Below are 56,313 nucleotides of genomic sequence, written 5' to 3'. Positions count from 1 at the left end.
CGGGTCACGCAAGATCGGAAGCAGCCGGCTCAGTGAGGCCGCATGATACCGTGCTCTCGCTGGCGCCGCATGCAGGCAAAACGTAATGCGCGGGTGGCGTCAGACCGCGTCCGATGCGGCGCTTTCGTTCCTCGACGAATGCTCCGCCTGCTCACGACGCGAGGGCGGCGTCGGCGTCGACGTGTACGCGTGAGTGGGCGTCGTGGCCGCCGCCGGCGCAGGCCGCGTCTTCAAACGAAGGATCGGCTCTTCGATCAACCGCCACGACAGCATCGCCATACCGAGCGAAATGACAAACGACCCGGCGATGCCAACGACGTGCGCCCACACAGGCACCGTGCCGCCGAAGAGCGCCGCGGCGTGATGGTTGCGAGTCAGGTCGGGGATCAGGTTGTGATAGAGGTAAAAGCCATAGCTGATTCGCCCGAAGCTCACCAGCCAGCCCGTTTCCAGCAGGCCGATCACGACGGCGTTGCGGCAGCAGGCAATCGAACACACCAGCGCCGCGATGCACACGCCGTACGAAGCATTGACCAGGGTGAACAGCAGCGCACTGTCCACCTCGCTCCACATCGGTTCGGTCGCGCAGAAGCCCACCAGCGCGAGACTCAGCGCGAAGAGCGTCGCGCCGTGCCCGAGCCAGCCTCGCAAGCGGCTCGCTTGTCCCGCGATCATCAAGCCGCCAATGCCACCCAACGCCAGCAACCAGAAGTTCGTCAGCGGGTGCGTGTAAATGGTGATTTCCTGCCAATGCGCCGCGCGCATGGCGAGCAGCGAAACAAGCCCGGCCGCGATGATCGCGAGACACACCGCGCGATGCCGGCGTGCGGCAAGCAACAACAGGAGCGGCGCGAACAGGAGATAGAACTGCTCTTCGATCGCGAGGCTCCACAAATGCGAGTAGCGCCCTGGCCAATAGTGCAGCACGGAGCCGATCCATATATTCGACAGATAGGCGAAATGAAACGGCATGCCGCTCGCCAGTTCGGGACTCGCCATGCCGAATGCCATCAGCACACACATCACCACCAGCATCAGGTAGTAAATCGGAAAAATGCGCAGGGTACGGCGAAACAGAAAGCGCTTTAATTCAGCGCCGAATCGACTGGCGCCGCTTTCAATGCGCGCGCGTTGCGCGGCAAGAATGCCGATGATCAGAAAACCGCTCAGCGCGAAAAAGATCCATACGCCGAGATGACCGATCTCGCCGATGTCGCCGAACAATCGGTGCTGAAAAAATACCATCAGGACTGCGATCGCGCGCAATCCGTCGAAGCCGGCAATTCTGTGGTTCATGTGGTCGTCTTCCAGTGCGAAGGCGGCGCGCGCAGCGCAGCCGTTCTGGGCGGTAGTGGAAGGACCGGCGCGCATCGGTGACGCTCGGGTCGGCCGTGGCGAATAGAAGGCGTCGCAATGACGCTCGGCGTGTCGGCCGATCGCGGATCGGCCGGCCGCGTGTCCGGTCCACATGAGTGGCCGCCGTCGAAAGGTGGCATCGCGCGAAACGCGCGAGCTCCGACGGGCGTGCATGAAACCATCCTACGATGAAAAAAAGCAAAAAAAATCGCGCATAGCATCCAGCGATTTATTTTCCGCGCTGATTACCGAGCGCATGCGCGTCCGGCGAGTTAATGCCGCAAATCTTGCCGCGAACCGAAGACGTGATGACTCAGTATTACCGCACGCCAACAACGTAATTTCAAATCGCCGCCACGCGATTTGAAATTAGAGGCAGGTTGTCAGCGCGCGCGGGCGGACCGCACAGGCTCGCTGGGAACGTTTTAATGTTGTGATGTTCCTACGAAAAACGACGCGCGGCATGCGTGCGTCTCTCCTGCGAGAACCTGAATGGAAACCCTTCGCGGCCGCCCCGGTGGAAGTCCTCCTGGAGGGCGTTCGATCGAAGTCGACTTCTTCCGCGGCGTCGTGCTGATCGTCATCGTGCTGGATCACATTCCAGGCAGCGCGCTGTCGCATCTGATGCTGCATGCCTACGCGTTGTGCGATTCTGCGGAAGTGTTCGTGTTTCTCGGCGGCTATGCGTCGGCGGCGGCGTACACGGCGGTGCTCGCGGGCCGCGGCGAGACCGCGGCGAAGATGCGCTTTGTGCGGCGCTGCTGGGAAATCTACCGTGCCTATCTGTTGACGGCGATATTGACGCTGCTGTCCGGCGCCATTCTCGCCACGCTGAATCTGAACCGTCCCATGGTCGACCTGACCGGCTGGCCGCCTTTCGCGGTTCAACCGCTGCGCGAAGCGTTCGATATCATGCTATTGCGGCGCCAGCCTTATCTGTCGAGCGTGTTGCCCATGTACGTGATCTTCGCGCTCAGCGTGCCGTTCGCGGTGCCGCTGGCGCGCCGTTCGTCGCTCACGGCGGTAAGCCTGAGCTTGCTGATCTGGGCGCTGGCCCGGCCGTTGGCCGCATTATTCAGCATTGACGACGTGGCCGACTGGGCTTTTAATCCGTTTGCATGGCAACTGATGTTCGTACTCGGGATTGTTTGCCGGGTGCAGCCCATCAGCGAGCGCTTTCACGCAACCCGTACGGCGCGCTGGTTCACGCGAGTCGCCGTGGTCGCGGTGCTGGCGTTCGCTGTCGTCAAACTTTTCGTGCTGACGCAACCTTTGCCCGGCGCGTTTAAACAGAATCTGTCTCCTGACCGCGTGATCAACTTCATCGTCATTGCCTGGCTCGCCGCGCAGTTCGTGCGCATGGGCAGTATCGCGTGGCTCGCGCGGCGGCTGCCTGCCGTGGTCACCGTCGGCCGCACGGGGCTCGTGTGTTTCGTTGCGGGCACACTGGTTTCGTTGATCGTCGATACGGCGACGCCGCATATGTTTCATGGCTTTCGCGGCGTGCTGATCGGACTCGGCGGCGATCTCGTCGCGATCGGCGCCGTGCTGATGATCGCGCGCGGCTGGAACGGCTGGAAAGGGCAGAAGTCGGCTGCGGTTGCCAATGGCGCGGGTTACGGATGAGGTCGCGCCGGCGCCGTGCGCGTCTCGCGCGAGATTCGCGCGCGGTCATCCAGGTTGTCGGCGCGATGGTGTGGCTTGCCGCTCACCCGGCGCACGCCGCGCTCAAGGAAGCGCCGCTCGCCATGCGCTGCGCGGAATTGGCGGGCGCCGTTCTGCAGCCGGAACTCATTGCGTTGCCGACCGCCGGCGTGCAGATCGAGAGCGCGGCGATGGTGAGCGCGACCGCGCCCGGCAATCAGCAAGGCGGCGAGTATTGCCGCATCACCGGCCGCATCAAAGGGTTCAACGCCACCACGCCCGATATCCGTTTCGATCTGAATCTGCCGCGCCGCTGGAACGGTCGCGCGCTGCAGATCGGCGGCGGCGGATATAACGGCGTGGTGGTGAGCGGCACCGGCGTGATGCCGTTTTCGCCGAACCGCGCGCCGCTCGCGCAAGGCTACGCGACGTTCGGCGACGATTCGGGGCATGTCGGCGATTCATCGGTCGCGGTGTTTGGCCTCGTCGACGAGGCGGTCACGAACTTCGGCTTTGCGCATCTGAAGAAAACGCACGATGCAGCGCTTGCGCTGATTGCCCGCGCCTACGGACGGCCGCCGCAGCGCATGTATTTCGCCGGCGGCTCGACCGGCGGCCGCGAAGGCTACACGGTGATGCAGCGCTATCCCGACGACTACGACGGGGTGATCGCCAATTCGCCCGCGCTCAATTTTACGGGCGTGCGCCTGCTGGGCGTGAAACTCGGGCAAGCGGAATACGGCACGCCCGGCGGCTTCATTTCACCGATGCTGCTCGAACACGTCTATCAACGCACGCTCGCCACGTGCGACCGGCTCGACGGCGCGGCGGACGGCATTGTCAGCGATGTCGCCGCGTGCCGTGAGCACGAGGCGGAGATCATCGAGTCGCTGCGCTGCGGCGGACGCACGCCATCTCACGATGAATGCCTGACGGACACGCAGCTCTCCACCTTGCTCGTGATGCGCGACGGGCTCTCGTTGCCGTACCGTCTGGCATGGGATGTCGATGGCTACCGCGGCTACAACATTTTTCAGGGCACGCATCTGACCGGGCTGCTCGGCCTTGCGCATCAGCCGGAGCGCTTGCAGGTGCCGACTTTCTTCGCCAACGGCTACCTGTTCGCGCAAGGCGACGGCTATATCCGCTATTTCGTCGCGCGGGACGCCGGTTTCGACTCGCTCAGGCTCGACCCGCAACACCCCGGCAAATATCGCGCGCAACTCGTCGCGCTGTCGCAGACGATCGGCGCGATGAACCCCGATCTCACGCGCTATATCGCGCGCGGCGGCAAGCTCATCACGCTGCAAGGCCTCGCCGACGAAGTCATCAGCCCGAACCAGACCATCGCCTATTACGACAAACTGGTCGACCGGTTCGGTATCGACCAGGTCAATAGTTTCATGCGTTTGTACATGGTGCCGGGATTCCAGCACGGCAGCGGCGTGTTCATTCCGTCGGTCGATCTGCTGGGCGCGCTCGATAACTGGGTGACGCGCGGGGCATCGCCCGAGACCTTGACGGCAACCGATATCGCGGCGGCGACCAACGGGCGCTCACGTCCGCTGTGCCGCTATCCGCTGTTTCCGCGCTACATCGGCAAGGGCAATGTGAATCTGGCCGGTAGTTTTGTTTGCGCGGAGCCGTGAGCGGTAGTTTTTGAAAAAATGCCTCGCGAGGGGAAAGACCCGCGTGCGTGATCTGCGCTTCAAAAAAAGAGGGCGGCGATGCCTTGCATCAGCGCCGCCGCCCCGTTCGAAACTGAACCAGTCAATCCAATCAAGCCTGTTTTACTGGCCGTTCTGCATCGTGCCGCCGGCACCGTTGTTCATGCCATTGCCGGTCCCGTTGCTCATGCCTTTGTTGGTGCCTTTATTCAGGCCATTGCTCATGCCGCTGTTCGAGCGGTTCATCGACGGGCTATTGGGTGTCGCCCCGGTGCCGGTGCCCATACCGCCGCCGGTGCCGGTCACACCCGGCGAGCCGTAGCCCGACTCGCCCGGGCTTTTCATCGAACCGCCGCCCACGCCCGGTGTGGCAGTCCCACCCGCGCCGCCGGTCGTGCCGCCGCCCGCACCCACGCCCGTGCCGCCACCGCCCGTGCCACCACCCGCACCGCCGGCGCCACCGCCGCCGCCTGCTTGCGCATACGCGCCGCCGGACAAAGCCATCACGAGCGCCGAAGCGAAAATAGTCCTGGTAATGCGTTTCATGGTTCAACCTCCATAGAGTCGGTTTGATGTCACGCAAGCGCTTGTCGCTCACATGTATTGGACCGCGCAAGCGGTGTGCCTCGCGTAAGCCTTTCGCTTGACCGGGACGGACGCGCCAGCATGCTGGGAATCGAGCATGAGGCGTTCCCGGCGTCGCGTGACCAAACCGATTTGGAAGCCGAACTATTTTGCACTGCAGCGAAACCGGATGGCTTGCGCGTTTTGCCACACCGCCTCGGCGCACCTCGTTCCGAGACCCGACCCTACGCTTTTCCGGCGCACTGCCGCGATACGCTGCACGCTTTCCCACTTTCCTTTACATTGCGGGTGCGATTGCGCTTTAACATCGCTCCCTCTAATCAAACAACGGTGTCTGCCATCGTCGATTCCATGCAGCCAATCGTCTCGGTCACGAACTTGTCGAAAACCTATGCCACTGGTTTTCATGCCCTTAAAAACATCAATCTGGCGATCAACCGCGGGGAAATCTTCGCTTTGCTCGGGCCGAATGGCGCGGGCAAAACGACCCTGATCAGTATCATCTGCGGCATTGTCAACGCCAGCACCGGCAGCGTGACGGTGGACGGCCGCGACATCGCGACCGACTATCGCGGCGCGCGCTCGCTGATCGGCCTCGTGCCGCAGGAGTTGACCACCGACTCCTTCGAAACCGTCTGGGCCACCGTCTCGTTCAGCCGCGGGCTGTTCGGCAAGCCGAAAAATCCGGCGTACGTCGAAAAGGTGTTGCGTGACCTGTCGCTGTGGGAAAAGCGCGATAGCAAGATCATCACGCTCTCGGGCGGCATGAAACGGCGCGTGCTGATCGCCAAGGCGCTCTCGCACGAACCGCGTGTGCTGTTCCTCGACGAACCGACCGCCGGCGTGGACGTGGAACTGCGCCGCGATATGTGGAAGCTGGTGCGCTCGCTCGCCGCGAGCGGTGTGACGATCATCCTCACCACGCACTATATCGACGAGGCGGAGGAAATGGCCGACCGCATCGGCGTGATCAGCGCGGGCGAAATCATGCTGGTCGAAGAGAAAACGGAGTTGATGCGCAAGCTCGGCAAGAAGCAGTTGACGCTGCAACTGGAGAGCCCGCTCGCGCAAGTGCCGGCCTCGCTCGCGGGCTACGGGCTCGACGTCGCGAAGGGCGGCAACGAGCTGATCTACACCTACGAAGGCGAGGGCGGACGCACCGACATCATCGCGCTGCTCAAGGCGCTCGACGACGCCGGCATCCGCTTCAAGGACCTGCACACCACGCAAAGTTCGCTCGAAGACATTTTCGTCAGCCTGCTCCGAGGTAACCAATGAACATCTACGCGATTCGCGCGATCTACAAGTTCGAGATGGCGCGCACCTGGCGCACGCTGATGCAAAGCATCATCGCGCCGGTGATTTCGACTTCGCTTTACTTCGTCGTGTTCGGCGCGGCGATCGGTTCGCGCATCAAGGAAGTGGACGGCATCAGTTACGGCGCGTTCATCGTGCCGGGTTTGATCATGCTGTCGCTGTTGTCGCAAAGCATTTCGAATGCGTCGTTCGGGATTTACTTTCCGCGCTTTACCGGCACGATCTACGAGTTGTTGTCGGCGCCGGTGTCATATCTGGAAATCGTCGTGAGTTATGTGGGCGCGGCGGCCACCAAATCGATTCTGCTCGGGCTGATCATTCTCGCGACCGCGGGCCTGTTCGTGCCGCTGCAAGTGCAGCATCCGTTCTGGATGATCCTGTTTCTCGTGCTCACGGCGGTCACATTCAGTCTGCTCGGTTTCATTATCGGCATCTGGGCGGATAGCTTCGAGAAGTTGCAACTCGTGCCGCTCCTGATCATCACGCCGCTGACTTTTCTGGGCGGCAGTTTCTATGCGGTCAATATGCTGCCGCCGTTCTGGAAGGTCGTGACGCTGTTCAATCCGATCGTCTATCTGGTTAGCGGCTTTCGCTGGAGCTTCTATGGTCTCGCCGACGTGAATGTCGAGGTGAGCCTCGGCATGACCGCGCTTTTTCTGGCGGTGTTTCTGTTGATCGTTGCGTGGATCTTCAAGACGGGTTATCGGCTCAAGTCCTGACAGGGCGCGTGTCGTGCGACACTGCCGGACGTCCCCAACACGGAGCCGATAGCCATTATGTCCGTCGATTTCAGTCTGATTGAGCGTAGCGCGTGCGAAGTCGTCGATCTGTTGCGTGAAGAAGCGGTGAGTCCGCACGATTTGCTCGACACGCTCGCCGCGCAGGCGGCGCGCGTCGAGCCGCAGGTCAACGCGCTGCCCACGCTGTGTTTCGAGCGCGCTCATGCTCATGCCAATGCTCTGCTGAAGAAGCCCGTGGCCGAACGCGGCTTGCTGTGCGGCCTACCGGTGCCGATCAAGGATCTGACCGATGTGGCCGGCGTGCGCACCACGCGCGGTTCGCTGGTTTACCGCGACCGTGTGCCGGAAACGTCGGATGCCGGCGTGACCTTGCTCGAAGCACGCGGCGGCGTGGTCTACGCAAAATCCAACACGCCGGAGTTCGGCTCCGGCGGACATACGTATAACAGCGTGTTCGGCGTGACGCGCAATCCGTGGGACCTGTCGCGTTCAGCGGGCGGTTCGTCCGGCGGCGCGGCGGCAGCGCTCGCGTCGGGCACCGCGTGGGTCGCGCAGGGCTCCGATCTGGCGGGTTCGCTGCGCACGCCATCCGCGTTCTGCGGCGTGGTCGGTATGCGTCCGTCACCGGGCCGCGTGTCGTACGGTCCGCTCGCCAATCCCTTCGATACGCTCGGCATTCACGGCCCGATGGCGCGCAACGTCACCGACGCGGCGCTGCTGCTCGACGCGATGTGCGGCGAAGTCGACGGCGCGCCGTTGTCGCTGCGTGAGCCGGCGACCTCGTTCCTCGACCATGCGCGCCGGCCACAGCGCCCAGCGCGCGTTGCATTCAGCGAAGGACTCGGCATCGCCACCGTCGAGCCGGAAATTCTGGCGATCTGCCGCAAGACAATGGAACGGCTGTCGACGGATGGCGTCAGCGTCGAGGAAAGCGATCTCGACCTGAGCGCGGCGACGCAGGCATTCCACACGCTACGCGGCATTGCCTACGCGACGAACTACGAAGACGTGCTGGCGCGGCATCGCGACGTGCTGAATCCCAACGTGATCTGGAATATCGAGTTTGGTCTGCAGTTGGATAATCGCGCGATGCGCGCGGCGCAGCGCACGCGCGCGGAACTCTTCTACAAGCTGAATGCGCTGTTGCAGCGCTACGACGTGCTGATCTGTCCGGCCTCGATCGTGCTGCCATTCCCGGTCGAAGCCCGGGATATTCGTGATGCGGTCGGCCAGCACTTCGAGACCTACATCGACTGGCTCGCTATCACGTATGCGCTGACGCTCACCGGCATGCCGGTCATCGCGATTCCGTGCGGGATGAGCGCGAGCGGGCTGCCTGTCGGTATTCAGATCGTCGGCAAGCCGCGTGGCGAGGCGGCGTTGCTTTGCGCGGCGCGCGCAATCGAAGAGATCATCGGCACCTGGGCCACGGGTAAGCCTTCAGTTTTTTGAACGTCAACCCGCGTGCGATGTGGAGCGTGATTAGCCGTATGCGGAGAGCGGCGTAGGCCCTCACGAAGGCGCTCGTGAAGCTCACATCGTGGCCGGCGCCGCAACGGGCGTGCCGGCCACGACACCAGCCTCTACGTCACATAGGCCTGAGCGACATTGATCAACTGCACGCGGTTGCGCACGTTGAACAACTGCCGCAAACGCCGCAAGTGGTAATCGACGTTATGCGGCGACAGCCCGAGAAAGTAGGCAATCTCCTTATCCCGCTGACCCTGCACGACCGCCTTCAACACCGCATGCTGCAACTCGCTCAACGTGACGCGCTGTTGCTGCGCGGGCGCGATGCCGATCACGCTCTTCGCGTGCGTCCAGATGAATTCGTGGATCGTATGCGCGAACATGAGCGTTTCCGCTACGATCGACTCGGTCATCCAGCGCGGATTGCCGATCTCCGAGTTGAAGCACAAGCTCGCGCTCAGCTCCGGTTCCGGCAGCGGCATTTGCGTGAGAATGCCGCTTTTGCGCCCGGTCACTTCCAGCATGTCGATCAGCCCGCCGAGCCTTTCGCTGCGCATTTGCGCACGCGGCAGGTCGGCGCGCATGTCGGCCGTATTCCAGAGAAACGGCAGGCCGGTGGGCGACGCGAGCGCCACGCGCGGGTCGAGCTCGAAATAACGCTCGCGGAAATAACGCGTGAGCCAGCTATGCGACTCGTAGCTGGTCAGCACGAACATCGTCTTGTGATGCGCCGACGTGCGCGTGGCCGAATAGCTGAACGAGTCGAAGCCCAGTTGCTTGATGCGCTGCCGCACGAATTCGATGCGGTCCTGCGCGCTGCCAAAGCGCACCAGCGGACTGATGACGGGTGCGGCGCGCCGCGCGGCGGGCGAGGGCGTGCCGATCTCCTCCTCGGTGAAGAGCGTGAGAAAGCCTGCGGGCGCCACGCCTGTTGCGGTGCGGTTGGGTGCCCTGGATGCTTCAGCCGCGTGGGCTGATTTCTCGAGTTGCCGCGTGCCGGCCGGGTAAGCCGGTTGGGCGGCAACCGCCGAGTTGTATGCTGCCGACGCGTGCCCGGCTTCACCTTGCGGCGAACCGGTCAACCAGTGCGGCAGCGTATCGCATTCGTGTTCCATGAAACGGTAGCTCCGGCGTTCGAAACGCGTGAAAGACGACAACCTGAATGATTAGCTATTTCCAGAAATTGCGGTAGCCGGTTCCTTGCTATCATTTTTGAGTTCTTGCTCCGACAGAGGATCGGCAACGCGGGCATGGCAGGGTTCACTCTTCATATGGCACCTCCCTGGGAATGGACGTGATGGTACGAATTCCAAAACTCACAACGACGCTCGCCTACGACCGCTACATGGCGGGCCAGAAACTGGTGTCGAGCGTGAATCGCCCGTGGCGGCACCTGGTGCTGCGCTCGTATCTCGAACCGAACGAGCAGGAACTGCTGGAAGCGCCCGGCTTGCAGGACCTCACGCTGATGACCCTCGCGAGCGGCGCCGAGCATCTCGAGCGCAACCTGAACGGGCGCTGGGAAAGCGCCGATCTGCGCGTGGGCGACCTCTGGTTCGTGCCGCCCGCGCCGATCTCGTGGCGTTGGCGCTCGATCAGCGATGAGCCGCTGTCGACCGTCCATTTGCACCTCGAGCGCAGCCTGATCGAGAGCGTCGCCGATCAGATGGAGCTTGGCGGCTCCCGCGAGCTGTCGCTCGGCGACGCGATGCAGTTTCGTGATCCGCTGATCGCCGCCATGCTTGCCGCTTTGCATCGCGCCGCCGCCGATCCGTCCGACTCGCGTCTGTATGTCGATGCGCTGGTTCACGCGCTCGCCGCGCATCTGTTGCAGCACTATGCGCGCGGCCGCCCTGCGTCGGCCGGAACGCCGGCGCGCCCGCAACGCCTCGTGCCGCGCCGGATCCACCGTGTAACCGATTACATCCGCGCCAATCTCGACGGCGATCTCGCGATCAGCGAACTGGCCGCACAGGCGGGGCTAAGCAGTTTCCATTTTGCGCGGGTGTTTCGCCGCGAGACCGGCGAGACGCCGCATCAGTACGTATCGCGATTGCGGCTTGAGGAAGCAGCGCGGCTATTGCGTGCCACCGATCAGACCGTGCTGCAGATTGCGATCGCGGTTGGTTTCGAGAATGCCAGTCATTTCTCCGTGCAGTTCAAGCGTGGCTACGGCGTGACGCCGCTCGCTTACCGGCTGCGCGGCTGAAGTACGGATTGCGCGGCTGGAAGTGGCCGGCTGGTCAGCAGGCAGCGGCGGGACGACGGTTAACGGTTCGACGCAGCCGCATGAGGGCACCGGAGCCTCGCCGTTTGCGCCGCCGGGCAGTCCTGCCGCCTTGCCTCCGACCGCATGCAGGGCTGGCTCGCGGCAATGTACAGTCCGATGAGCCGCTTTGGGGGAATCACGCACATCGCGCAGTGTGCTGCGCATTGCGCGGCTTGCAAACTACGAAGTTTCGTGGCGGCCAGGCGGTTGGACCTGGCATGGACGTGCCGATGTGGCTTGCCGGGCGTTGTTCGCTCAAACCGTCGGCACTGGTCCAACTGGCCTGACCAGCCGAACCGGAACTGTATCTGTCGAAGCCTTGCATCGGACGACAGAATCATGTGCCTGCGGCCTAGCTTCCGCCCTTCGTCAAAACCTCCGACCGACCATTCCATTCACCCTCACACTGGAAACCTGGCGATGACCCGACTCCGAATCACCTCCTGCGGCCATGTCTTTACCGCCGAAACCCATCCGGACGCGCCGCAAACCGTGGCCGCTTTCCTCAAGCTCCTGCCGTACCGGCAAAAGCTCATTCATGTGCGCTGGAGCGGCGAAGGCTGCTGGGTGCCGCTCGGCGACTTTAAGCTCGAGAACGACGGCGCGGCGGTCGGCTTCGAGAATCACACGAGCCATCCGTCGGTCGGCGACATTCTGTTTTATCCCGGCGGCTACAGCGAAACCGAGATCATTCTCGCGTACGGTTCGTGCTGCTTCGCGAGCAAGATGGGGCAACTCGCGGGCAACCACTTCCTGACGATCGTCGAAGGCAAGGAGAAGCTGCGTGAGCTCGGCACCAAGGTGTTGTGGGAAGGCGCGCAGGACGTGCTGTTCGAGAAGGTCTGAAGCGGCGGCGCAGTGTCGCGCAAGGGGATGCTCGCGGGCGATGTTCACGCGGAGTTGTTTCTGCGGGACGCGCCGGTTCGGACAGGTCCTAACCCTGGTTAATTTTTGTTCCGTAAATCGCGCATACTGGAGGCGCCCGGGCGGCTTGCGCAGCGCTCACCCTTTGCCTCCTGAGCGCGGTTTGCCGTCCATGCGGTCGCGTTGAGTGCGTCCCGAAGGAAGTCTCCTTGGGGCGGCGCGGAACACCTATTTTCGCCGCCACGCGGCGCCAGGTCTCCCACATGACAGATTCGCACGTACTGCCGCTCTCCGCTTTCGCCAAACAGTTGCGCCTGCAACAGGTCGAACTGACCGAGCGCTGGATGAAGGCCGTTTTTCACGACGCAGAATTGACCGAGTCCGACCGGCTCACTTACGAGCAACTGGCCGATCATGTCCCGAATATCCTCGACGAAATCTGCAGCGTGCTGGAGAGCCAGGATATGGACCAGGTCGAGAGCGCGATCGAACACGACGCGCGTCTGCACGGCAAATTGCGCTGGAAGCAAGGCTACCGGATCGACGAACTGGTGCGCGAGCTCGATCTGTTCCGGCAGATGCTGACCGGCGCGATCGTCGAATTCAGCGAGGCGCGGCCGTTTTTCACGCGGCGTCATGAGGAGCGGGCGCGGCATTTCATCGACGAAGCCGTGAGCTTTGTCACGCTGACCTCGATCCGCGAGGTCGTCAACGAGCGCGACCGCAAGATCGACGACTACACCGGGCGCCTCGAGCGCGCCAACCACGAACTGACGCTCAAGCAACAGTTGGTCGGCGATCTGTACGAGTCGCGCATGCAGATCACGCGCAGCGTCGTGCACGATTTGCGCAACTTTCTCAATGTGTTTTCAATGGCGCTGCAGCTGATCAGCCGCGCGCCGGCCAAAGTCGAGACGGCGCTCGCGCTGGCGAACCGTCAGGCGGCCGATATGAAAACGCTGGTCGACGAACTGGTCGAATACTCGGTGGTGCTCGGCGACGACAGTCCGCTCGTGCTGGAAAGCTTCGCGCTGCGCGAGCTGTTCGACGAACTGGTGATTTCGTGCGAAAGCGCGATCGAAGCGAAAGGGCTGCGGCTGCTGACCGCCTTCGACGGCGCGCTGGATGTGGTTGTCTCCAACCGTCTCAAACTCAAACAGGTCGCGCTCAACCTGTTGACCAACGCGGCCAAATACACCAAGGCGGGCCAGGTCGAATTGAGCATGACGGCGACGGAAAACGATCGCTGGCGCCTGCGTGTGTCGGACACGGGCGTGGGCATCGGCGCGTCGGACCGGGAGCGCGTATTCAAGGAGTTCGAGCGCGCCACGGATGAGGACATTCCAGGCGCGGGCTTGGGCCTCGCGATCGTCAAGGAATTGTGCCGGGTGCTGCAGGGCGAGATTCGTTTCGACTCGCAGGAGGGCGAGGGGACGATCTTCGAGATCAGTTTTCCGATGCGCCTCGAGGCCGAGGGCGGCTGATCGATCTGCTTGAACGCGGCACGGTCCGCTGTATCAGTTCACGTCTCTTCACGTGTAGTTTTCCTGTATGACTTCCGTTTGACTGCCGAGGGTAGACTCATTTTCGTCGACGTTCGTCCTGTCTGAGAACTTCGACAGGAATTAGCACTGTCGCGTGCGCTGATTTCGGAAAGGTCCAAATCGCTGCTTAGAAATGCCTAAAAATAACGAGCGCGATATAAGACGTTTGGCATTTTAAGTCTTAAACGGGTTATGCCTTTTTTCCAATATAAGCTAAAAAATCGCTTTACACGGTATATTTGTGTGCGGCGACTTTGTGTCGTAACGAGGTAATAACGCTGTCTTAGTTTTCTGTTGGATCGCGTTAAATAGTTAGGATGACATAGTAAAAATCCTGGTGCGTGGATCTTCTATAAAAGATTGGGAGGAATGTTGAGCAAGTCTTATAAGATCGAATGGCGTAGCACGACGCGTACATGCGCGGCGGCGTCCGAGATGGCGAAAAACCGTGGTGGGCGAGGGGTGGCGGGATATGGCGCGCTGGTAGCCGCCGGTACCAGTCTGTTTGGGACGTTGGTGATGGCTTTGCCTGCGAGGGCGGCCGGCGAGTCGCCCAACCCGATCATGAATGCGCCTGTCGAATGGGATGCCGCCGATCTGGCGACTGTCAGTCAAACGCCCGACTCCAACCTGAGCCGTCCAAAAACGCTAACGCTTGCAACTGTTGCGTTGACCGATCCCGTACCCGTCACCCAGTTCATTGCCGTCAGTCAGTTCACCACACCCGCTTTGACGACCTCCGCGTCGGGAGGTGAAAACGCGATGGCGGTCGGCGTCGGTGCGACGGCCATCGACACTAACGCGCTCGCAATCGGCACGAGTTCCGGCGCTGCGCGGGTCAATACGACCGCCGTCGGCGCAGGAGCCGCTGCGTTGGCATCCAATGCGACGGTGGTGGGCGCCGGCGCGACCAGCAACTATTTTGCAGAGAACGGTGTTGCAATCGGCTATAACGCAGCCGTACAGAACGTCAATGCGCTGGCTATCGGGACGAACGTCCAGACGAACGCGGCGAACTCGATCGCGGCGGGTAGCGGCGCCTTTATCGCGGAGGCCGCCACGAAGGCAATCGCGTTTGGTTCCGGCGCGACGGCCACTGCGGCGGGCTCGGTCGCGTTGGGTGCGGACTCCTCCGCGGACCGTGCGAATACCGTCTCGGTCGGTAGCGCCACGCTGCAACGGCAGATCGCCAATGTCGCGGCCGGCACCCAGGGCAGCGATGCCGTCACAGTCTCGCAGTTGAAGGGCATGGCGGGCGTGCTGGGAGGCGGCACCGACGTTGCCGCTGACGGAACGATCGCGAAGCCCGTCTATAAGGTCGGTGGGAGGATATACAACGATGTCGGCTCCGCGCTAGCGGCCGTCGTCACCACCAGTACTCAGGCCAGCGCCGATTCCGTTCAGTACGATTCGACCTCACACGACAGCGTCACGTTAGGCAGCGCTGCCGCGCCGGTTCGGCTCACCAATGTGCGCGCCGCGAACCTCGCTGCCGGCAGTTCGGACGCCGTCAACGGCGCGCAGCTGTTCGCCACCAATCAGGCCGTCGCGCAGAACACCGGCAGCATTACGAACCTGGATCAGCGCGTCACTGACAACACGACGAACATCAGCAATCTCGACCAGCGCGTCACTGACAACACGACGAACATCAGCAATCTCGACCAGCGCGTCACTGACAACACGACGAACATCAGCAATCTCGATCAGCGCGTCACCGACAACACGACGAACATCAGCAACCTCGACCAGCGCGTCACCGACAACACGACAAGCATCAGCAATCTCGATCAGCGCACCACGACGATCGAAGGCGACGTGAGCAACATCACGAACCAGATCACCAACGGCGAGATCGGGCTTGTTCAGCAGGATCAGACCTCGCGCAATCTCACCGTGGCGAAAGACACGGACGGCGCCCGCGTCGATTTCACCGGCACCGGCGGCGCCCGCGAGTTGACGGGCATTGCGGCGGGCACCACGGACGCATCAGCGGTCAATCTCGGCCAGTTCAAACCGATGGTGGCCGCGCTGGGCGGCGGCGCGCAGATCAACGCCGATGGTTCGCTGACCGGCCCAAGCTATCACGTGCAGGGCGGCACGCAAACCACCGTCGGCGACGCGCTCGGCTCGCTCGACAATGGCCTCAGTACCTTGCAGCAGAGCATGGAGACTGGCGGTATCGGCATGGTCACGCAGGACCCCGTGTCGCGCGTCATCAATGTCGGTGCGGTGACGGACGGCAAGCTGGTCAATATGGCCGGCACCGCGGGCCATCGCGTCATCACAGGCGTGGCGGCCGGCGCGGTCAGTCCTGCCAGCAGCGACGCGGTCAACGGCTCGCAACTGTATGCGCAGGCGGCCAGCACGGCGGTGGCACTCGGCGGCGGGGCAACCGTCAACGCGGACGGTTCGGTCTCGGCACCGTCGTATAGCGTGGGCGGCACGGTCGTGAACAATGTCGGCAGCGCGATCACCAACCTGGATGGCCGTGTGACGCAGAACAGCAGCGATATTTCCGGTCTGCAGACCACCGTTGGCAATCTTGGCGGCGCGGTCGCGAATGCGGTCCAGTACGACAGCTCGGCGCATGACAGGATCACGCTCGGCGGCGTGGCGGCCAATGCCCCGAAAGTCCAACTGACCAATCTGCAGGACGGCACACTATCGGCCACCAGTACCGATGCAGTGACGGGAGCGCAACTCTGGAACACCAACCAGACTGTCAGCACGCTCAGTCAGCAGATCAACGTGGTGCGGAACAACCAGACCACCGGCAGTCCCTACGTTGCCGTCAACAGTTCCGGTACAGCGGCGCAGGCAATCGGCAACGGTTCTGTGGCGATCGGCGGCGGCTCGAAAGCATCGGCGCCGAATTCGGTGGCGATCGGCGAAGGCTCGGTGGCCGATGTGACGAACACGGTTTCGGTAGGCTCGTCCGGCAGCGAGCGCCGCATCACCAACGTCGCCGCCGGGCAGGGCCCAACCGACGCCGTCAACATGCAGCAGTTCCAGGGGGGCTTGAGCGACATGGCGCGCAACGCCTATTCCGGAACGGCGTCGGCGCTGGCGCTGACGTCGATCCCCGAAGTCGATGCCACGAAGAACCTCGCCATCGGCGTCGGAACGGCCGGTTACAAGGGGTATCAGGCGGTGGCGGTGGGGCTGTCGGCGCGCGTCACGCAGAGTCTGAAGGTGAAGCTCGGCGCGGGCATCAGTTCCGCCACGACCGCGGTCACGGCCGGTGCGGCGTATCAGTGGTAACGGGGCGGCGGGAAATCGGCGCGCTTGAAATGCGCCGCTAGACAGTCAGCGAGCGACACCCGCTGCAGCGGCACCCCGCACGTCGGAACGCACGGGGTGCCGAACGACATTTACTTGAAGAGCTTCATCGCCTGCGAGAGCGTATTGACCACGCCCCATGCGAGCGGCAGCGTCACATACAGCCAGAAGACGGCGAGTTTGACCTTGCTGGTCTGCACTGCTTGAACGGTCGACATGCGAGTCTCCTTAAGCGCCTTTGGCGAGTTGTGCGTCGGACATGTGGTGCTTGTCGTCCACACGCTTGATCAGCAGGTTGCAGATGAAGCCGACTACCAGCAGCACGGCCATGATGTGAACGGTCATCGTGTAGGCGTCCGCCTTGGCGACGCCCTGCGCGACTTCATAGGCGCGAATGTAGTTCACCAGCACCGGACCGGCGACGCCCGCCGCGGCCCACGCCGTCAGCAGACGCCCGTGAATACCGCCGACGAACGCCGTGCCGAACATGTCGGCGAGATAGGCCGGCACGGTGGAGAAGCCGCCGCCGTACATCGTCAGGATCACGCAGTAAGCAAGCACGAAGAGGGCGATATGACCCGACGCCGCGAAACCCGGCACGAGGTAATACAGCACCGCGCCGAGCGCGAAGAAGATGAAGTAGGTGTTCTTACGGCCGATCCAGTCCGACGCCGACGCCCAAACGAAACGGCCGCCCATGTTGAAGAGCGACAACAGGCCGACGAAGCCGGCCGCAGCGGCTGCCGTCACCGTGTCCTTGAAGCTCTCCTGAATCATCACCGAGGCCTGGCCGAGAATGCCGATGCCGGCGGTCACGTTCAGAAACAGCACGAGCCAGATCAGATAGAACTGCGGCGTCTTCAGCGCCTGATCGATATGCACGTGATTGCGCGAGATCATCTTGTTCTGGCCGGTGGTGCTCGGCGTCCAGCCGGCCGGCTTCCAGTCCGCGGGCGGCACGCGGATCGCGAGCGCGCCGATCGTCATCGAGATGAAGTAGGCGATGCCGAGCACGACGAACGTTTCGGCCACGCCGATGCTGGTCGCGCTGCGGAAGTGGTTCATCAACGCCACGGACAGCGGCGCGGCGATCATCGCGCCACCGCCGAAGCCCATGATCGCCATGCCGGTCGCCATGCCGCGGCGGTCCGGGAACCAGCGGATCAGCGTGGACACCGGCGACACGTAGCCGAGTCCCAGTCCGATTCCGCCGATCACGCCGTAGCCCAGATAGAGCAGCACGATCTGATGCAGATACACGCCGAGCGCGGAAACCAGGAAGCCGCCGCCGAAGCAGCATGCGGCGGTAAACATCGTGCGGCGCGGGCCGACGCGTTCGAGCCACTTGCCGGCGAAGGCCGCCGACAAACCGAGGAACACGATCGCCAGCGAAAAGATCCAGCCGAGCGAGGTCAGCGACCAGTCATCCGCGCTGGATTGCGTAATGCCGATGACCTTGGTCAGCGGACCGTTGAACACGGAAAAGGCGTACGCCTGGCCAATACAGAGGTGGACGGCAAGGGCCGCGGGCGGAACCATCCAGCGCGAAAAACCTGGTTTCGCAACGGTGGCCTGTTTGGAAAAGAAAGGGGCGGAGCCTGAATTCCCGCTCGGCTCGGTGATACTGCTCATGGTCGGTCTCCGGGGTGACGAATTAGTTGTTATCGGCGCGGCACACCAATGCTTGAGGTCTAACGGCGTAAAAACTGCGATTTTTTAATGCCGCCAATATATGTATTTCGATTGCATATGGCGTGTTCGAATTCGCGACGAAATCAACTTCGTCGAACGATAGGGCGCGATCTTGCCCTTGGCAATATGAGATGCAAATACATAAGGTGTTTGCCTAGTGAAACACGACCGTAATCTGTCGAATCGCGGCTTAGCCGTGCTGTTGTCCGGAATAAACTACCGAACGCCCAAAGCAAAGCGGGCCGGCAGTGGCATCTTTCGCCACGCCGGCCCGCTTGGCCACAATCAGGAAAACTCAGGCGACAGTGCGCCCGGTCTTCATTTTCGCCGCCACGAGCACCGAGATCAGGCAGCCAATCGCCAGATAAGCCGCCACCGGATGCCACGAACCGCCGGCAAAGCTGACCAGCGCAACCGCGATAAACGGCGTGAAGCCGCCGCCGACCACGCTCGCCACCTGATAGCCCACGCCCGCACCGCTGTAGCGATACTCGGTGCCGAACAGTTCGGTGAACATGGGCTGCTGCACGCTCACCACCATGTCGTGCGCAACGTTGGCGAGCATGACGGCGAACACCACGATCCACACCGTCGAGCGTGCTTCGAGCGCAAGGAAGAACGGCACCGCGCTCAGCATGCCGACCAGCGCGCCGGCGATATACACGCGGCGGCGGCCGAAACGATCCGCCAGCAAGGCGAAGCACGGAATCGTCACGCAACTCAGCGCGCCCACCAGCAAACCGATGGTGAGGAAGAACTCGCGCGGCATGTGCAGATTCGCCGTCGAGTAGTTCAGTGCGAAGGCGGTCACGATATACATCGTGAACAACTCGGCAAGACGCAGCGCGATGATCAACAGAAACGCCTTCGGATGCCGCAGCAAGGCTTCGACGATCGGCAGGCGAACGCTGCGTTCACCGTGCTTGCCGACTTTCTCGACAAATTCCTTCGACTCTTCCATGCTCGAGCGGATCCACAGCGCGATCAGCACCAGCACCACGCTGAACAGGAAGGGCAGGCGCCAGCCCCAACTCAGGAACGAGGCGTTGTCCATGGAACGGCTGATCAGCGCGATCAGTCCGGTCGAAAGTACGAGGCCCACGCCGTAGCCGACCTGCACGCCGCTGCTGTAGAACGCTTTCTTTTTCTCGGGCGCACTTTCGACGGCCATCAACGCCGCGCCGCCCCATTCGCCGCCCACCGCGAAGCCCTGGATCGCGCGCAGACTCACGAGCAGCGCCGGCGCCCACCAGCCGATGCTGGCGAACGACGGCAGCAGGCCGATGGCGGCGGTCGACAGACCCATCATCATTACCGTGAGCACCAGCATGCGCTTGCGTCCGAGCCGGTCGCCGTAGTGTCCGAACACGAAGCCGCCGAGCGGGCGGAACAGAAAGCCGACGCCGAAGGTGGCGAACGCGGCGAGCGTCCCCATCGCCGGGCTGACTTTGGGGAAAAACTCGGCATTGAATACGAGCGCTGCGACGATGCCGTACAGCAGGAAGTCGTACCAGTCGACCACGGCGCCGACAAAGCTGCCGAGTGCCGCCTGGCGAGCCTGGCTGCGCGCTTTGCGGCTGTCGGCCGTGGCGGCCGTCGGGATGGTGGTGCTCATGAAATTGTCTCCTTGAAACGCTCGGGCTGCCCGGACCGTGCGGCGGGCACAGGACTGTGGCCGCTCGCGATCGATTGCAGGATGTGCGAAGGTTAATGATGCGGAGTCGATCTCACAATCCACATCCGCGCGAAATTGCGCGATCATCGAACATGAATGCGCGCATAGCGCGCGTTTTGCGCGTTTACACCGAGTGTCGCGCGCGAGCGCGTGTCAATGAACCGCCGGAAAGCGGCCCGTGCTACCGTGAGGCGTAATCCTCAAAACAACAGTGACTGATATACTACATACGGAATATTGATTTTTGCGGCGTTGCAGCATATGATTGAGTCATTCCTTCACTCAATCATCCGGAGCTACAAATGGAAGTTGTTCCTCTCTCGCTGCTCGCCATAGCTTTTGTCGGTTTAGGCTCTGCCGCCACTGTGTTGTTGACCCGCTGGATTCCGCAGCCGGTCGCGCAGCTTGCAGCGCAACATGGCCGCTTCGTCGGTCTGGGCGAGCAACGCGCGGCGGTGGCAAGACCGTATCGTGCGCATGTTCAACAAGAGGCGATGAATGTCGTCAGAACTTCAAACTGAAGCAGTGGCCACACCGTTGACGTTGTCATTGCAGCCGATCGGCGCGAGCGCAAGCTTGCGCGATCAGGCGTATGCCATGCTCCGCCAGGCTATCGCCGACGCGGATATCTACCAGAACCGTGAAGAAATCCGTCTCGACGAGCGGGTGCTGAGCGAGTCGCTCGGCGTTAGCCGCACGCCGGTGCGTGAGGCCATGACGCTGCTCGAACAGGAAGGTTTTCTGCGCATGGTGCCGCGCCGCGGCATCTATATCGTGCGTAAGAGCAAGCGTGAAATCGTCGAGATGATCCAGATGTGGGCCGCGCTCGAAAGCATGGCGGCGCGCCTTGCCACGCTGCACGCCACGGACGAGGAAATCGCCCGTCTGCGCCACATGTTCGACAACTTCCGCGACGCGACGCCGGCTGAACACATCGCCGAGTATTCGGACGCCAACATCGCGTTTCACCAGGCGATCGTCGAGTTGTCCAAGTCGCAGATCATTCTCGACACGATCAAGAACATCTTCATCCACGTGCGCGCGATTCGCCGCATGACCATTTCGCAGAGCGACCGCGCGTCGCGCTCGATCGTGGATCATTTGCGCATTATCGAGGCGCTGGAAAAGCGCGATACCGAGCTGGCCGAGCGTCTTACGCGTCAGCATTCGCTCGATCTGGCCGCGTTCGTCGAGGCCAATTGCGATTTTCTGGATTGACGCGGCTGGCAGCCTAAGCGGCGTTTGATGGTCGGGTAGGACAGGAAGGGCCCGCGGTGGAGACACCGGCGGGCCTTTTTTGTTTGCGTCGAACCCAGACGGCGCGTGGCTTGCCGGGCAGTGCGGGATAAACCTCGCTTGACGGTCTTAAAAATATGGTATGTGATATATCAAAAGACGCGAACCGAAAGTTAGCGCCGGTGTGTCACTCGCATCGAGCGACGGCGCTAACGCTTTTGTCACGAGAACGAGCCGCGGAGCCAATGCGGCGGAGCACGCACCGAATTTGCCAGGAAATTACAAGTAGACGCCCTTTCAACAACTACGTTGCTCGTGACCAGAGTACGGCGCTCAAGCGCAAGCCCTGGTCGACACAGGAGACAGGACATGAGCAAAGCACTCGACGGTGTGCGCATTCTCGACTTCACGCATGTGCAATCCGGGCCCACCTGCACGCAACTGCTTGCATGGTTCGGCGCGGATGTCATCAAGGTGGAGCGGGCGGGCGCGGGAGACATCACGCGCGAACAGTTGCGCGATATTCCCGATGTGGACAGCCTCTACTTCACGATGCTCAACCACAACAAGCGCTCCGTCACGATCGATACGAAGAATCCTGAAGGCAAGCAGGTGCTGGAGGCGCTGATCCAGAAATGCGACGTGCTGGTCGAGAACTTCGCACCGGGCGCGCTGGACCGCATGGGCTTCACTTGGGAACGGATTCAGGAACTGAATCCGCGCATGATCGTTGCGTCCGTCAAGGGTTTTGGTCCTGGGCCGTACGAGGACTGCAAGGTCTACGAGAACGTCGCGCAATGCGCGGGCGGCGCGGCCTCGACGACCGGCTTCGACGACGGTCCGCCGGTCGTGACAGGCGCGCAGATCGGCGACAGCGGCACTGGCCTGCATCTGGCGCTCGGCATCGTCACGGCGCTGTATCAGCGCACGCACAGCGGACGCGGTCAGCGCGTACTCGCCGCGATGCAGGACGGTGTGCTCAACCTGTGCCGCGTGAAATTGCGCGACCAGCAGCGGCTCGAACGCACCGGCGTGATGAAAGAGTATCCGCAATATCCTAACGGAGAGTTCGGCAAGGCGGTGCCGCGTGCGGGCAATGCGTCGGGCGGCGGTCAGCCGGGCTGGATCCTGAAGTGCAAGGGCTGGGAAACGGACCCGAACGCTTATATCTACTTCATCACGCAGGCGCCGGTGTGGGCCAGGATCTGCAACGTGATCGGCAAGGAGGAGTGGGCCACGGATCCCGATTACGCGACGCCCGCCGCGCGCCTGCCGCACCTGAAGGACATCTTCGCCGAGATCGAACGCTGGACCATGACGAAGACCAAGTTCGAGGCCATGCAGATCCTGAACAAGTACGACATTCCGTGCGGACCGATTCTGTCGATGAAGGAAATCGCCGAAGAACCGTCGCTGCGCAAAACCGGCACGATTGTCGAAGTGGATCATCCGACTCGCGGCAAGTATCTGACGGTTGGTAATCCTATCAAACTGTCCGACAGTCCGACCGAAGTCACGCGCTCGCCGTTGCTGGGTGAACATACCGACGAAGTCATGGCCGAGCTGGGCTATTCACCCGAGCAGGTCAGTGCATTGCGCACTGCCGGCGCGATCTAGGCCGATCCACGTAAACAGGGAGCGACGTATGGATACATGGATGCGGTTCATGTCTAGCGATGGCGGCGTTGTGTTCGGCCGTGTGGAAGGTGGCTATCTGCACGAGTATGAAGGTCTGGAGCACCCGGTGCCGACCGGCGCCGTGCTGTCGACGCGCGCGCTGACGCCGGTGGCGCCGTGCGCGCCCGGCAAGATCGTCGCGCTGTGGAACAACTTTCACGCGCTGGCGGCGAAGCTCGACAAACCGGTGCCCGCACATCCGCTTTTTCTGTTGAAGCCCGCGGGTTCGGTGATCGGATCGGGTGAGCCGATCAGGCGGCCGCTCAGCTATACGGGCAAGATCGTCTATGAAGGCGAACTCGGCATTGTGATCGGACGGCGCTGCCGTGATGCGAGCGTTGAAGAGGCGGCCGCAGCGATTTTCGGCTACACGCTCGTCAACGATGTCACCGCTGCCGATCTGCTGAACGAGAATCCGCACTTTCCGCAATGGTGCCGCGCAAAGGGCTTCGATACGTTCTGCTGTGTCGGGCCGGCGATCGTCTCCGGTTTCGACTGGCAGCAAGCGCGTCTTGTCACCATGCTCGATGGTGTGGAGCGGCAGAACTATCCGCTCGCCGATATGGTTTTCTCGCCCGCCGAGCAGGTGAGTCTGATCTCGCAGGATCTCACGCTCGAGCCGGGTGATGTGATTGCGTGCGGCACGTCGGTCGGCGTCGGCTCGATCAAGGATGGCGCGACCGTAACGGTCACGGTGGACGGGATCGGCACGCTGAGCAACACCTTGAGCGCCGCGCGCGCGGGCGCCGCCGCGGGCGCGCAGCCGGTTGCTGAAGGCGCTGTCTGAACGGTTGACCGATCGCGATCCGTTGGGGTCGCGCCCCTGCATTCCGGTACGGAGGAGCACGCATGCCGCTAGCGTATGACAGTACCGTCTGGTGTTCGCTGGCCGTGGTGTTTGCTTCCGTGTTGGCCGTTGCGCTTGCCGCAGTCGGGCAACTGCCGCTCGAACGGCGACCGAAGCGCCGACCTGACTGGCACGCCGGGGCATTGGCCGCCATGCTCGCAGGCCTTTTCGCAGCAGGCATGGGTGCAAGCGACGGCGTGGTCGGCGCCGCGGTGTCGGGTGCCGTGCTCGGCGCGTGGCTGGTGCGCCGGCGCAATCTTGCGCGGCGCCCGCGCCTCGTTGCGCTGTTGGGCAGCAGCATGGGGCTCGCTGTTATGGCGGGCGGCTTCGCGCGTTATCTGTCGTCGGCGGCGCAGGCGAATGTCGAGCGCGTCGAACTCTATGTCGCCGTGTTCATCGGCGCGTTGATCTTTGCCACCTCGGCCGTTGCGTTCTGCAAACTGCGCGGTGCGCTGCAAGTCGGCGTGGTCGCGCGCCCGGGGCATGGCGTCGTCAACCTGTTCGCAGTGTTGCTGTGTGGCTGGCTCGGCTATGGATTCGTGACGGAAACGGCGCAGCCATTCGGAATCGCCGCGCTCCTCGCGATGAGTGCGCTGGCTTGTGCGATGGGCGTGCATCTAATGCTCAGCCGCGAGTATTCCGACGGCCACGAGCATGGTCACACTCCAGGCACACTCGCCTTTGCCGCGCGTTGCCATAGCCTGACGATGGGCAAGCAGGGGCTGTTGGCACGAATCGAATGGCGCGGTGGAGAAGAGCAGGGCTGGATGCTGCGCGACGTCACAACAGACTGTGTGCGTACGGCGGCCTACCCGTATCGTCGAAACGGCGGCAATGGTGTGAGTGCTCAAGTGCGGCAACGTGCGTGCGACCGCCACCGGCCGGATCGCGCTACGACACGGCGCACGCTATGAGTGCTCGCACATTCAGGTGGGCTGGTATGACGTGTCGCGGGACCGTGATCCCGCGAACACCCTTACTCACCTGCCGGCGCGAACTCGCTGAAGTACTGCGCCTTCTTGTGCAGAATCATTTGCGCGAGAAAGTCGGCGTCGTATGCGCTATGCAGATGGGCGTGAAAGCGCTCGATGTAGGCAGTAATTCGAGCCGCCTCGCTGTTGAATTCCTTGAGCACGTCGAGCGTGGTGCGATCCCAGCGGAAGCGCAGGCCGAGGTCGCTGAAGGCGGCGTTGTACGCGCTCAGGTGGGCGTCGTCGGGATGGATTGCGGCAACGCGAGCAGTGTGCGCGCTGGGCTGAAACTCAACCAAAGCGTGATTCATGAGCGGCCTCCTGGGCAGACGAGTGATGGAACTCGCTTGCAGCATAGAAGTCCTGACGAATCCGCAATAGTTAAAGTTTCATTGGCTATCCATAGCCTACTGCTTATACACGCTCAATTCCTTGACGCGCGTGATCTTCTCGATCAGATTCGCGCCTTCCTCCATCAGGAAGCGCTTGAATGCGACGGCTACCGGCGGCAGGCGCTTGTTCTTTCGATGCACCACGTACCAGTTGAGCATGACCGGAAAGCTCTCGACATCGAGCACGACCAGATGGCCGAGTTGCAATTCGAGGCTGATGGTATGCGCGGACAGAAAGGCGATACCCATGCCCGCGATCACGGCCTGCTTGATCGTCTCGGTGCTCTTGATCTCCATGGCGATCTTGAGGTTGGCAAGCCGACCGGCAAAGCCTTCTTCCATCGAATTCCACGTGTCCGAGCCGCGTTCCCGCACGATAAACGCTTCGTTCGCCAACTGGCTGAACTTGATGTTGCGCTTGTTAGCGAGCGGATGCGTGGGCGCCGCGACGATCACATACGGGTGCGGTGCAAACGGCTCGTTGGTCGCGTCGGTCTCGTGGGGCGGACGCACCATCACCGCAAGATCGGTCTGGTTGGTGGCGAGTTGATGCAGCAGTTCCTCGCGATTGTGCACGGCGAGATTGAGCACGACGCCCGAGTAGCGACGCGTGAATTCGGCCAGCAGCCGCGGAAAGAAGTAGTCGCCGGCGCTGATCACCGCGACATTCAGCTTGCCGCCGGAGACGCCTTTGAGCTGACTCATCGCTTCGTCGACTTCGTGGAACTGCTGAATGATCGCGCGGCTGTAGTGAAGCATTTCGGTGCCGGCCGGCGTCAGATAGATTTTTTTGCCGAGTTGTTCGAACAGCGGCAGCCCGGCGTGTTCTTCGAGTTGCCGGACCTGAGTGGAAACGGCCGGCTGCGTGAGGTGCAATTCCTCCGCGGCGCGCGAGAAGCTCAGGTGGCGTGCCACCGTTTCGAAAACCTTCAGTTGCCGCAGAGTCGCATTCCGCATCGTCATGACCGATGTATAAGCAAATGTGAATCAACATAATAACAAACTTTAATTATTAGTAATTCAGCAATGACCCTAGCATGGCTCTGTATAAGAAAGCAGAATTGCCGCCGCAGCGGCTGGCGAAAAACTCGGGGTTAACGCTTGGATTCAAGGCCTGATGGACGAGGCAGCCGGGCCTCAAGGTGTAAAAGGCATTAAATGATCGGAATAAAGCACTTCCCAGAAAGCGATGATTTAAGCCGGTCTATTTTTAAAGCAGAGAATTAAAGACGCAAATATCAAATATTACCGAAGAGCGCGGCTTTTCGGGGCATAACCATAAGGTGGAACGCATACAGCGCGGCGCGTCGCCGAGACGACTTCCTTCGGGACGCTGGCCGGCTGCACCGGACAAATAGTGGAGACAAAGCGAATGGACGATATCAGTCAGCAGACTACGAGCCGCGCATTTTGGGGCAACCGTTGGTGGCAACTCGTCATCGGCATGGTGTGCATGGCTCTCGTGGCCAATCTTCAATATGCGTGGACGTTGTTCGTCACGCCGATGAACGCGCGGCATCACTGGGGCGAAGCGTCCATTCAACTTGCGTTCGCAATTTTCATCCTCACTGAAACGTGGCTCGTGCCGCTCGAAGGCTGGCTCGTCGACAAGTTCGGACCTCGGCCCGTGGTCGCGGGCGGCGCGATTTGCGCGGGCATTGCGTGGGTGATGAATTCGTACATCACGACCCTGCCGATGCTGTACGTCTCCGCGGTTATCGCCGGCATCGGCGCGGGCGGCGTGTACGGCACCTGCGTGGGCAATGCGTTGAAATGGTTTCCCGACAAGCGCGGGCTTGCCGCAGGTCTCACCGCTGCGGGCTTCGGCGCAGGCGCCGCGGTGACGGTGATTCCCATCGCCAACATGATCACGCGTTCGGGTTATGAGCATACGTTCTTCTTCTTCGGCATTCTGCAAGGCGGATGCATTCTCGCGCTCGCGCTGCTGTTGAAGAAGCCGAACCTGCGCTCGCAAGCGGCGCCGAAGAAGAAATTCGCCGTGTCGAAGGTCGATTTCACGCCGGGTCAGATGATCAAGACGCCGGTGTTCTGGGTGATCTATGTATCGTTCGTCGCCGTGGCCGCGGGCGGTTTGATGGCGACCGCGCAGATCGGTCCGATCGCGAAAGACTGGGGTCTCGCACGCATCCCGATGACGATCTTCGGCATGACCTTGCCGCTGTTGACGGCCACGCTTTCCATCGACAACGTCTGCAACGGTTTTACGCGTCCGCTGTGCGGCTTCATCTCCGACAAGCTCGGCCGTGAAAACACGATGTTCGTGATCTTTATCGGCGAGGGCCTGGCGTTGCTCGGTCTGATGCAATACGGCACGAACCCGTACGCGTTCATGACGTTCGCCGCGTTGATCTTCCTGTTCTGGGGTGAAATCTTTTCGATCTTCCCGGCGATCTGTGCCGATACCTTCGGCAGCAAATATGCCGCGGCCAACGCAGGCACCTTGTACACCGCCAAGGGCACAGCCTCGCTGCTGGTGCCGATTGCGTCGGTACTGTCGGCGACGGGCGGATGGAATCTCGTGTTCATCGTCTCAGCGGTCGTGACGATCGCCGCGGGCGTCGCCGCGAAGTTCGTACTCGCGCCGATGCGCTCGCGCTGGATCGAAACGCACAACGAGCCGCAAGGTGTGCTTGCCGTTGCCGGCACCGGCAAGGCTTCGCGCTTGAGCCATTGGCCTGAGCAGACAGGAGAATAGGCGAATGGCCTACACCCGGCAGTGACGTCATGAATGTTTCGTTGCAGCAACTCAAGGTGTTTGTCGCCGTCGCGCGTGAGCGGAGTTTTACGCGCGCGGCGCGCGAGTTCGACTTGACGCAGTCGGCGGTGAGTCGTTGCGTGCGCGAACTCGAAGAAGCCGTGGAATTGAAACTGTTCGACCGCACCACGCGCCAGGTCGAACTGACGCATGCGGGCGCGAGCCTCGAGCGAAGAATCGGCCGGCTGCTCGATGAAATCGAACTCACGCTGCGCGAAGAGCGGGCCGCTTACGACGGCCACACCGGCGTGGTGGTGATCGCCAGCAATCCGGTGTTGTCGTCGAGTTGGGTGGCGCAGGGACTCGCGCGCTGCGCGGCGGCTTTTCCTGAGCTAACCGTCTGCGTCAGGGATCAGCCGCAAAGCGGCGTGCTCGCGAGCGTCGAACAAGGCGAGGTGGACTTTGGCGTGGTCTCGATGGCCGAGCCGCTTGCCGGTGACCTGTTGCACGCGCAACTGGTTTTCACGACGCCCCTCCATGCGGTGATGCCACCTGCGCATCCGCTTGCCCGCCATGCGAGTGTTGCATGGAACGAGCTGCATGAATGGGCGCTCATCACGCTGAACGCCGACACCGGTGTGCGCGCGGCGCTCGAACTCGCCTTCAACGCGAACGGCGTGAAACGACGGCCGGTGCAGGAACTCGGACATGTCGCGGCAGTGTTGCGCATGGTCGAACTCGGGCTCGGCGTCGGCATATTGCCCATCGACGCGCATTGGCCTGCAATAAGCGCGTCACTGGTCAGCCGGCCGCTCGCGCCGGTGATGAATCTGGCGACACTGCTCGTGCATCGCCGCAACCGTTCCCTCCGACCCAACGCCGCAGCAGGGTGGGCACAGTTCTCCGCCACTTCACAGACCGCCGACGTGTCGCCGTCCGCTTCGCAGTTGCAGACGAAGCCGACCGTTGCGCGCGACGGCGTGGTTCTCCACGAGCCCTAGCGTCCTGTACCCCAAAACGGCACGCACTCAGCCCACGCAACATCCAAGCAAGGAGCTTCATGATGGAAACTGAAACCGACCTCAGGCGCCATGATCTGCTGATTGACGGCAAACGCCTGCCGCCCGGCACCGGCGAATATTCCGTCGATATCAACCCCGCCACCGAAGAGCCGATCGCGCTGGTTGCGCAAGGCAGCGCCGCCGACGTGGATACCGCCGTGCGCGCCGCGCGCGCTGCATTGAAAGTATGGAACGGTATTCGGACCGCTGAGCGGGCGCGCATTCTGATGCGCCTCGCTGGCCTGATGCGCGCGAATCTCGAGGAACTCGCCGCGCTCGAAAGTCTCGACGCCGGCAAGCCGATCGCGGCCGTGATGCGCCAGGATATTCCCGCCGCGATCGATACGCTCGAATACTACGCAGGCTGGTGCGACAAGATCAACGGTCAGGTCGTGCCGGTGCGACCCGATGCACTGACTTACACGTTGCGTGAACCGGTCGGCGTGGTCGCCGCGATCGTGCCGTGGAATTTCCCGCTGATGATCGGCATGTGGAAAATCGCGCCGGCGCTCGCGTGCGGCTGCACGCTGATTGTCAAGCCCGCGGAGATTACGCCGCTCACCGCGTTGCGCATCGGCGAACTTGCACTCGAAGCGGGTGTGCCGCCGGGCGTGCTGAATATCGTCACCGGCAAGGGGCGGGTGGTCGGCGATGCGCTGGTTGCGCATCCCGGCGTCGACAAGGTGACGTTCACCGGCTCGCCCTCCGTGGGGCGCGGCATTCTGCAAGGCGCCGCCGGCAATTTCAAGCGCGTTACGCTGGAGCTCGGCGGCAAATCGGCCAACCTGATTTTCCCGGATGCCAATCTCGACAACGCGGTACGCGCCGCGGCGTCGGGCATCTTCTTCAATACGGGCCAAGTGTGTTCGGCGGGTTCGCGCATTCTCGCTCATCGCGATGTGTACGACGAAGTGGTCGAGCGGCTGGCCGCGCGCGCGAAATCGATCAAGGTCGGCGACCCGTCGTCGCGCGAAACGTCGATGGGGCCGCTCATCTCCGCGGCGCAGATGAAGACGGTGCTGGGCTATGTCGAGACAGGTCGCGCCGAAGGGGCGTCGCTCGTAACAGGCGGCGCGCGGGTGGGCGAGCGCGGCTTCTTTGTCGAACCGACCGTGTTTGCCAACGTCGAGCATGAAATGCGCATTTCACAGGAGGAAATCTTCGGACCGGTGGCGAGCGTGATTCGCTTCAACGACGAAGCCGACGCGATACGGATTGCCAACGGCACGCTGTATAGCCTCGCGGCGGGCGTGTGGAGCGCGGACATCGGCCGGGTGCATCGGGTCGCGCGGGATCTGAGGGCGGGGACCGTGTGGATCAACACCTACGGCTACACCGATGTGCGCCTGCCTTGGGGAGGATCCGGCGACTCGGGGTTCGGCCGCGAACACGGTGACGTTGCGATCGAGAACTTCACCGAGCCTAAGGCCGTGTGGCTCGCCATCGATCAGTAGCGTTAAAAAAGGATCGAACGCGTTATGGCGTTCGATCCTTTGATGTTTGTGTTTGCCGATATGCGGGAGAGTGAACGAGTTTCTGATCGTGCGCTCTCCTGAGTTTCAATCTCCCTGCAGTGCCATCCGTTCACGCAGTTTGATGAGCGCCAGCACGACATCGATAGTCGGCGTCGGCTCGGCGACGAGATGGCCCATTTCCTGCACGACCGTCAACAGCGGATCGATTTCCATCGGTCGACGATTCTCGAGATCGACCAGCGTCGAGGTCTTGTGAGCGCCGACCGCGCCCGCGCCATCGATGCGCTTTTCCACGTCGACACGAAAGTGCACGCCGAATTGCTCCGCGATGCGCTTGGCCTCGAGCATCATCGTGCGCGATACCGCGCGCGTGCCGGGGTCGCTGGTGAGCACGTCGAGCGTGGCGTGCGTCAATGCGCTGATGGGGTTGAAGCACAGGTTGCCCCATAGTTTCAGCCAGATTTCGTCGCGGATATTGTCGCGGATCGGCGCTTCGAAACCTGCCGCCTGCATGATTTCGTGCAATTGTTGAATGCGCGGCGTGCGTTCTCCGCTCGGCTCTCCGATCGGGAATTTCTTGCCGTACACATGCTTGATGACGCCGGGCTCGACGATTTCGGCAGCCGGATAGAGCACGCAGCCGATCGCCCGTTCGGGGCCAAGCCTGGTCCATTGATTGCCGTCCGGATCGACGCTCGCGAGACGCGTGCCGGCGAAGCGGCCGCCGTGCTGATAGAAGTACCAATACGGAATGCCGTTGACGCCCGTGACGACGGCCGTGTGCTTGCCGAGCAGCGGCTGCATTGCTTCCACTACGCCGGGCAGCGAATGTGCCTTGAGCGTAATGATCACGAAGTCCTGCACGCCGAGCTCGCGTGGGTCGGACGTGCAGCGCACCGGCGCGCTGAACGTCTCGCCGTCCATGATCAGACGCGCGCCATGCTCGCGCATGGCCGCGAGATGCGGACCGCGCGCGACGAAACTCACATCCGCACCGGCGCGTGCGAGTTGCACACCCATCAAGCCGCCGATCGCTCCCGCTCCGAAGACACAGATCTTCATGATGCCGCTCCTCTGACGATGAATAGTCGCTTGCCCGATGCCGTGTCTTGCGGTGCACGGTTTGCGGGTCATTGTTCGAGCATACGGGGGCGCGGCGATTGCAGATAGTTAAAGTTTGTGGAGAGGTGCATTAGGGATCGGTTATGGATGACCGGCGTCCGAGAAACATGGGAATAGGACTGGACTGAATTGGAGGCCAAAGTGGAAAGAGGGACGAATGCGGCGATCGATTGGGAAATGTCTCAGGCCTGCCCGATCGTCGTAGGCGCAGAATGCGGCCTCTTTAAGAAGTTACGCATGCAGGCGGCATCGCAAAAAAGGATATTGAGAGTGCTGCCATGAAATCAAAGGTTGATGTGAGCTATCCCGTCGTGTTCTTGCGTGTGGCATCTATGTGTGAGTTGCGTGGCGTCGGATCGACGGTTCAGCGCTAGGCCACACCTCATGCACACGGTGATTCGTAAAACCGCTGGCCGGGATTTGGCGGAAATGGAGAGCGTCCTGGCGCGCCTGCTAGACGCGGTGTTGATCGCGTTGTCGGCGGCGCTGGCCGAACTGCTATTCGTGCCCGGCTCGGGGCATTCGCTTCTCGAAGGCGCTTTCGTCGCGCTCGATATGGCGTTCGCGGTTTTGCTGCTGCCGTGGTTCGGCGTATATGACTCGTGGCGTGGCCGCTCGAAATGGCGTTTGAGCGTCAGTCTGGTGTTCGGCTGGATCGCGGTGCAGGTCTGTGGGCTTGCCATGTTGTTTCTGCTTCATCGCGCTGCGTCGGTGTCCCGGCTTTGGTGCGTGAGTTGGACCGTGATTGCGGCAGTGGCGCTCGTTTCGTCGCGGTGGGCGGTGCATGCGGTACTCAGCCGGATGAGACGCGGCGGCGGGAACTTGCGAATGGTTGCCGTGGTAGGCGCCGGCGCGCATCGCGACGCGGTGGTGGCCAACATCATGAGTTCACCGGATGCAGGCTTCCGGGCGGTCGCCACTTTTAACACTCGCCAGGACGGCGAGTCTGAGTTGAATGGCTTGCCGTCGTTTGAGAGGTTCCGCGATTTCGCGGACTGGGTGCGCCGCGAACGGATCGAAGAGGTATGGCTTGCGCTGGCGATGTCCGAAGAAGAGACCGTGCTGACGGTCCTCGACGAATTTAGTCACGACCTGGTTAATTTGCGCTTCATTCCTGATGTGCGCAGTCTCGCGATGTTCGATCGCAACGTGATCGATCTGATCGGCGCGCCGGCCATCAATCTGATGGCCTCGCCGATGACGCCGTACGCGCTGGTTCAGAAAGCGGTCTTCGACCGGTTGTTCGCGAGTGTGGCGCTGTTGGCTTTGTTGCCGGTGATGTTGTCGATTGCAGTGGCCGTCAAAGTGACTTCGAAGGGGCCGGTGTTGTTTACCCAACGGCGCAAGGGTGCGGATGGGCGCGTCTTTCGCATATACAAGTTTCGTTCGATGCGTGAGCACGTGGCGCGGCCAGGTGTAGTTCTGCAGGCGAGGCGTGGAGATCCGCGCGTGACTCGTGTCGGTGCGTTTTTACGTCGCACGAGTCTCGATGAGTTGCCGCAGTTTCTGAATGTGTTGCGTGGGGAAATGTCGGTGGTTGGGCCGCGGCCGCATGCGATCGAACATGATGATCAGTATCGGGGCGTTGTCGATGGGTATATCCATCGATACCGGATCAAGCCAGGTATTACCGGGTGGGCTCAGGTGAATGGTTTTCGTGGCGAGACGGATCGGGTTGAAAAGATGCAGGCTCGGGTCGAGCATGATTTGTACTACTTGCGGAATTGGTCGTTTGGGTTGGACATGCGGATTGTGCTGGCGACGGTGGTGAAGGGGTTGCTGCATCGGAATGCGTATTGAAATGCGGTCTATAACTGACTTCAAGCAAATTGTTTGTAATGCAGTATTCCGCGTGAACAAGCGTGTGTCCGAATGGAACACGGATCAAATTTGCCCAATGTCGGGCAGCGAGAGCGTCGCTTCGGCACGTTTGCTTGAATAGGTTGAACACGATGTTAGCGGTATTTTTAACCAGGCCGGCTTTCAGGCTTGGAGTGTTGATGACGGCGGTGAGTTTGTTGGCGAGTGCGTGCGCTGTGGCGCCGGGGATGCGGATGGAGACGTCTCACGTGCAGAATATGACGGGTGCGTCCAATGCTTCGAGCGTTGCTGGAGAAGCCGGCGAAGGCATGGCCGGCGAACGGGCAAGTGCAACGAATGGCACGCCGGACATCGCGATAACAGAGGTCGACGCGGCGCTGCTTTCGCAGTTGGCACAACGTGGAAAACAGCAGCAGAACGAGCTGTCTCAATTGCTCTCCGGAGTGCCGCGGCCCTACGCGGTCGGGCCCGGTGATGTGCTGCAGATCGTCGTTTGGGATCATCCGGAATTCGCTGCCGCACTCGGCTCTTCGCAGACACAATCGTCCACGAAGCCGGGAGACCCGCTGTCTGGATTCGTGGTTGACCAGAACGGTGGGTTGACGTTTCCGTATGCGGGCACGCTACACGTGGCGGGCCTGCGTATCGAAGAGATTCAGCAACGGCTGAGCAGCGCGCTCGCAACATATTTCGTCAAGCCGCAAGTCACCGTCCGAATGGCATCCTATCGCGCGCATCAGGTCTACGTCGACGGCGAAGTGCGTAGTCCTGGTGCATTGGCGGTCAACGACGTGCCCATGACCCTTTACGAAGCAGTTAGCCGCGCGGGTGGTTTCAGTGAAACGGCCGACCAGAGCGATCTCGTTCTGGTGCGTGGCGATCACTCTTATCGCGTGAATCTGACGCAAATGCTCGCTCAGGGATTAAGCCCGTCGCGGCTCTATCTGAACCCCGGTGATCTGCTGCGTGTGGGCTCGCGTGATGAAAACGATGCATATGTGATGGGCGAAGTGAACAAACCGGTTTCGGCTATTCCGCGCCGAACGGGCCGCATGACATTGGCCGACGCACTTTCGCAGGCCGGCAGCGTGAATGCCTCGACTGCCGACGCCGCTCAGATGTTCGTGATCCGCGGTTCACTTCCCGGGACGCCGCAGGTGTTTCACCTCGATGGTCATTCACCGGTCGCGATGCTGCTTGCGAAGGATTTCGAATTGCAGCCGAAGGACGTGGTGTACGTGGATGGTAGCGGTCTGGTTCGCTTTAATCGCGTGCTGAGTTTGTTGATGCCGTTGATTAACACTGGTCTGACGGCGGGAGTCATTGCGAAATGACTAGCGTTTTGATGGTGTGTGAGGGGAACGTGTGTCGGAGTCCGATTGCGCGGGCCATTCTTGAACGGGCGCTGCCTGCTGTGTCAGTGAGTTCCGCGGGTACGCGGGCGCTCGTTGGCAGGCACGCGGATCCACTCGCAATTCAGGTTGCATGCCAGCACGGCATGGACATCAGTGCTCATGTAGCCGAGGCGCTTGGCAACGAACACGTGCGCGCGGCGGATGTCGTGCTGGCCATGACGAATACCCAGCGCACGTTGATTCTCGATCGGTTTCCTTCCGCAAGGGGAAAGGTTTTTCGTCTGGGCGAACACGAACAGCTCGATATTGTGGATCCATATCAGCGGCATCGTGTCATTTTTGACCTAGCCTTCACGCAAATCGAGCACGGCGTTTTGAAATGGTGCGATGACATTGTCAGGCTGATGCACTGAATCATGAAATTACTTGATCGGGAACGCTCGGCCGACGCGCTGGGCGAAAAGGAAATCACGCTGTCCGAGGTCATCGCATTGTTGAGCGAGAATCGGCTTTTGATCGCGTTGACCACTGCGGCAATGCTATTTCTCGGCATTGCCTATGCATTTTTCGGCACGCCTTTGTACAAAGCCGATGTAACGATTCAGGTCGACAGCAACTCAGGCAGCGACACGCTCAACGACAAGCTCGGCGAGCTCGCGTCGTTGTTCCAAAGCAAGGCATCGACCGACGCGGAGATTGAACTGATCCGTTCGCGAATGGTAGTCGAAGAAACTGTCCGGAGTTTGCAGCTCGACGTCAACGCGACGCCACACCGATTTCCGCTGATTGGCGCGCTGATCGCACGGCAGGCACTCCCTGGCAGTCCAGCGAGCGCCTTCCTGGGGTTAAGCAGTTTCGCCTGGGGCGGGGAGACTTTAGGCGTGGCTCAATTCGACGTTCCCGCTGCGCTCTACGATCAGCCTTTCAAATTGATGGTCGGAGCCGGGCAGGCGTTCGAACTGCGCGATGCGGACGGCCATACGGTGCTGCGCGGCCACGTGGGCATTGCGGAGCAGGGCGTCACACGGTTCGGGTCTGTTCAGTTGAGAGTGGATCATATGATTGCGCGCGTCGGCACGTCGTTCAATCTGAAGAGGTCCTCGACGCAGCTGACGACAGCGGATCTGCAAAGCGCGCTCAATATCAACGAGAAGGCCAAACAGTCGGGCATAGTCGCAGTCTCGCTCGAAGGCGAGGATGCTGCGAGGACCGCAGCTACCGTGAACCGTGTGGCGAGCATTTACGTTCAGCGAAATGTAGACCGCAAGTCCGCGCAAGCGCAGCAAATGCTGCAGTTTCTCGCTGACCAACTTCCCCAACTACGCGCAGACCTCGACGACGCTGAAGCCAGATATAACGCGTTCCGCACGCAGAACGGCACTGTCGATCTGGAAACAGAAGGCAAGCTCCTGTTGCAATCGATTGTCGACAGCAAAACTAAACTGATCGAGTTGCAGCAGCAACGCTCCGCGCTCGCGCAGCGATACACGGTGGAACACCCGTCTATCCAGGCGATTGATGCCCAGATCGACGAATTGCAGGAACAACAACGCTCCTTCGGCGCGAAAGTGGCGGCGTTGCCGAACATACAGCAACAGGCGCTGCGTCTCATGCGCGACGTGCGGGTCGACACCGACCTGTACACCAAGCTGTTGGATAGCACGCAGCAGTTGCGTGTGCTTAAAGCGGGCCAACTGGGCAACGTCCACACGATCGACTACGCGGAGGTGGCCGAAAAAGCGGTCAAACCGAAGAAAGCACTGGTGATCGCGCTTTCAGGCCTGATCGGTGTGGTGCTTGGATGCGCTATCGCATTTGTGCGCAGTACTTTGAATCGTGGACTCGAGACGCCATCGGAAATCGAAGGAGCGGTCGGCGTGCCGGTGTACGCGATCGTGTCTCGAAGCGCGCGGCAGCGGACCTTGCAGCAGTCGGCTCGTGGCGGCGGGTCTGGGTTGAACGTGCTCGCGGTGGCTCAACCTGATGACGTGGCAGTGGAAGGCATCCGCAGTTTGAGAACGGCGTTGCAGTTCGGCTTGCTCAAATCGCACAACAACATCGTGATGCTGACGGGGCCACGGCCGGACGTCGGCAAGTCGTTTCTCTCGGTGAATCTGGCCACGGTGCTGTCGGCTGGCGGTAAACGTGTGTTGCTAGTCGACTCGGACATGCGCCGAGGCGACGTGCACAGATACTTTTCGCTCCCGAGTAAACCGGGCTTGTCCGACGTGATCGGCGGAGTCGAGCCGTCAAGCGCGGTGCACTACCAGGTCTTGCCCCACCTCGACGTACTGATGAGTGGCAGCGTTGCCTCAAGTCCGGCCGAAATCCTGATGAGCGATTCCTTCGGGAGCTTGCTCGCACAGTTCAGCAAGGAGTACGACGTGGTCATCGTTGATTCGCCGCCGGTGTTGGCCGTGACCGACCCGGTACTGATCGGCAAGCACGCGGGCCTGACGTTGCTCGTGATTCGTCACGGGCGGCACTCTGCCGCCGAACTCCAGGAAAGCGTGCGTCAACTGAGTAGCGCCGGCCATGCCGTCGACGGCGTTCTGCTGAACGCTGTTCCACAGCGGGCCAGTGCATACGGCGCGTTCTCCGAATACGGGGCTGAAAAATCCGCATGACGGATTGCAGCATTTAGTGACGGCGCCACGCGACGGCCATTCCTGCGCTCGCATTGCGAGCGTGCTAATTAAAAAGAACGTTTCGGTCCGGCTCTGACGGTCTGAGCGAGCACACCCAGTTTACGGATATAGAAAAGAAATGGATTTTGAAACTGTTTCGGTGGTTGGCCTCGGCTACATTGGGCTTCCGACGGCGGCCGTGTTCGCGGCGCGCCGCAAACGTGTCATTGGCGTGGACGTCAGTCAGCATGCGGTCGACACTATCAATCGTGGTGCCATTCATATTGTCGAGCCGGAGCTCGATATGCTGGTACACGCGGCAGTCACGCAAGGCTACCTTCGCGCAACGATCACGCCTGAGCCTGCGGACGCGTTTCTGATCGCTGTGCCGACGCCTTTCTCCGATGGCTACAAGCCGGACCTCCGCTTCATCGAAGCAGCGAGTCACGCGATCGCGCCGGTGCTCAAGAAGGGCGACCTTGTCGTCCTCGAATCGACGTCACCGGTTGGCACAACTGAGCAGATGGCAGCGTGGATGGCACAGCTCCGACCCGATCTCACCTTCCCGCAACAGGCGGGCGAGCAATCGGAGATCCGCATCGCGCATTGTCCTGAGCGCGTGCTGCCTGGCCACGTGATTCGCGAACTGGTCGAGAATGACCGCGTAATCGGCGGCATGACGCCGCGCTGTAGCGAACTGGCGCGTGAACTCTATCAAAGCTTCGTGCGTGGCGACTGCATCCTGACGGATGCTCGTACAGCGGAGATGTGCAAACTGACGGAGAACTCATTCCGTGACGTCAACATCGCCTTTGCGAATGAACTTTCGATCATCTGCGACAAGCTCGATATCAACGTGTGGGAGCTGATCCGTCTTGCGAACCGCCATCCGCGGGTGAGCATCCTGCAGCCGGGTCCGGGAGTGGGGGGGCACTGCATCGCCGTCGATCCGTGGTTCATCGTGGACTCTGCGCCGGACCAGGCTCGCCTGATTCGCACCGCGCGAACGGTCAACGACGCAAAGCCGGGCTATGTGGTCGACCGCGTGGAGCGCGCGGCGGGGCGCTTCAAGGATCCGGTGATTGCGTGTCTCGGGTTGGCGTTCAAAGCGAATATCGACGACCTGCGCGAAAGCCCGGCCGTCGAAATCGCCGACGAACTGGCGGAAAGATTCGCAGGCCAGGTGGTGGTCGTCGAACCGAATGTGAGGACGTTGCCGGCGTCGCTCGATGGCAGAACCCGCCTCTGTGAATTGAACGAAGCGTTGCTGGAGGCGGACATCATTGTCATTCTGGTCGACCATGCGCAGTTCCGGCGCGTGGACCCGGTTCGCTTTCAGGCGAAGGTGGTGATCGACACGCGTGGGGTGCTGGCGCATGCGTGATCGACCGCTCCGCTCGTCGAGCTCCATTGGAGCCGTTCGTGAGTGATCGGCGCGCCGTGGGCAACATGCAGGTGCCAAACGCGCCCCGCATCCGCACGAACTTCGTCGCGATGATGGTCTGGCAGATCGGCAACTATCTCGTACCGCTTGTGTCCTTCCCGTATCTGACGCGTGTGCTCGGGGCCGAAAATTTCGGCATGCTTGGCTATGCGACGGCGATTGCTACATACGGCATGCTCGTGACCGAATGGGGATTTTTCCTCAGTGGTCCCAAAGCGGTGGTCGAGCGCCGGGGGGATCCGGAGGCGCTGAACGAACTTGTATGGTCGACGATGGCCGCGAAAGCGAGTCTGTGTGTGATCGCGTTTTCCGTGCTGCTTGTCGTTGCGCACTACGATCGCAAGCTGGCTTCGGTGTTTCCTGTGGTACTCGCAGCCTGGCCGATGGTCATCGGCAATGTCTTTACATTGAACTGGCTATTACAAGGGTTGGAGCGTTTTCCGGTATTTGCGACAGTAGCATTGGCTGGCCGCTTTGCGGCTTTGCCGCTGACATTCGTCTTCGTGCGTGACAGTGACGATGTCGCTTTCGCAGCCGGAATTCAGGGAGGGGCGGCGGTTTGCACGGGCGTTTTCTCGCTGGTCGCCGCACGGCGCATGGGCGTGTTGCGACGCCCTTCCGTTTCGGCGCGCTCGGCGATGCAGCGCATCAAGGAAAGTGCCGACATGTTCGTTTCGTCGGCGTCTGTGAGTCTTTTCGGCGTGACGAACGCGGTCATCCTCGCTTCAATGACGACGCCATATCAGGTGGGCATCTATACGGCCGCCGACAAGCTCAAGACCGTCGCCAACATGGTGCCCGCGCAAATCAATACGGTTTGCTACCCGCGTATCACTTCGTTGTTCAATGTGCAGCCCAGGTCCGCCGCCCGGCTGACGGTGGTCGGTGCGCTCGCCACAGTATTGGCCACGCTTGCCGGACTGATCGTTGTCGGCCGCATTTCGGCACCGCTTACCACGTTGATATTGGGCGGCGGCTATGCAGGTGCCGCGTCGCTCCTAAATATGCTTTGCCTCGCGACTGTCTTCGGCAATCTGGCTTATTTCCTCGGATTGCAAGTACTGGTGCCCTTCGGCAACGCTCGTTTCCGGTCGCTGTCGATGCTGGCAGCAGGTGTGCTGAACGTCGGGCTGGCGATCGTTCTGACGCCGCGCTTCGGCGCTCAAGGCGCGGCGGTATCGCTGCTTGTCGCAGAGGCAATGTTGCTGGTCGTGTACGTTTCGATGCTCCTGAGCAAACCGGCTTTGCGCCACCACTTTACACAATTGCTGAATCGATGATGGAAAGTCTGGTACCTGTTCACGTCATATCTCTGCCTCGCTCGGGGCGCCGGGGTGCAATCGCGGCATTGCTGTCCGGCCGTGGCGTTGCATTTCGTATCGAGGACGCAGTCGATGGGCGTTTGCTCACGCATAGCGAACTGAATGCAGTCTACGACGACACCGCGGCTCGCCGCCGCTACGGACGTTCGATGACTAGCGCTGAGGTAGCGTGCTTCCTGAGTCATCGGTCAGTGTGGCGAAAGATTGTGGACAACGGGTGCGCCGCAGTGATCCTCGAGGACGACGCGATTCTCGAACCGGCTTTTTTTGAACGTGTGTTGCATGCCGACGAGTCTCAGTTGGCGGCTGTCGCTGGCATTGTGCTGCTGGGGCGGTCCAAGTTGCGCCGTGCTGCGTCATTTTGGACCTACCTCAATGAACCGCTCAGGTGGCGCGCGAGCGTTGGCGGATTGCGGGTCGGCGTTCCGTTCAAACAATGGACGTCCGGGTCCGTGGGCTACTGGATATCCGCGCAGGCCGCTCGCCAGGCTCTCGCCTACAGCGAAGGCCCAATCGGCGCATTGCTCGACGACTGGCCGTGGCATCGCGATGAGGGCGGCGCCCGCGTCGCCGAATTGCGTCCCTATGCAGTGTGGGAAGACTTCGAGCGGCTACCAAGCAGTATCGAGCAAGAACGCAAGGCACGCATAAAGCCACGCGCGTCCCTGCACGTCGTGGCACTTTGGCCTCTCCGTCTCGCGCGTACAGCGGTTCGCTGGAGCGTAGTTGCATTGCAGCGGCTTTCATCTGGCAGCGATGTGGTGAGAGCACGTCATGAGTAACGCCGTTATTGCGCGGCGGATGAGCGCTTCGACAGCACGGTGGGCGCTTCAGAGTTCAACCTCAATCACATGGGCTTTATTCGCCGGCGGTCTCGCGCTGTCACCTCTCGCGGATTTCCTGTCGGTCAGGGCTGCGCATGGATTCGACTCCGAGGGTGGGGACGCACGTTTCTCGCTGGTCGTGCGCGGAACCATGGTAGCCGGACTACTGCTGCTTCTATTGGTGAGTGGGCGGATCCGGTTGTCGAGTTGGCGCACGGCGCTTCTGGCGATGGTGGCAATCACGGCATCGGCCGCGACATATGCGTTCGCCGATATGTCGAGCGTAGAGTTTGCGCAGCAGGCGGTTTTCGTTCTGAAGGTGTTCTCCTTCTTTATTTGCCTTGCGGCCCTATCGGGAATGGGCGACAGGCAACTTGAGAAACTCGAACCATTTATGCGGCTCACGCTGTTGGCATACGCGGTGGCGATCGTGATGGGCGCGGTATTTTCGATCGACCTGTTTCGCAGCTACTGGGCCGATACGCAGATCCGGTCCGGCTACAAAGGTATCGTGTATGCGCAGAACGAAGCGTCCGCCCTCATGATCGTGGGCCTGGCTTACGGATTGCTGCGAGTGTTGACGTTCGGCTGGTCGGCATGGAGTGGCGTGCTGGTAGGAACCATCGTGCTGGCTTCCTGTCTCGTCGGCACGAAAGCCGCAATGGGCGGAACCATTGCAATGATCTGTTCGTACTTCTTTTGCCGGCATAACGTCCCGCAAGCAACCGTGCGTGCGTTGACCTTTGTTGGGCTGCTGGCTGTCCTCGCGGCGGCTGCGTATTTCTCACTGCCGGGGGTGCAAAGCGCCGCCGATCTCAGCTTTCAATATTTCATGTACCAGCATGACCACGTGAACAGTGGCGGGATACTCACGATGGTTTTGTCCGGGCGCGATGTCAAGTTTTTGAACGTGTGGGACGAGGTGGCGAAGGATGGCTATGTCCCACTGCTCACCGGTGGCTATCCGGTGGTGCGCTATCTGGTCGAAATTGACGTGCCGGATCTTGTGTTGGCAATGGGATTACCCGTTTGTGCCTTTTACTTGGGGGACTTAGGGAAGGCGTTTGTCTGCGGTGAAGGCGGGGCTGAGTCGCGCTTTGGCAGGTGGTTCTTTATCGTCCTGATGGCAACGGCTTGCACGGCTGGGCACATCCTGGTGTCCGCAATAGTTAGTCCATATCTGGCCATGATCGCCGTACTCATCAAGCGTGCTGCGCGCAATCGTCGCTATCTTATAGAAGGACCACATGATGAGTAAGCGCGAAAACAGAGAGACGCAGGCGACTTATGTCGCACCAGCGTTACGTGTGCTGCACGTGGGGCCGGGACAAGGTCAGCGAGGCGGCATTGCTTCCGTTCTCGCGGAACTTGATGCGCAACGAGCGAGGTTCCAGCGTGCAGGCATAGCGGTAGCGATCTTCGAAACGCATGGTTTTCAGAGCGCGAGATCGCTGTTGTGCTTTCTGCTACTCGACATTCCACGTTTTCTGTTCGTGCTGCTTATGGGTGTCGACCTGATTCATTTCCATGTGTCGGTTCGCGGGTCGTTTTATCGAAAGTTTACGCTGTATCTTCTCGCTCGGCTTGTCCGTAAGAAAACGATTTTTCATCTTCACGCCGGCAACTTCCTGAAGTTTTACGTCAGCAGCGGATCGATTACTCGCAAAGCGGTGTATGGCTTCGTTCGAGGAGCGGATGCCGTAGTAGCTGTCTCGTCGGCAATTGCGGCGGAGCTTCGAGGCGGTCATGGCATTACGGGCAATCTGTATGTGATCGGGAACACGGCGTATAGCGCCGAGGTGGCGGCAGGCGCGGCTTTGCGCGAGGCTTCCGACGCGAAAGCCGCAGACATGGCGCCATACGTCGCGTTTGCCGGTAGATTTACAGAAGGCAAGGGGCTCGACGAATTGCTTCGTGCGACGGCGCTGCTGAACCGGCAAGGCCTGACGATTCAACTGAAACTGGCCGGAGCCGGCGACACGGATAGATGGGCGCGCGCAGCGATCGAACACGGCGTTGGCGATCAGGTCAGCTTTGTCGGGTGGCTGCAGGGCGACGCCAAGCTCGCGTTCTATCGCGACGCCGCATTATTTTGTATGCCGAGCCATTTCGAAGCATTCGGGATTTCGACGCTCGAGGCAATGTTTATCGGTCGACCCGTGGTCGGCACGCGCATTGGTGGATTCCTTGATCTGGTGGAAGAGGGCGTGACTGGCTATCTTGTCCCATGCGAGGACGTTGCCGAACTTGCGGAGAGGATCCGCAACCTCGTGGAAAGTCCCGAACTCGCACGTACGATGGGGCGGCAAGGCGTCGCGAGAGCCCTGAGTCGCTATTCCGTCGACGCAGTCGTCAGACAGTATGTTCACTGTTACCGAGCAGTGAGTGAATGCGAAGGAGATTGAGTTATATGAGTTGTATGCCGATGTATCGCTGGACACTGACATGTCTCTTGGGAATCGTATGTGGTATTGCCGTCGCGCAAGATGTGAGCGTTACCTGGACCGAGACGCAAATGACTGCGCTGGCGAGCACGTACGACAAACTGTTCTCGACGGAATGGAAAGGCGGCATTGACACCGGCATTGCCATTCAGGCGAATCCTGGCGATATTGCCGTGGTCGATGATCCAGTCGTAGCCGGACGAAAAGCCGTGCGTGTTCACGTGAACCGAGCCGAAGACTTTTCAAAGATCGCGAACGGTGTTCCCCGAGCAGAGTTGATTTTTCCAAAGGCAGTGAGCTTTGCGCAGGGACCGGATTATTTGCTGCGATGGAGTACGTTCATACCCGCCGGGGCCTCCTTCGATAACAAACAGGCGGTCATCATTACTCAGGTGCACCAGGGCGAACGGACGGGCGGTCCGACAATCGCTTTGAGTCTGCAGGGCAATCGGTATGCCATTTCCGAGCGCGGCGGGGCGAATACTTCGACCGTTTCCGCAGGGAAATGGCTGTGCTGCGCCGACGCGGACCAGGGCAAGTGGGTGAACTGGTCGCTGCGCTATATCGCCGACGATTCCGGTCACCATGCTTCGACTCAATTGTGGAAGGACGGGCGTTCAGTGTTTGCATCGCAGGGGATACCAAATGCCTATCCTGGCGTTCAGGATGCCTACCTGAAATTGGGGCTGTACAAATCGGCGTGGAACAGTTCTCCATCCGACGTCAGCGAGATTACGTTTTTCTTCGGACCAGTCTCCGTATCGAAGAAATGAACGCAGCATCTGCTGCGTGCGATTCGCGAGCAGATGCAAACGAACATAGAGAATGGTTTGTATGAAGCGCATTGAAGTATTCGGATGTCCAATGGACACGGCGACAATGGATGAAACGGTTGCCGAGATTTCAACTCGCATTGCTGCAAGGCAGTTCACCCAGCACGTTGCGGTCAATGTCGCAAAACTCGTGCATATGCAGACCGACACGGAACTGGCCAAATCGGTCCGTTGCTGCGACATGATTAGTATTGATGGAATGGGCATCGTGTGGGCTGCCCGGGCGCTTGGGTATGCTGTGCCAGAGCGCGTCGCGGGCGTCGATCTATTCAGCAGACTGCTGGCGGAAGCCGCAAGGCAGGAGTTCCCCGTGTATCTGCTAGGCGCGACCGATGAGGTCGTGGCACGCGTTGCCATGCTATGCGCAGACTGGTATCCCGGTCTTAGGATTGCCGGTTACCACCATGGTTACTTCGGCGACGACCACCAACGTGTGGTTGACCAGATCCGCGAATCCGGCGCACGGCTGTTGTTCGTGGCCATCACATCACCGACCAAAGAAAATTTCATTAACCGCTGGCGGGAAACGCTCGGCGTCGATTTTGTGATGGGCGTTGGCGGGACCTTCGATGTGGTAGCCGGGAAAGTCAGTCGCGCGCCTCGTTGGATGCAAACGGCAGGTTTGGAGTGGCTCTTTCGTGTACTGCAAGAACCGCGTCGCATGTGGCGCCGCTATCTTGTCACGAACAGCAAGTTCGCAGTTATGTTGGGTAAGGCCTTGTTGGTTCCACGGTAGCGGGACGGCCGAGCGCGCCGGCTATATTAGAAGGAAGTTCTTCATGCTGCACATCTATCGCATCGCGCATTTGCTTCATCGATTGCGCGTGCCTTTTCTGCCGTGGGCGCTGAAGGTTTTTAACCGAATAGTGTTTTCCGTATCGCTGCCGCCGTCGGTGACAGTTGGGCGCAACGTGGTTTTCGGTTATCAGGGGCTCGGTATCGTCGTGCACCGGCAAGCGGTGCTAGGTAACGATATTGTGATTTCGCCCAACGTTGTAATTGGAGGCCGTGGACAACCCGGTGCGCCCGTGATCGGAGACAACGTTTTGATCGGCGCGGGCGCGTGCATACTGGGCCCGGTGACGATTGGGCAGAACGTGAAGATCGGCGCGAATGCCGTGGTCACATTCGATGTGCCGCCGGACGTGACCGTAGTGGGCGTGCCGGCGCGAATCGTCCAGCCGCGGCGAAGCGTCTGAATTTCGGAGTTCGTCACCCCCGCCTCACCATCAAAAACCCCACCCCAATTGCCGCCAGAAACCCCCCACAGCACCGATTAAACCACCGCCTGACTCTCGCGCGCACCAACCACTTCCCAAGATACATCCCCGCCCACGAATACAACGCGATAGCGAACCACTCCAACACCAGAAAACTCGCCCCCAGCACCGCAAACTGCGGCAACATTGGCTTCGCGATATCGACAAACTGCGGCAAGAACGCGGTAAAAACCAGAATGGCTTTCGGGTTACCGGCAGCGACGAGGAACTCTCTGCGTGCGACCCGCGCAAGCGAGGCATCTTCCTGCTGCGTCGTGTCGATGGTGGGCGCATCGCTGCGCCACAACTGAATGGCCAGCCAGATCAGATAACCGGCGCCAGCCAGTTTGATCGCGAGAAAGAACCACTCCGACGCGTGCAACACGACAGCGAGACCGGTTGCGGCAAGCACGAGCATCATCGCGAATGCAACCAGACGCCCCGTGCCGCCGACGAACGCGGTCATGAAACCATGACGCGCCGCCACGTTGATCGACAGCAGGTTATTGGGCCCGGGCGCGAGATTGATCGCGAAGCAGGCGGGCAGAAAGAACAGCCAGGCGGTAATAGACATGACGGCTCGCACATAGAAAGAACGCAACTGCGACGGGCCGCGCGGCAAGACGGCGCGCGCGACACCCTGGTGCGATTGTACCGATGCGGGTGAGGCCGATGTCGAGGGTGCGTTTAATTCACCGCTTTGACAAACCCCGGATCGCCGATCAACGCGTCGACGCTCAGCTTGACCGTATCTTCAATGGCGATGGTGCTGCTGGTGAACTTCGGCGATTTTTGCTTGACCGTCTTGGTGGTTGAAAACACAACCTTCTGGGTCGCGGCGTCGGTCACTACGTAGCGCATTTTCAATGTCCAGAACGCCGGCGAGCGCGTGTCGTCCACCGTGAATTTCTCGATGCTGCCGCTGAGAACCCGCTTGCCCTCGTCGAGATGAAAACCGGCAACCCGCAGGCTCTTCACAATGCCGTTGCGCACGGTTTCATTGATGTCGTTCTTGAGCACGATGCCCGTCATCGCCGTGTTTTCGATGCGGTTGGGCGAAACTTGTCCGCTGCGAGCGGGCATGTAGGCGAAGTCACTTGCAGGGGCGACGCTAAGCCAGCCGGTCGGATGCCCTACCGCGCGTGCCGAGCTATTCAGGCCGAACCACGACCACGAACAGGCGGAGAGCATCAACGGCAGCGCGATCGTGCCGCATCCCTTGAGCACGGTCGAGCTCAACGGTGAACGCGTGGCATTGAGCGACTGCGGCACAGACGCGCTCCGATGCGGCGACTCAGGCGCTGTGCTGGAAAAAGCGGCGGTCGAGGTCAGAGCAGTTACCTATTAGATTGAGTCATTCCGGGGGAATAGCCGACATGGTAACAGCGGCCCGGACCCTGGCATCTCTTAATCAGGGAACACCCGGTTCCTTCCAGGGGCGAGGCACGCCACGCCGTCAGGAGAAGCCGGCTTTTCCCTGAGTCATATCCACCAACGCCCGCTGCGCATCGTCCAGCGCGTTGATGGGCAAGCGGATCGTCATCTTCACCAGCATCGCGTAGGCGCTGTCCACGAGCGCATAGCCTTCGGCATCGATCCATCGGCGCACTTTCGCCTCGTCGGCGTAACTGACCTCGACGGTCAGCGAAACCTGCGCGATCCGCTCGACGCGCGGCGCATCCAGCAGCGCCGAAGCGATCGCATCGGTGTACGCGCGCACGAGGCCGCCGGCGCCGAGCTTCACGCCGCCGTAGTAGCGCACGACGGCGGCCAGCACGCCGTCCAGATCGTGATGCCGCAGCACTTCGAGAATCGGCCGGCCGGCGGTGCCGGAAGGCTCGCCGTCGTCGGACATGCCGGACTGGCCGCCGGCCAGCAGCGCCCAACAGACATGCGTCGCGGCAGGATGCTCGTCGCGCAGGCGCCGCAACTCGGCCATCGCGGCGTCGCGGTCGGCAACCGGTATCGCGTACGCAATAAATCGGCTCTTCCGTATCTCGAGTTCCGCGCTCAACGGCGCGGGCAGGGTGTAAGTGGGCAAGGCAAGGAGTTCGGTAGATAAAAAGTACGCACCGCACGCGGCGTCGTGCCCGCCATGGTAACGGATCGGCGGCCGCTGACGCAGTCTCTCCGATACACGCCCGCACGGCCTGTGCGCCTGGGTTGCGGCGTGCATTGTGCCGGCCCGCTCGTCGCGCGTTCATCGTGTGAGTCATGGCAATGCGCCGGACGGCAGGCGCGGTGCGCGCCAATCAGAAATCACCCATTCGTCTACAATCATCCGCTGAACGCGCGCGCCTGGTTTGCCGAAACCAGCGCGTCATCAAGGAGACAATATGCTCGACCTATCCACGTTAGGGACTTTCGTTGCGGTTGTTCTCGGGCTCTTTCTGATTCCGGGTCCGGCTGTGCTGCTGGTGTTGACGCGCACCGTGCATGGCGGCCGTAAGGCAGGCATTCTCACTGGCCTCGGCATTGCGGTTGGCGATTTCATTCATACGCTGGGCGCGTCGGTCGGTCTCTCGGCGCTGCTGATGACTTCGGCGCTGGCCTTCAACGCGGTCAAGTTCGTCGGCGCCGCCTACCTGGTTTATCTGGGCGTTCGCGCGTTGCGCGAGAAACAGGCCGGCGCGCACATGCCGGCCGTCGCGCCGGTGTCCGCCTCGAAAGCATTCTTTCAGGCCATTCCCGCCGAAGTATTGAATCCCAAGACCGCGCTGTTTTTTCTCGCGTTTCTGCCGCAGTTCGTGCGCCCCGAACACGGTTCCACGTTTCTGCAGTTCACCACGCTCGGGCTGATTTTTGTCGGCATGAGCGCGCTCTATACGACGCTGATCGTGTTGACGATTCGTCCGCTGGGCAAATTCGTCAAGCGTCTGACGTGGCTGACGCGCTGGCAGAACAAGATCATCGGCGTGCTGTTCATTTCGCTTGGTCTGCGCGTGGCCACGCAAACGCGTTGATCGAACGGCGCGGGTTCGCTTAATCGCAGCGGCAGCGAGGTTGCGTCCGCGCTAGATATTGCGGCGTTGTCGCCTGAGGCGGCCTTCGCGCGCGTATTCCATCTGGCTTTCGGTGCGAACCGCAAGCCTTTCCTGCTCGGCGCGGCTCATTTGCCGCGTATCGTCGATGTCGCCGACCCGCAGCACTTCCTGGGCGATTCTGATGCGCAGTGTCATCAACGGTTCGCCACGCTCGACCAGCGTGCGATCCGAGGCGCGCGCCTGCTGGACGCCGCCGTCGATCAGGCTGCGCAGTTCCAGCAGCGTGAGCCGCTGCCGCTGGATTTCGAGGATGAGCCGCTGGACGGCCTGCTCGTCGCGCGTGCGCCACCAGGCGCGCAGCTCGGCGAGCGTGGGAGGTTCGAAAGGTGGAAGACGCATTGCTCAGACGAAAAGTACTGTATATATGTACAGTATATCCCGTCTTTTACGGGGAACGCGTAGAGCGTGTTCCCGGATTCATCGCCGTGAAAAAGGGTGTAGATCGCTCAGGAAAGCGCGAGCATGATTGACGTGGAAACCACGATGATGAACAGACACGCGGCGGTGAGAATGTCGTAGGGATACTTCATGTTATGAGCATCTGACGTAGCGGTGTGAAGGGCCATCATAGGGATAAGCGCGCTGTCCGACTGTTAAGCTTTGCAAGACATAAGCGCGGTCCGCCTACGTATGACTGGAGAACAAGGATGAACGGGACAGCAACGCGCGTGCCCACGCATGAACCTGAAATCGATTTCTGGTTCGACTTCGGCAGCAACTACAGCTACCTCAGCGTCATGCGCATCGAAGCGGAGGCCGCGGCGCGAGGCGTGCGGATTCACTGGCGTCCGTTCCTGCTGGGGCCGGTGTTTCGCGACCTCGGTTTCGACAACTCGCCGTTCGTGCTTCAGAAGGAGAAGGGCGCGTATGTGTGGAAGGACATGGAACGGCAATGCCGCAAATATGGCATTGCCCTGAAGCGTCCCACCACGTTTCCGCGCGCCGCGCTTCTTGCGATGCGCGTGGCGCTGCTCGGCGCACAGCGCGAATGGATCGCCGCCTACTGCCGCAAGATCATGCAGTTGAACTTCGCGCATGATCGCGATATCGGCTCGATGGAGGTGATGAGCGAAGCGCTCGATGAACTCGGTTTGCCGGCGGGAGAGATCATCGCCGAAGCGCAAAGCGATGCGAACAAACTGCGCTTGCGTGAACAGACCGCAGCGGCTGCGGCTCGCGGCATTTTTGGAGCGCCGACGTTTTTTGTCGGCGACGAGATGTTCTGGGGCAACGACCGGCTGGATGATGCGTTGGACTACTGCGCGTCAGTCGCCGCGAGTGGCTAGGGAGTCGAGTGCGCGGCGGCCGATCGGCGCTTGGCAGTGTTATTCGTTGCCGTCCTGGCAAAAACGGCGGCCCGGCACGTGCGACACGACAGCCTGTGCTATCTCTAACGGCGTGCTCTCGGCGGGCACCACCCGGCGGCTCGATTCGGGCGTGTGCTTCATGGTCCATTCGACGAGCCGGTACGAGCGGCCCCAGGGATGCTGGAGCGGGTCCGAGACCTTGCATGAATGAATCTGGCTGACCCACTCGTTGCCGGGCATGGCGCGCAGATGCTCGAATACCGTGTCTTCAACCATGGTTTGACTCCTTCTTCGCGGGCCTGCAGCCCATCTTCTGGCGCGTTGTCGACATCCGGGGAAAAAGCGCCGCCGATGTTCTGGCGGCTTCAACAGGGGATGTTGTGCCTCATGGTTGCAGCAAAGAATTAAGCCAGACTTAAGAGCGCAAAAAGCGGATCGCGTAAAAGCGTAGTTGCCGCGATCGGACCCTCAAGCCCTCGCAGAATCCGCCGTTATTACAGCGATTGGGGTCGCCAACCCCGCTTCGCCTTCGGGCACGCCCCTGATAACGTGACGAACCTCGCCCAAACGCCGCTTTCCGAGCGCCTTCGTTCCCTCGTCGATACCGTGCAGCACAACGAGCGCACGCTGCGGCGCTTCCAGAACGTCGAGTTGCGTCTGATCGGTGCTCAGGACTTCGCATCGTTTCTCGACACGCTGTTCACTCAATTGCCGCGGGAATTTTCGCTGACGGGCGTGACGCTCTGGCTCGACGATCGCGCGCCGATGCTGCGTGAACTGCTTGAGCCGGCCGCCTTGCGCGCACTCGATCAGTCGAAGCTGCTGGTCTCGCGAGAAGGCGGACTTGCCGCGCAAGGCTTGTGCGACGAAGGGCGCCCTTGGCTCGGCAATCTGCACGGCATGGGCGATTCGGCGCGGCGCGCATTCTTCGGCGCCGGCCTGACACCCGCGAGCGCAATCGTGCTGCCGCTTGCCGCGGGCGATACCGTGAGCGGCTATCTCTGTCTCGGCAGCGACGACCCGGCGCGTTTCGCCGAGGGCATGGCCACCGACATTCTCGAGCGCTTCGCGAGCATCGTGACAGCGAGTCTCGACAACGTCGCGCATCGCGAGCGGCTCAAGCAACTGGGCATGACCGATTCGTTGACGGGCCTCGCCAATCGCCGCTATTTCGACGAGCGGATGCGCGAGGAGATCATGCGCGCCTGTCGCTACGGCGTGCCGGTGGCGTGTCTGTTCATCGATATCGACAGCTTCAAGCGGATCAACGACACCTACGGCCATCAGACCGGCGACCGCGCGTTGGCGGCGGTGGCGGCTTGCGTGCGGCAACAGGTGCGTCTCGGCGATACCGTCGCGCGTTATGGCGGCGAAGAATTCGCGGCGTTGCTGCAAGGCGACCGGGCCGACGCGCTGACCGTCGCCGAACGTGTGCGGCTGGCGGTCGAACGGCTGGCTTTGCAGGACGATCATGGCGAGCGCATCGTCCTGACGGTGTCGATTGGCGTGGCGGCGCGCACGATCAGCGGCACGCCGGCCGAGGCGGCCAAACTGGGCGGCGCGATGATGGAAGAAGCCGACCGCGCGATGTATCAGGCCAAACGCAACGGCCGCAATCGCATCGAGGCGCTGGTTAAAGCGGGCGATGTGGAAACGGCACGTTGAACTGAGCAGCTGAAGGTCGCACCGAATTCGCGTGACCGGCGCGACTGGATGACGGGCGTGATGAACGCATTTGGACGCAACTGGCAACTCAACGCGGCAATCTTCCGCACGGCATGCGAAAGAAACCGCGAGCCTGGCCTGGCTCCCCGTATGCCGCCCGAAGGTGGCGCTCAAGTGCCCGGCGCATCCGGCGGCACACCCAGCAACTGCAGCGCTCCGCCCGTCACGCCGCTGAACACCGGGCCGGCCACCGTCCCGCCATAAAACGCCTTGCCCGCCGGATCGTCGATCATCACCGCAACGATCAGCCGCGGATCGCTCATCGGCGCCATGCCGACGAACAGCGCGCGGTAGCGGTTTTTCGCGTATGTCGCGCCGACCTGTTTGCGCGCCGTGCCGGTCTTGCCGCCGATCCGGTAGCCTTCCACCGTCGCCGCGCGGCCCGTGCCGCCCACGCCGGTCGCCATTTCCAGCATCGAGCGGATGGCGCGCGCGGTGGCCGGCGTCGTGACCGCGTGGCCCTTGTCGCCGGCTGGCGCGGCCGCGTCCGTTCCGTTGCGCAACAGACTCACGCGATGCATCGTGCCGTCGCCGGCATAGGCCGTGTAGACCTGCGCCATCTGCAATAGCGACGTGGACAGCCCGTAGCCGTACGCCATGGTCGCCTGTTCGATCGGGCGCCAGCGTTTGTACGGACGCACCTTGCCGGATGCCACGCCCGGAAAAGTCAATTCCGGGCGCAAACCGAGCCCGTATTCCTGATATTTGGTCCAGATCTTTTCAGCCGGCAGATTCAGCGCGAGCTTGGCGAGCGCGATGTTGCTCGATTTCTGCACGGCTTCGGCGACGGTCATCACGCCATGATTCGAGGTGTCGTGAATGACGGCCGGCCCGATCTTGTACCAGCCGGGCGCGGTATCGATCACACTCTGCGGCCGCACCTTGCCCTCGTCGATCGAGAGCGCGACGACCACCGGCTTGATCGTCGAGCCCGGCTCGAAGGTGTCGACCACCGCGCGATTGCGCAACTGGCGGCCGGTCAGGCGGGCGCGGTCGTTGGGATCGAAGCTCGGGTAGTTGGCGAGCGCGAGAATCTCGCCATTGCGCGCGTCGAGTACCACCACGCTGCCGGCCTCGGCGTGATGTCTGGCGATCGCTTCCTTGAGCTGCGCATAGGCGAGTTGCTGAATCCGCCGGTCGATCGTCAGGTGGATGGTGTCGCCGTTTTGCGCGGGCACGAGCGGCCGCGTCTCGGACACCACGCGGCCCAGCCGGTCGCGGATCACTTCGCGCTGGCCGGGCACGCCGAGCAGCTGCTCGTTGGCGGCGAGTTCGACGCCCTCCTGGCCGTTGTCTTCGATATCCGTGAAGCCGACCACGTGCGCCGCCGACTCGCCTTCAGGATAAAAGCGCTTCGAATCCGCGATCTGCGTGATCCCCGCGAGGCCCAGTTTCGACAGATGCCCAGCGGTCTCGGCATCCACCTGACGCTTGAGCAGGACGAAGGTCTTGTTGCCGTTCAGACGGCGGCGCAGTTCCGCCAGCGGCAGATCGAGCAGCCTGGAGAGCGGCGCGACAGCCGCTTCGTCGATCAGCTTGGGCGAAGCCCAGATTTCGTAGGTTGCGAGGCTGACAGCGAGCATCGAGCCGTTGCGATCGACAATCCGCCCGCGCGTCGCGTCGAGTTCGATGGTGCGCTGATAGCGCTTTTGCCCTTGATCGACGTAGAAGTCTTGGTTCACCACCTGCACCCAGAACGCGCGTCCAGCGAGCGAGGCGAACGCGCCGAACACCAGCAGAACGATGAATTTCGAACGCCACATCGGCAGGCGCGCGGCCAGCAACGGGTGCTTCCCGACGGGTGCGTAGGGATCGTGCGACTGCGATTTCTTCTTCTGGATCATTGGATGCGCTTAACGAACAGCTCGATTAACTTGCGCCGCCCGAATCGGCGGCGGTGAACACTTTGAATTGCCAGCGGAAACGCACGGCCAGCATGCGCACCTCGAAACCGCCTGCGAGCACGCCGACCGAAGCCGGCCCCGGCGCCACGCCGCAGGCTTGCAAGGCCATATACGCCGCGCCGGCGCCGAGCGCGATGCTGGCGTACAGCTCCTGACGCAACACCAGCGGCATCTGATTGCACAGCATGTCGCGCAACATGCCGCCGCACACGCCGGTGATCGCGCCGGCCAACACGACAATGGCGGGGCTCACGTCCATCGTCGCGACCGCGTCGCAACCGATTACCGTAAAGGCGATCAGACCGATCGCGTCGACGGCGACGAAGAGGTTTTGCCAGTTGCGCAGCCACTTCGCGCACGCCGCGGCAACCGACGCCGCTCCGATTGTAATAAGAACGTAATCTGGATGCGAGATCCACGCAAGGGGTAATGACCGAGCAGGACATCGCGCACCGTGCCGCCGCCGAGCGCGGTGACGGTGCCGACGAGGCACAAACCGAAGCGATCCATGCCGCGACGCATGCCCATGAGCGCGCCGGACATGGCTTCCGCGACGATCGCGAGCAGGTAGAGGAGATGGAGCAGCATGACGGCGAGCCTCTGGAACGGCGCTCGCGGACGGCTCCGGCGTGGAGCGCACTCGCGCGGCGTGCGTTGAAAAGCGGCCATTATCGTAAGCGTGCCGTTAGCATGAAAATGCCTTAAGCCGAATTCGGCGATGCCAAATTCGGCTTAAGCTGGTTGCGGTTTGGCGCCTGGTAAGCGTTTGCTGAGCAAGCCGACGCCAGATGTCGTGGAAAAGGTGGTCCGAGTTAGACCGAGGCGCGCGGGTGTAAAAAAACCGCGCGGACTTCAAAAATCCGCGCGGCTGTTCGTTCGATTAATGCGTCGACTCCGACGCGGCGTGTTAAAGAGGCGCTCCCTGCCTGTTGAGCGCCTTCTTTTTTGTGTGCTGCTTCTGCTGTTTTCCGCTGCTGGTGCCAGGCGGCGCAAAAAACGCTCAAGCCGGCAGCGCGAAGCTCGAAATCGCTTCGCGCAGCACACCCACCTGATCCTTCAGCGAATGCGCCGCAGCCGCGGCTTGTTCAACCAGCGCCGCATTCTGCTGCGTGACCTGATCCATTTCGCCGACTGCGCGATTGACCTGCTCGATGCCCGCGCTCTGTTCGCGCGAGGCATTGCTGATCTCCTCGAGAATCTCGTTCACGCGACGCACCGACTGCACGATCTCGCCCATCGTCGAACCGGCGTTCGCGACCAGCGACGCGCCGGCTTCCACCGTGTTCGTCGAGGTTTCGATCAGCGCCTTGATTTCCTTCGCCGCGGTTGCCGAGCGTTGCGCGAGGCTGCGCACTTCGGCCGCGACCACCGCGAAGCCGCGTCCCTGTTCGCCCGCGCGGGCCGCTTCGACGGCGGCGTTGAGCGCCAGGATGTTGGTCTGGAAAGCAATGCCGTCGATCACGCCGATGATGTCGCCGATCTGCCGCGAACTGTTGGTGATCTCGCCCATCGTGCGAACCACGTCGTCCACCACGCGGCTGCCGCGGGTGGCGACATCCGCCGCCTGGCCGGCGAGATGCGCGGCCTGCAGCGCGCTGTCCGCGTTCTGCTTCACGTTGACCGTCATCTGGTCCATGCTCGACGCCGTTTCGACGAGCGCGGCGGCCTGTTCTTCCGTGCGTTGCGAGAGATCCGTGTTGCCGGCGGCGATTTCGGTCGCGCCGATGTTGATGTTCTCCGTGCCGAGACGCACGCGCGACACCGTCTCGACGAGACCGGCCTGCATCGTCTGAAGCGCATGCAGCAGGCTGCCGGCGTAGTCCGACTGGAGCGGCACGCGCGTGGCCAGATCGCCGCGCGCCATCAACTGCGCGTGTTCGACGGCCACTTCGAGATCGCCGCCGAGCGTGCGGCGAATACTGCGCAGCACCAGCAGCATGACGCCGGTGGCGATGGCACCGAGTGCGACGGTAATGACGAGCCAGCGCAGCAGATTGGCGTAGAACGCGCTTTGCACGTCGTCCATGTACATGCCGGTGACGATATACCAGTCCCACGGTGTGAAGTGACGCGAGTAGCTGGTCTTGGCCACGGGTTTGTCGCTGCCTGGCTTGGCCCACAGATAGTCGACGAAGCCGCCGCCGTCGCGATTGCCCGCGTTGACGATATCGACGAACAGATGGTTGCCCGCCGGGTCGGTGAATTGCGTCAGGTCCTTGCCGACCATCTCCGGCTTGAACGGATGCATCAGCATGACGGACTGCGAGTTGTTGACGGAGATGTAGCCGTCGGCGCCGTAACGCATCGCCTTGAGGGAGTCGAGCGCCTGCTTTCGGGCTTCCTCTTCGGTGATCGTGTGCTGCTGGGCGAGCGTGTAGTAACGCTCGACGATGTGGTTGGCCTGGTCGATCAACGATCTCAATTGATCGCGGCGATCCGAGATCATCGAGGCACGGTTTTGCCATGCGCCGAAGCCGCCGATCAGGATCAGGCCGATCCAGAGCACGGCGATCATCGAGGCCAGTTTTTTGTTCAGAGTCATAGCGGTTTCTGCTTTCGCACAGTGGTCGGTCAGGGATTGGGTTCGCTTGCGGCGAGTGGCTTGTCGCTGACTGTGTTTACGGCGCGGCGGCAGTGGCTGCGCAGGGCAGGGGAAACCCGCTATCAAATATTTTTATTCGTCTGACTAAAGAGCCTTTTTTCTTCGCCAAGGCGTTTTATGCTGCGTTCGCACTGGCTCGCTTATTTCATGTTGATTCAATCGGGCTTTCCATCTATTGCCAGTGTGAAAATGGTAGTTAT

General features: G+C 61.5%; 50 protein-coding genes and 1 pseudogene. 34 read left to right on the top strand and 17 right to left on the bottom strand.

Annotation, left to right across the window (positions count from 1 at the left end; translation table 11 throughout):
- Positions 1 to 99: 99 nt before the first annotated feature.
- Positions 100 to 1,296 (bottom strand): acyltransferase family protein, encoded by a 1,197-nt coding sequence (locus BPHYT_RS29995; protein WP_041759744.1) that lies wholly within the window; start codon positions 1,294 to 1,296, stop codon positions 100 to 102.
- A 232-nt stretch (positions 1,297 to 1,528) separates the two neighbouring features.
- Here BPHYT_RS29995 and BPHYT_RS38400 point away from each other — a divergent pair, with 232 nt between their 5' ends.
- From BPHYT_RS38400 to BPHYT_RS29985, 3 genes are all read left to right on the top strand, one after another.
- Positions 1,529 to 1,723, top strand: coding sequence for a hypothetical protein (locus BPHYT_RS38400; RefSeq protein WP_148225162.1), 195 nt, complete (start codon positions 1,529 to 1,531; stop codon positions 1,721 to 1,723).
- 125 nt (positions 1,724 to 1,848) lie between these two features.
- Entirely contained in the window at positions 1,849 to 2,982 is a 1,134-nt protein-coding gene (locus tag BPHYT_RS29990) for an OpgC domain-containing protein (protein ID WP_012427888.1), read from the top strand.
- 65 nt (positions 2,983 to 3,047) lie between these two features.
- The gene (locus BPHYT_RS29985) at positions 3,048 to 4,649 is read left to right on the top strand and encodes a tannase/feruloyl esterase family alpha/beta hydrolase (protein ID WP_407669303.1); all 1,602 of its coding nucleotides are present in this window, start codon (positions 3,048 to 3,050) and stop codon (positions 4,647 to 4,649) included.
- 141 nt (positions 4,650 to 4,790) lie between these two features.
- Here the strand turns inward: BPHYT_RS29985 and BPHYT_RS38840 are convergent, their stop codons facing one another.
- Positions 4,791 to 5,213: a hypothetical protein gene (locus BPHYT_RS38840; protein WP_012427886.1), complete on the bottom strand. Its 423-nt coding sequence runs from the start codon at positions 5,211 to 5,213 to the stop codon at positions 4,791 to 4,793.
- Between the two features lie 390 nt (positions 5,214 to 5,603).
- On the opposite strand from BPHYT_RS38840, the gene BPHYT_RS29975 reads away from it, so the two are divergent.
- The 3 genes from BPHYT_RS29975 to BPHYT_RS29965 are packed head-to-tail and all read left to right on the top strand — an operon-like array spanning position 5,604 to position 8,761.
- Positions 5,604 to 6,530: an ABC transporter ATP-binding protein gene (locus BPHYT_RS29975; RefSeq protein ID WP_012427885.1), complete on the top strand. Its 927-nt coding sequence runs from the start codon at positions 5,604 to 5,606 to the stop codon at positions 6,528 to 6,530.
- Positions 6,527 to 7,288 carry an ABC transporter permease gene (locus BPHYT_RS29970; protein ID WP_012427884.1) on the top strand — a complete coding sequence of 254 codons (762 nt, stop codon included), beginning with the start codon at positions 6,527 to 6,529 and terminating at the stop codon, positions 7,286 to 7,288. The genes BPHYT_RS29975 and BPHYT_RS29970 overlap by 4 nt, the downstream gene beginning before the upstream one ends.
- A 57-nt stretch (positions 7,289 to 7,345) precedes the next feature.
- Positions 7,346 to 8,761: an amidase gene (locus tag BPHYT_RS29965; RefSeq protein WP_012427883.1), complete on the top strand. Its 1,416-nt coding sequence runs from the start codon at positions 7,346 to 7,348 to the stop codon at positions 8,759 to 8,761.
- A gap of 131 nt (positions 8,762 to 8,892) precedes the next feature.
- Here the strand turns inward: BPHYT_RS29965 and BPHYT_RS29960 are convergent, their stop codons facing one another.
- Complete coding sequence (locus BPHYT_RS29960; RefSeq protein WP_012427882.1) at positions 8,893 to 9,894, bottom strand: helix-turn-helix transcriptional regulator; 1,002 nt, start codon at positions 9,892 to 9,894, stop codon at positions 8,893 to 8,895.
- Between the two features lie 182 nt (positions 9,895 to 10,076).
- Here BPHYT_RS29960 and BPHYT_RS29955 point away from each other — a divergent pair, with 182 nt between their 5' ends.
- From BPHYT_RS29955 to BPHYT_RS29940, 4 genes are all read left to right on the top strand, one after another.
- Entirely contained in the window at positions 10,077 to 10,988 is a 912-nt protein-coding gene (locus BPHYT_RS29955) for a helix-turn-helix domain-containing protein (RefSeq protein ID WP_012427881.1), read from the top strand.
- A gap of 480 nt (positions 10,989 to 11,468) precedes the next feature.
- Complete coding sequence (locus tag BPHYT_RS29950) at positions 11,469 to 11,894, top strand: DUF3830 family protein (RefSeq protein WP_012427880.1); 426 nt, start codon at positions 11,469 to 11,471, stop codon at positions 11,892 to 11,894.
- Between the two features lie 281 nt (positions 11,895 to 12,175).
- On the top strand, positions 12,176 to 13,396 hold the full coding sequence (locus BPHYT_RS29945) for a sensor histidine kinase (protein ID WP_012427879.1): 1,221 nt from the start codon (positions 12,176 to 12,178) through the stop codon (positions 13,394 to 13,396).
- Positions 13,397 to 13,975: 579 nt separating this feature from the next.
- Positions 13,976 to 16,720, top strand: coding sequence for a YadA-like family protein (locus BPHYT_RS29940; protein WP_238535685.1), 2,745 nt, complete (start codon positions 13,976 to 13,978; stop codon positions 16,718 to 16,720).
- 110 nt (positions 16,721 to 16,830) lie between these two features.
- On the opposite strand, the gene BPHYT_RS29935 is transcribed toward BPHYT_RS29940, so the two are convergent.
- The 3 genes from BPHYT_RS29935 to shiA all read right to left on the bottom strand — a co-directional run bounded on the left by BPHYT_RS29935 (position 16,831) and on the right by shiA (position 20,045).
- Complete coding sequence (locus BPHYT_RS29935; RefSeq protein ID WP_012427877.1) at positions 16,831 to 16,956, bottom strand: MFS transporter small subunit; 126 nt, start codon at positions 16,954 to 16,956, stop codon at positions 16,831 to 16,833.
- Between the two features lie 10 nt (positions 16,957 to 16,966).
- Positions 16,967 to 18,370 (bottom strand): L-lactate MFS transporter, encoded by a 1,404-nt coding sequence (locus BPHYT_RS29930; protein WP_012427876.1) that lies wholly within the window; start codon positions 18,368 to 18,370, stop codon positions 16,967 to 16,969.
- A 355-nt stretch (positions 18,371 to 18,725) separates the two neighbouring features.
- Entirely contained in the window at positions 18,726 to 20,045 is a 1,320-nt protein-coding gene (shiA, locus tag BPHYT_RS29925) for a shikimate transporter (RefSeq protein ID WP_012427875.1), read from the bottom strand.
- A gap of 362 nt (positions 20,046 to 20,407) precedes the next feature.
- On the opposite strand from shiA, the gene BPHYT_RS29920 reads away from it, so the two are divergent.
- The 5 genes from BPHYT_RS29920 (at position 20,408) to BPHYT_RS29900 (ending at position 24,779) form a co-directional block, all read left to right on the top strand.
- Positions 20,408 to 20,626 carry a hypothetical protein gene (locus tag BPHYT_RS29920; protein WP_012427874.1) on the top strand — a complete coding sequence of 73 codons (219 nt, stop codon included), beginning with the start codon at positions 20,408 to 20,410 and terminating at the stop codon, positions 20,624 to 20,626.
- Positions 20,604 to 21,323 (top strand): GntR family transcriptional regulator, encoded by a 720-nt coding sequence (locus BPHYT_RS29915; RefSeq protein WP_012427873.1) that lies wholly within the window; start codon positions 20,604 to 20,606, stop codon positions 21,321 to 21,323. The genes BPHYT_RS29920 and BPHYT_RS29915 overlap by 23 nt, the downstream gene beginning before the upstream one ends.
- A 387-nt stretch (positions 21,324 to 21,710) precedes the next feature.
- Positions 21,711 to 22,958 (top strand): formyl-CoA transferase, encoded by a 1,248-nt coding sequence (frc, locus tag BPHYT_RS29910; RefSeq protein WP_012427872.1) that lies wholly within the window; start codon positions 21,711 to 21,713, stop codon positions 22,956 to 22,958.
- A gap of 28 nt (positions 22,959 to 22,986) precedes the next feature.
- Complete coding sequence (locus BPHYT_RS29905) at positions 22,987 to 23,805, top strand: fumarylacetoacetate hydrolase family protein (RefSeq protein ID WP_012427871.1); 819 nt, start codon at positions 22,987 to 22,989, stop codon at positions 23,803 to 23,805.
- 62 nt (positions 23,806 to 23,867) lie between these two features.
- Positions 23,868 to 24,779, top strand: a complete 912-nt coding sequence (locus tag BPHYT_RS29900; RefSeq protein ID WP_012427870.1) for an NAD(P)(+) transhydrogenase (Re/Si-specific) subunit beta — start codon at positions 23,868 to 23,870, stop codon at positions 24,777 to 24,779.
- A gap of 62 nt (positions 24,780 to 24,841) precedes the next feature.
- Here the strand turns inward: BPHYT_RS29900 and BPHYT_RS29895 are convergent, their stop codons facing one another.
- Both BPHYT_RS29895 and BPHYT_RS29890 read right to left on the bottom strand, forming a co-directional pair.
- Positions 24,842 to 25,147: a hypothetical protein gene (locus BPHYT_RS29895; RefSeq protein WP_012427869.1), complete on the bottom strand. Its 306-nt coding sequence runs from the start codon at positions 25,145 to 25,147 to the stop codon at positions 24,842 to 24,844.
- Positions 25,148 to 25,243: 96 nt separating this feature from the next.
- Complete coding sequence (locus BPHYT_RS29890; protein WP_012427868.1) at positions 25,244 to 26,191, bottom strand: LysR family transcriptional regulator; 948 nt, start codon at positions 26,189 to 26,191, stop codon at positions 25,244 to 25,246.
- 409 nt (positions 26,192 to 26,600) lie between these two features.
- On the opposite strand from BPHYT_RS29890, the gene oxlT reads away from it, so the two are divergent.
- The 3 genes from oxlT to BPHYT_RS29875 all read left to right on the top strand — a co-directional run bounded on the left by oxlT (position 26,601) and on the right by BPHYT_RS29875 (position 30,459).
- A complete protein-coding gene (gene oxlT, locus BPHYT_RS29885; protein WP_012427867.1) occupies positions 26,601 to 27,944 on the top strand; it encodes an oxalate/formate MFS antiporter in 1,344 nt (447 codons plus the stop codon).
- A gap of 29 nt (positions 27,945 to 27,973) precedes the next feature.
- Entirely contained in the window at positions 27,974 to 28,945 is a 972-nt protein-coding gene (locus BPHYT_RS29880; protein WP_012427866.1) for a LysR family transcriptional regulator, read from the top strand.
- A 62-nt stretch (positions 28,946 to 29,007) separates the two neighbouring features.
- Complete coding sequence (locus BPHYT_RS29875; protein WP_012427865.1) at positions 29,008 to 30,459, top strand: aldehyde dehydrogenase family protein; 1,452 nt, start codon at positions 29,008 to 29,010, stop codon at positions 30,457 to 30,459.
- A 105-nt stretch (positions 30,460 to 30,564) separates the two neighbouring features.
- Here BPHYT_RS29875 and BPHYT_RS29870 read toward each other — a convergent pair whose 3' ends face one another.
- Positions 30,565 to 31,542 carry a 2-dehydropantoate 2-reductase gene (locus BPHYT_RS29870; protein WP_012427864.1) on the bottom strand — a complete coding sequence of 326 codons (978 nt, stop codon included), beginning with the start codon at positions 31,540 to 31,542 and terminating at the stop codon, positions 30,565 to 30,567.
- Between the two features lie 444 nt (positions 31,543 to 31,986).
- Between BPHYT_RS29870 and BPHYT_RS29865 the strand changes: the two genes are divergently transcribed.
- From BPHYT_RS29865 to BPHYT_RS29810, 12 genes are all read left to right on the top strand, one after another.
- On the top strand, positions 31,987 to 33,402 hold the full coding sequence (locus tag BPHYT_RS29865) for an undecaprenyl-phosphate glucose phosphotransferase (RefSeq protein WP_012427863.1): 1,416 nt from the start codon (positions 31,987 to 31,989) through the stop codon (positions 33,400 to 33,402).
- A 152-nt stretch (positions 33,403 to 33,554) separates the two neighbouring features.
- Complete coding sequence (locus tag BPHYT_RS29860; RefSeq protein WP_456152354.1) at positions 33,555 to 34,757, top strand: polysaccharide biosynthesis/export family protein; 1,203 nt, start codon at positions 33,555 to 33,557, stop codon at positions 34,755 to 34,757.
- Positions 34,754 to 35,191: a low molecular weight protein-tyrosine-phosphatase gene (locus BPHYT_RS29855; protein ID WP_012427861.1), complete on the top strand. Its 438-nt coding sequence runs from the start codon at positions 34,754 to 34,756 to the stop codon at positions 35,189 to 35,191. The genes BPHYT_RS29860 and BPHYT_RS29855 overlap by 4 nt, the downstream gene beginning before the upstream one ends.
- 3 nt (positions 35,192 to 35,194) lie before the next feature.
- The gene (locus BPHYT_RS29850; protein WP_012427860.1) at positions 35,195 to 37,405 is read left to right on the top strand and encodes a polysaccharide biosynthesis tyrosine autokinase; all 2,211 of its coding nucleotides are present in this window, start codon (positions 35,195 to 35,197) and stop codon (positions 37,403 to 37,405) included.
- Positions 37,406 to 37,544: 139 nt separating this feature from the next.
- Positions 37,545 to 38,789 (top strand): UDP-N-acetyl-D-mannosamine dehydrogenase, encoded by a 1,245-nt coding sequence (wecC, locus tag BPHYT_RS29845; RefSeq protein WP_012427859.1) that lies wholly within the window; start codon positions 37,545 to 37,547, stop codon positions 38,787 to 38,789.
- A complete protein-coding gene (locus tag BPHYT_RS29840) occupies positions 38,786 to 40,129 on the top strand; it encodes a flippase (protein WP_238535684.1) in 1,344 nt (447 codons plus the stop codon). Before wecC ends, BPHYT_RS29840 begins: the two co-directional genes overlap by 4 nt.
- Positions 40,126 to 40,953: a glycosyltransferase family 25 protein gene (locus tag BPHYT_RS29835; RefSeq protein WP_012427857.1), complete on the top strand. Its 828-nt coding sequence runs from the start codon at positions 40,126 to 40,128 to the stop codon at positions 40,951 to 40,953. The genes BPHYT_RS29840 and BPHYT_RS29835 overlap by 4 nt, the downstream gene beginning before the upstream one ends.
- Positions 40,946 to 42,253, top strand: a complete 1,308-nt coding sequence (locus BPHYT_RS29830) for an O-antigen ligase family protein (protein ID WP_012427856.1) — start codon at positions 40,946 to 40,948, stop codon at positions 42,251 to 42,253. The genes BPHYT_RS29835 and BPHYT_RS29830 overlap by 8 nt, the downstream gene beginning before the upstream one ends.
- Positions 42,243 to 43,400: a glycosyltransferase family 4 protein gene (locus BPHYT_RS39750; RefSeq protein WP_407669208.1), complete on the top strand. Its 1,158-nt coding sequence runs from the start codon at positions 42,243 to 42,245 to the stop codon at positions 43,398 to 43,400. Before BPHYT_RS29830 ends, BPHYT_RS39750 begins: the two co-directional genes overlap by 11 nt.
- Positions 43,401 to 43,510: 110 nt before the next feature.
- Positions 43,511 to 44,212 carry a heparin lyase I family protein gene (locus BPHYT_RS29820; RefSeq protein WP_148225160.1) on the top strand — a complete coding sequence of 234 codons (702 nt, stop codon included), beginning with the start codon at positions 43,511 to 43,513 and terminating at the stop codon, positions 44,210 to 44,212.
- A gap of 61 nt (positions 44,213 to 44,273) precedes the next feature.
- On the top strand, positions 44,274 to 45,008 hold the full coding sequence (locus BPHYT_RS29815; protein WP_041759250.1) for a WecB/TagA/CpsF family glycosyltransferase: 735 nt from the start codon (positions 44,274 to 44,276) through the stop codon (positions 45,006 to 45,008).
- Between the two features lie 43 nt (positions 45,009 to 45,051).
- Complete coding sequence (locus BPHYT_RS29810) at positions 45,052 to 45,471, top strand: serine O-acetyltransferase (RefSeq protein WP_012427852.1); 420 nt, start codon at positions 45,052 to 45,054, stop codon at positions 45,469 to 45,471.
- Between the two features lie 13 nt (positions 45,472 to 45,484).
- Here the strand turns inward: BPHYT_RS29810 and BPHYT_RS29805 are convergent, their stop codons facing one another.
- The 3 genes from BPHYT_RS29805 to BPHYT_RS29795 all read right to left on the bottom strand — a co-directional run bounded on the left by BPHYT_RS29805 (position 45,485) and on the right by BPHYT_RS29795 (position 47,572).
- A complete protein-coding gene (locus tag BPHYT_RS29805) occupies positions 45,485 to 46,105 on the bottom strand; it encodes a LysE family translocator (protein WP_012427851.1) in 621 nt (206 codons plus the stop codon).
- A 113-nt stretch (positions 46,106 to 46,218) separates the two neighbouring features.
- Positions 46,219 to 46,758 (bottom strand): hypothetical protein, encoded by a 540-nt coding sequence (locus BPHYT_RS29800; protein ID WP_041759741.1) that lies wholly within the window; start codon positions 46,756 to 46,758, stop codon positions 46,219 to 46,221.
- A 229-nt stretch (positions 46,759 to 46,987) separates the two neighbouring features.
- Positions 46,988 to 47,572 carry an IMPACT family protein gene (locus tag BPHYT_RS29795; RefSeq protein WP_041759248.1) on the bottom strand — a complete coding sequence of 195 codons (585 nt, stop codon included), beginning with the start codon at positions 47,570 to 47,572 and terminating at the stop codon, positions 46,988 to 46,990.
- A 295-nt stretch (positions 47,573 to 47,867) separates the two neighbouring features.
- Here BPHYT_RS29795 and BPHYT_RS29790 point away from each other — a divergent pair, with 295 nt between their 5' ends.
- A complete protein-coding gene (locus BPHYT_RS29790; protein ID WP_012427848.1) occupies positions 47,868 to 48,494 on the top strand; it encodes a LysE family translocator in 627 nt (208 codons plus the stop codon).
- A 51-nt stretch (positions 48,495 to 48,545) separates the two neighbouring features.
- Here the strand turns inward: BPHYT_RS29790 and BPHYT_RS29785 are convergent, their stop codons facing one another.
- Positions 48,546 to 48,914 (bottom strand): hypothetical protein, encoded by a 369-nt coding sequence (locus BPHYT_RS29785; RefSeq protein WP_012427847.1) that lies wholly within the window; start codon positions 48,912 to 48,914, stop codon positions 48,546 to 48,548.
- Positions 48,915 to 49,222: 308 nt separating this feature from the next.
- Here BPHYT_RS29785 and BPHYT_RS29780 point away from each other — a divergent pair, with 308 nt between their 5' ends.
- Positions 49,223 to 49,861, top strand: a complete 639-nt coding sequence (locus tag BPHYT_RS29780) for a 2-hydroxychromene-2-carboxylate isomerase (protein ID WP_012427845.1) — start codon at positions 49,223 to 49,225, stop codon at positions 49,859 to 49,861.
- 39 nt (positions 49,862 to 49,900) lie between these two features.
- On the opposite strand, the gene BPHYT_RS29775 is transcribed toward BPHYT_RS29780, so the two are convergent.
- The gene (locus BPHYT_RS29775; protein WP_012427844.1) at positions 49,901 to 50,158 is read right to left on the bottom strand and encodes a DUF2866 domain-containing protein; all 258 of its coding nucleotides are present in this window, start codon (positions 50,156 to 50,158) and stop codon (positions 49,901 to 49,903) included.
- A 273-nt stretch (positions 50,159 to 50,431) separates the two neighbouring features.
- Here BPHYT_RS29775 and BPHYT_RS29770 point away from each other — a divergent pair, with 273 nt between their 5' ends.
- Positions 50,432 to 51,547 (top strand): GGDEF domain-containing protein, encoded by a 1,116-nt coding sequence (locus BPHYT_RS29770; RefSeq protein ID WP_012427843.1) that lies wholly within the window; start codon positions 50,432 to 50,434, stop codon positions 51,545 to 51,547.
- 170 nt (positions 51,548 to 51,717) lie between these two features.
- Here BPHYT_RS29770 and BPHYT_RS29765 read toward each other — a convergent pair whose 3' ends face one another.
- Positions 51,718 to 53,451, bottom strand: coding sequence for a peptidoglycan D,D-transpeptidase FtsI family protein (locus BPHYT_RS29765; RefSeq protein WP_012427842.1), 1,734 nt, complete (start codon positions 53,449 to 53,451; stop codon positions 51,718 to 51,720).
- 25 nt (positions 53,452 to 53,476) lie between these two features.
- Positions 53,477 to 54,054, bottom strand: a pseudogene (locus BPHYT_RS29760) (trimeric intracellular cation channel family protein).
- Between BPHYT_RS29760 and BPHYT_RS39270 the strand changes: the two are divergent.
- Positions 53,941 to 54,216, top strand: coding sequence for a hypothetical protein (locus tag BPHYT_RS39270; protein ID WP_238535804.1), 276 nt, complete (start codon positions 53,941 to 53,943; stop codon positions 54,214 to 54,216). The pseudogene BPHYT_RS29760 and the gene BPHYT_RS39270 sit on opposite strands and share 114 nt — an antisense overlap.
- Positions 54,217 to 54,511: 295 nt before the next feature.
- On the opposite strand, the gene BPHYT_RS29755 is transcribed toward BPHYT_RS39270, so the two are convergent.
- Positions 54,512 to 56,053: a methyl-accepting chemotaxis protein gene (locus BPHYT_RS29755; RefSeq protein ID WP_012427841.1), complete on the bottom strand. Its 1,542-nt coding sequence runs from the start codon at positions 56,051 to 56,053 to the stop codon at positions 54,512 to 54,514.
- Between the last annotated feature and the right edge of the window lie 260 nt (positions 56,054 to 56,313).

It is taken from the genome of Paraburkholderia phytofirmans PsJN (assembly GCF_000020125.1).
Classification (GTDB): Bacteria; Pseudomonadota; Gammaproteobacteria; order Burkholderiales; family Burkholderiaceae; genus Paraburkholderia; species Paraburkholderia phytofirmans.
The sequence above is the reverse complement of the archived record's forward strand: the minus strand, read 5'-3'. Positions and strand labels throughout refer to the sequence as shown.

What these genes read in the sequence shown, in the direction of transcription:
- BPHYT_RS38840 (WP_012427886.1), bottom strand. Translation starts at nt 5,213, where the DNA reads ATGAAACGCATTACCAGGACTATTTTCGCTTCGGCGCTCGTGATGGCT.
- BPHYT_RS29870 (WP_012427864.1), bottom strand. Translation starts at nt 31,542, where the DNA reads ATGAAGATCTGTGTCTTCGGAGCGGGAGCGATCGGCGGCTTGATGGGT.
- BPHYT_RS29940 (WP_238535685.1), top strand. Translation starts at nt 13,976, where the DNA reads ATGGCTTTGCCTGCGAGGGCGGCCGGCGAGTCGCCCAACCCGATCATG.
- BPHYT_RS29850 (WP_012427860.1), top strand. Translation starts at nt 35,195, where the DNA reads ATGAAATTACTTGATCGGGAACGCTCGGCCGACGCGCTGGGCGAAAAG.
- BPHYT_RS29950 (WP_012427880.1), top strand. Translation starts at nt 11,469, where the DNA reads ATGACCCGACTCCGAATCACCTCCTGCGGCCATGTCTTTACCGCCGAA.
- BPHYT_RS29805 (WP_012427851.1), bottom strand. Translation starts at nt 46,105, where the DNA reads ATGTCTATTACCGCCTGGCTGTTCTTTCTGCCCGCCTGCTTCGCGATC.
- BPHYT_RS29915 (WP_012427873.1), top strand. Translation starts at nt 20,604, where the DNA reads ATGTCGTCAGAACTTCAAACTGAAGCAGTGGCCACACCGTTGACGTTG.
- BPHYT_RS29945 (WP_012427879.1), top strand. Translation starts at nt 12,176, where the DNA reads ATGACAGATTCGCACGTACTGCCGCTCTCCGCTTTCGCCAAACAGTTG.
- BPHYT_RS29995 (WP_041759744.1), bottom strand. Translation starts at nt 1,296, where the DNA reads ATGAACCACAGAATTGCCGGCTTCGACGGATTGCGCGCGATCGCAGTC.
- BPHYT_RS29790 (WP_012427848.1), top strand. Translation starts at nt 47,868, where the DNA reads ATGCTCGACCTATCCACGTTAGGGACTTTCGTTGCGGTTGTTCTCGGG.
- BPHYT_RS29835 (WP_012427857.1), top strand. Translation starts at nt 40,126, where the DNA reads ATGATGGAAAGTCTGGTACCTGTTCACGTCATATCTCTGCCTCGCTCG.
- shiA (WP_012427875.1), bottom strand. Translation starts at nt 20,045, where the DNA reads ATGAGCACCACCATCCCGACGGCCGCCACGGCCGACAGCCGCAAAGCG.
- BPHYT_RS29975 (WP_012427885.1), top strand. Translation starts at nt 5,604, where the DNA reads ATGCAGCCAATCGTCTCGGTCACGAACTTGTCGAAAACCTATGCCACT.
- BPHYT_RS29920 (WP_012427874.1), top strand. Translation starts at nt 20,408, where the DNA reads ATGGAAGTTGTTCCTCTCTCGCTGCTCGCCATAGCTTTTGTCGGTTTA.
- frc (WP_012427872.1), top strand. Translation starts at nt 21,711, where the DNA reads ATGAGCAAAGCACTCGACGGTGTGCGCATTCTCGACTTCACGCATGTG.
- BPHYT_RS29970 (WP_012427884.1), top strand. Translation starts at nt 6,527, where the DNA reads ATGAACATCTACGCGATTCGCGCGATCTACAAGTTCGAGATGGCGCGC.
- BPHYT_RS29880 (WP_012427866.1), top strand. Translation starts at nt 27,974, where the DNA reads ATGAATGTTTCGTTGCAGCAACTCAAGGTGTTTGTCGCCGTCGCGCGT.
- BPHYT_RS29960 (WP_012427882.1), bottom strand. Translation starts at nt 9,894, where the DNA reads ATGGAACACGAATGCGATACGCTGCCGCACTGGTTGACCGGTTCGCCG.
- BPHYT_RS29875 (WP_012427865.1), top strand. Translation starts at nt 29,008, where the DNA reads ATGGAAACTGAAACCGACCTCAGGCGCCATGATCTGCTGATTGACGGC.
- BPHYT_RS29815 (WP_041759250.1), top strand. Translation starts at nt 44,274, where the DNA reads ATGAAGCGCATTGAAGTATTCGGATGTCCAATGGACACGGCGACAATG.
- BPHYT_RS29905 (WP_012427871.1), top strand. Translation starts at nt 22,987, where the DNA reads ATGGATACATGGATGCGGTTCATGTCTAGCGATGGCGGCGTTGTGTTC.
- BPHYT_RS29820 (WP_148225160.1), top strand. Translation starts at nt 43,511, where the DNA reads ATGACTGCGCTGGCGAGCACGTACGACAAACTGTTCTCGACGGAATGG.
- BPHYT_RS29855 (WP_012427861.1), top strand. Translation starts at nt 34,754, where the DNA reads ATGACTAGCGTTTTGATGGTGTGTGAGGGGAACGTGTGTCGGAGTCCG.
- BPHYT_RS29830 (WP_012427856.1), top strand. Translation starts at nt 40,946, where the DNA reads ATGAGTAACGCCGTTATTGCGCGGCGGATGAGCGCTTCGACAGCACGG.
- oxlT (WP_012427867.1), top strand. Translation starts at nt 26,601, where the DNA reads ATGGACGATATCAGTCAGCAGACTACGAGCCGCGCATTTTGGGGCAAC.
- BPHYT_RS29935 (WP_012427877.1), bottom strand. Translation starts at nt 16,956, where the DNA reads ATGTCGACCGTTCAAGCAGTGCAGACCAGCAAGGTCAAACTCGCCGTC.
- BPHYT_RS29810 (WP_012427852.1), top strand. Translation starts at nt 45,052, where the DNA reads ATGCTGCACATCTATCGCATCGCGCATTTGCTTCATCGATTGCGCGTG.
- BPHYT_RS29780 (WP_012427845.1), top strand. Translation starts at nt 49,223, where the DNA reads ATGAACGGGACAGCAACGCGCGTGCCCACGCATGAACCTGAAATCGAT.
- BPHYT_RS39270 (WP_238535804.1), top strand. Translation starts at nt 53,941, where the DNA reads ATGACCGAGCAGGACATCGCGCACCGTGCCGCCGCCGAGCGCGGTGAC.
- BPHYT_RS29895 (WP_012427869.1), bottom strand. Translation starts at nt 25,147, where the DNA reads ATGAATCACGCTTTGGTTGAGTTTCAGCCCAGCGCGCACACTGCTCGC.
- BPHYT_RS38400 (WP_148225162.1), top strand. Translation starts at nt 1,529, where the DNA reads ATGAAACCATCCTACGATGAAAAAAAGCAAAAAAAATCGCGCATAGCA.
- BPHYT_RS29965 (WP_012427883.1), top strand. Translation starts at nt 7,346, where the DNA reads ATGTCCGTCGATTTCAGTCTGATTGAGCGTAGCGCGTGCGAAGTCGTC.
- BPHYT_RS29775 (WP_012427844.1), bottom strand. Translation starts at nt 50,158, where the DNA reads ATGGTTGAAGACACGGTATTCGAGCATCTGCGCGCCATGCCCGGCAAC.
- BPHYT_RS29985 (WP_407669303.1), top strand. Translation starts at nt 3,048, where the DNA reads ATGGTGTGGCTTGCCGCTCACCCGGCGCACGCCGCGCTCAAGGAAGCG.
- BPHYT_RS29765 (WP_012427842.1), bottom strand. Translation starts at nt 53,451, where the DNA reads ATGATCCAGAAGAAGAAATCGCAGTCGCACGATCCCTACGCACCCGTC.
- BPHYT_RS39750 (WP_407669208.1), top strand. Translation starts at nt 42,243, where the DNA reads ATGATGAGTAAGCGCGAAAACAGAGAGACGCAGGCGACTTATGTCGCA.
- BPHYT_RS29930 (WP_012427876.1), bottom strand. Translation starts at nt 18,370, where the DNA reads ATGAGCAGTATCACCGAGCCGAGCGGGAATTCAGGCTCCGCCCCTTTC.
- BPHYT_RS29785 (WP_012427847.1), bottom strand. Translation starts at nt 48,914, where the DNA reads ATGCGTCTTCCACCTTTCGAACCTCCCACGCTCGCCGAGCTGCGCGCC.
- BPHYT_RS29865 (WP_012427863.1), top strand. Translation starts at nt 31,987, where the DNA reads ATGCACACGGTGATTCGTAAAACCGCTGGCCGGGATTTGGCGGAAATG.
- BPHYT_RS29890 (WP_012427868.1), bottom strand. Translation starts at nt 26,191, where the DNA reads ATGACGATGCGGAATGCGACTCTGCGGCAACTGAAGGTTTTCGAAACG.
- BPHYT_RS29955 (WP_012427881.1), top strand. Translation starts at nt 10,077, where the DNA reads ATGGTACGAATTCCAAAACTCACAACGACGCTCGCCTACGACCGCTAC.
- BPHYT_RS29860 (WP_456152354.1), top strand. Translation starts at nt 33,555, where the DNA reads ATGTTAGCGGTATTTTTAACCAGGCCGGCTTTCAGGCTTGGAGTGTTG.
- wecC (WP_012427859.1), top strand. Translation starts at nt 37,545, where the DNA reads ATGGATTTTGAAACTGTTTCGGTGGTTGGCCTCGGCTACATTGGGCTT.
- BPHYT_RS29755 (WP_012427841.1), bottom strand. Translation starts at nt 56,053, where the DNA reads ATGACTCTGAACAAAAAACTGGCCTCGATGATCGCCGTGCTCTGGATC.
- BPHYT_RS29900 (WP_012427870.1), top strand. Translation starts at nt 23,868, where the DNA reads ATGCCGCTAGCGTATGACAGTACCGTCTGGTGTTCGCTGGCCGTGGTG.
- BPHYT_RS29990 (WP_012427888.1), top strand. Translation starts at nt 1,849, where the DNA reads ATGGAAACCCTTCGCGGCCGCCCCGGTGGAAGTCCTCCTGGAGGGCGT.